This is a genomic window from Hyphomicrobium facile, from assembly GCF_900116175.1.
GTDB lineage: Bacteria > Pseudomonadota > Alphaproteobacteria > Rhizobiales > Hyphomicrobiaceae > Hyphomicrobium_B > Hyphomicrobium_B facile.
This window is the reverse complement of the sequence record NZ_FPCH01000001.1, coordinates 745,031-800,782: the sequence shown is the minus strand read 5'-3', so window position 1 is coordinate 800,782 and position 55,752 is coordinate 745,031. Positions and strand designations below refer to the sequence as shown.

Here is a 55,752-nt window from a genome sequence, read left to right as displayed (position 1 = left end):
CTGTTCCTGACCGGTTTTCCGGCGACGGTCGATTATGCTCGGCGAGATGTATCACCCGCCCCTTCGAGCGCAAACCGCGCCCGAAATGCCGGTCTAATGCTCACGATACCCACAGGCTTTCGGGCAACCGACAGAATGGCCGGTTGCCATAGATCGATTCCCCGCTGAACAGTCGTAAGTCGCTTCGGCGATTCGAAACGTTGTTAACTTTGCTGAGGGGGGAACCAATTTCTCGCAAAAGCGTAAGCCCGGTGCAATATCGATTCGGTACCGTTAGTTCGCATTCGAGCAATTGCGTTTACCGAGTCTTTAGCGTCGCCGCTTAGCGTCATTGAGTTACCGAAGAATTCCGGACGCCCATCGGGGGGTCACTGAATTTTAGTGAATGAAACGACGAAAGGTCGAGCACGCCGCCATGCGATCTGCCACGACAGCTGTGATTTCGTCCACCGATACCGCCGTTCGTGAGGCGCATTGGCGCCCTTCCGCGCGGTTCATTGGGCTTGCGATTGCGTCGATCGCCCCTGCCCTTTTCTGGTGCGTCGTGGTCGAGTTGATCGCCTATTGGTCGGGCGTCTCACTGTCGCCGATGGCAGTAGGCGCACTGTTCGTCACCATCGCCGCATTCTTGTTTGCCATCTGTGCGCCTCTCATGTTGCGCAACTCGCCTGCCAAAGATCATGCACCGCGTCCCGCCGCGCCGGACCTGAACGGTCGCCCGGCCAGCCGATAGACAAGAGCCGATAGACGAGAAACGACAAGAAGCACCTAGCTTCCCGCCCAATCGCAAACCATCCGATCGCAAATTCGCCGTCTCGGGCCGCCACCAGGACAAGGCCCGGGAACGAATTCGCATTTCCGGCAGGAATAGGATGACAGGCACCCTCGCCAACCGCGGTTGCGTCTAAAGTTGCAGGTCAAAATCGATTGACAATCGAGCTGAATACCGGGAACGCCGCCTGGGCCCTGAGCCAAGGCGGCGTCCGAACCGCAAAACGCGGTGATCAGTACAGCGAAGACAAGTAATGCTCTCGCCATTTGAAGTACCGGACAAGTTCAAGCCGCAAAGCACAAGCATCACCCTGTGCGCGACTCGGCGCAAGCCGGAAACTCCGTAATAAGCGCCTATTCCGCAGCGACGCGCTTCTTCGGCTTCACCAGTTCCATATAGTCATTGAGAAGAGTTTCGGAGATGGAACCGGGCTTGTATTTGTGCTCGCCGATCTCAGAAACCGGCGTGACTTCCGCCGCCGTGCCGGTGATGAAGCACTCGGAGAACGAGCCGAGCTCTTCCGGCATGATCACGCGTTCGACGACGGTGATGCCGCGCGCTTTCGCAAGATCGATGACGGTGCGGCGCGTAATGCCGTTGAGAAAGCAATCGGCCTCCGGCGTATGCACCACGCCATCCTTCACGAAGAAGATGTTGGCGCCGGTGCATTCGGCGACGCGGCCGCGCCAATCGAGCATCAACGCGTCCGAGTATCCGGCACGTTCGGCGCGGTGTTTCTCGATGGTGCAGATCATGTAGAGACCTGCGGCCTTAGCCCTCGAAGGCGCGCAGGCGGGATCGGGCCGGCGATAGACGGCGTTGGTGATGCGAATGCCCTTGAGGCGCTGCTCCATGGGGAAATAGGAACCCCAATCCCACGCCGCGACCGCGAGATGAATTTTCGCCTGTTGCGCTGAAACGCCCATCTGCTCGCTGCCGCGCCAGGCAATCGGTCGAACGTAACAATCGGAGAGCTTGTTTGCGGCGATGACATCGCGGCAGGCCTGATCGATCTCGGCGACCGAGTAAGGAATCTCGAAATCGAGGATCCGGGCGCTTTCGACCAGGCGTTCGCTGTGCTCGGTGAGCTTGAAGATCTCACCGCCATACGCGCGCTCGCCCTCGAACACCGAGCTCGCATAATGGAGCGCGTGCGTCAGAAGGTGCACCTTCACATCGCGCCAGTTGACGAGGGTTCCGTCGATCCAAATGAGCCCGTCGCGATCGTGATAGGGGATGAGGTCGGCCATACCAGTCCAATTCCTTCCTGGGCTTTTTATAGTTACCGGGTGCCGGGTTCTGTCGGGCGTCTCGAGAGGCTGGGGGCTTGGCAGGCTGAAGACGCCCTTGGACGTGCGTTTTCAGTGCGCCATGCGCAGAAGCAGAGACCTGCCGGGACGAGCCAGCATTTTGGCTTGCAACAGAATACAATCGAGGCCAATAAGTCAACATGGCTGACATAACGTCAGAAGGCCCCTCCGAACACCTTGGCGCAACTGGGCATTCCCCCGTGGCGGCGGCAGATGACCGGCCTTCTTCACTCGTCGATCTGATCGGGTACATAGAGCTTTTCTATTTTGCCTATCGTGATTTTACGTGCGACCCGGATGCAATCCTGGCTCAGTACGGCTTCGGCCGCGCTCACCACCGCGTCTTGCATTTCGTGCACCGCATTCCGGGCCTGAAGGTCGCGGAATTGCTGGATATTTTGAAAATCACCAAGCAGTCGCTGGCGCGCGTGCTCAAGCAGCTGGTCGATGAGGGATTCATCATACAGAAGGCCGGAAACGAGGATCGGCGCGAACGGCGGCTATACCTCTCAGCCAAGGGCGCGCGGCTGAACGATAAACTGACACAAATTCAGGCCAAACGCATCGAGGGGGCGCTCGCGAACCTCGGCCCTGGCGCTGATGCTCTTGCGAGAAATTTTCTCTTTGGGATGATCACTGAGAAAAACCGGCCCCAGGTAGAAACCCTCATCAAGGGTCAGCGCGCTGACACGTCGGAAGCTGCACCCGATTGCAACACATGAGAGCCCTGATGGCCCAGGATCGAGCCGAGCCTTTGGCGGACAACGCCCCGCACATACTGGTCGTAGACGACGATCAAAAGATCAGAGGACTTCTCGGCCGCTTTCTATCGAGTAACGGTTTCCGCGTGACAGAGGCAGCCGACGCCGCAGCAGCACGCGCATTCATGCGGGGCTTGGCATTCGATCTCGTGCTTCTCGACGTGATGATGCCCGGCGAAAGCGGCCTTTCCCTCGCACGCGATCTCAAGCTGACGCGCCCGGTCCCGATATGCATGTTGACGGCCCTCGCCGAAGCTCAAGACCGGATTTCCGGCCTCGAAGCTGGCGTCGACGATTACGTCTCGAAACCATTCGATCCTCGCGAGTTGCTGCTCCGCCTTCGCAATATTCTTCGCAGAGGCCAGATGCAGTCCGCCCCGCGCGACGAGATCCGCATGGGCGGCTGCGTTTTCAGCATTGCCCGCGGTGAATTGAAACGCGACGACGAAGCGATCAAGCTCACCGAGCGCGAGCGGGATCTGTTGAGGCTCTTCTCTCAGCGCATTGGCGTCGCCGTCCCCCGTCATGAACTCTCGAGCGATGACAGCACGGGAAGCGAACGCGCGATCGACGTGCAAATCAATCGCCTGCGGCGCAAGATCGAGGCCGACCCATCGAACCCCGTCTACCTGCAGACGGTAAGAGGCAAGGGCTATATTCTCTATACCGACTGATCCCACTACACGAAGTGACCGCGATGACGGGGGTCCCTCCGGACACGCGAACGGCGGAAAATCTCACGAATGGCAGTTGTGCCCGAAACGACACCGGATGCCGGAAGCAGTGCCTCGCGGTATCGTCGTTTCCGCGAGCACCCGTACGTCGTGGGACTGCTCAACATCGGCGCCGAGATGCTCCCGAAGGGCCTTTACGCCCGGGCGCTGCTGATCATCATCACACCGATCGTCGTCCTCGAAGGCGTCATTGCGTTCGCATTCATGGAACGCCATTGGCAGGCCGTGACGCGCCGGCTGTCGGAAGCGACAGCTCGTGACATCGCGGCGCTGATCGAGGTCTATGAGGATCTGCCGAAATCGGACGGCCCTCAAAAAATCATCGATCTCGCGCGCGATCGTCTCAACTTGGCGATGGAAGTTCTTCCGAACGGTGATCTGCCTCCGCCAGGGCCGAAGCCGTTCTTCCGGCTGCTCGACCGCGCGCTCTCCAATGAGTTGCGCAAGCATGTCCAGCTGCCGTTCTGGATCAATACCGTCGGCGATCAGAACGTCGAAATCCGCGTCAAGCTCGACGATGCCATTCTGCGGTTCGTCGCGACCCGCAGCCAGACCTACGCGTCGAACTCTCATATCTTTCTGCTTTGGATGGTCGGCTCCTCCGTCATCCTGCTGACCGTCGCTATTCTCTTTCTGCGCAATCAGATCAGGCCAATTCTGCGGCTCGCCGATGCTGCCGACGCGTTCGGCAAAGGCCGCGGCATCCCGGAAGACTTCAGGCCGCGCGGCGCGCGCGAAGTGCGCCAAGCCGCCCTCGCCTTTCTGCAAATGCGCGACCGCATCAAGCAGCACGTCGAACAGCGCACCACGATGCTCGCGGGCGTCAGCCATGACTTGCGAACGGTGCTGACGCGCTTCAAGCTCGAGCTGGCTCTGCTCGACGATACGCCGGAGACGCGCGCACTCTCGAGCGACGTCGACGAAATGCAGCACATGCTCGAAGATTATCTGGCATTCGCCAAGGGCGACGGCGGCGAGGAAGCCAAGCCGACGAACCTCAAGGAGCTGCTGGAGGAAATCGTCGACGACGCTTCGATCTATGCCTGCACGATCGATCTCAAGATCCGCAAAAGCAAAGGCGACATCATCCTGCCGCTGAAACGGCAGGCCCTGAAGCGCGCGATCATGAACCTCGTCACGAATGCCGCGCGTTTCGGCGACCGCATCATCATCCGCGTCGCGCCTGAAGGCCGCTGGGTGCGCATCGAGGTCGACGACGACGGCCCCGGCATCCCCGAGGAAGAACGCGAAAACGTCTTCCGTCCGTTCTACCGTCTCGATCACGCCCGCAATCAGGACGAAGGCAACAGCGGACTTGGCCTCGTGATCGCCCGCGATATCGCCAAGAGCCACGGTGGTGAAGTCGCTCTCGGCGAAAGTTCAATGGGCGGCCTGCGCGCGATTATTTCCCTGCCGAAATAGGAAAAAATCCCCAAAATATCTCTGTGGTTTGAATATGTTAGGCGTTAAGCACACGCCATTGTGATTTGACCGTTATGTTATGGTGTTACACTCTCTGGCCATCGGATCCGGGGGCCAAACCCGTCGACTTTGGCAAGGTGTCCTCCAAGCCTGCAGTCACCGGTACCGACAATCCCGAGCGCCGTGGGCTGCCAGCCCATTCGGGATGCGCTTAGTGGCCGCGAACCAAAACCGAGACCGACAATCCCAGCCCCGGTCAACGTCCAAGTTCGCGGCCGCGCTTTTTTGCGGCGAGCACCGCTTCCGTCATCAGTTCCTTGAGACCGCTGCCCTCTCGCATCAGGACCGCGAGAGCAGCCGCTGTCGTGCCGCCGGGCGACGTCACGTTGCGCCTCAGCGTTTCGGCATCGAGAGGAGATTGATTGAGCAGTTCGCCTGATCCTGAGAGGGTCGCCCGCGCAAGCTGCACCGCCGTCGCCTGATCGAGCCCGGCAGCCACACCCGCCTCGGCGAGCGCCTCAGCCAGAAGGAAGACGTAAGCCGGTCCCGAACCCGATACGGCCGTTACGGCATCGATGAGGCTTTCGTCGCCAACCCAGACGACCGGCCCCACCGCGCCGAGAAGGCTCTCGCAAGCCTGCTTCTGTGCCGCTGTCGCATGGACGTTCGCGACGGCCCCGGTAATGCCGCGGCCGATCGCGGCCGGCGTATTGGGCATCGCCCGGACGACAGCGCTGCCGGGCGGAAGATGGCGCTCGAAGCTTGCGAGCGTTTTACCGGCGGCGATCGAAACGACGACAGTCTCCGGTCCGGCGATTTTCGCGAGTCCGGGAAAAACGTCGTCCATCGCCTGCGGCTTGACCGCGACGACGATGACGGCCGGAGGCGTATCGAGCGGGGCCAGATCAGCCACCGCCTTGATGCCATGCTTGCTCGCGAGATCTTGCGCAGCGCCTGAGAGATTTGGCTCTTGGATGACAATGCTCGCGGGATCCAGTCCCCGGTCGAGCCAGCCTTCGAGCAGGGCGGCGCCCATCTTGCCGGCGCCTGCAAGCACCACCGAACCATTCAAATTCAACGACATTCTGGGATTTCCTCGGCGAAGACCGCCGAACCCTGGAATGGCGCCCGGCTTAAGCCTGTCCCTGCGTCTCGAACATCGTCGAAACCAGGGCTTCCTTGCTCTCCTTACCCGCCCACACAACGAACTGGAAGGCTTGATAGTAGCGCTCGCAGCCTTCGAGCGCCGCCTTCAGCATCGCTTCGCACTGGCGGACCGTCGCAACCGTGCCGTTGAGCAGCAGCGCATGACGGAACATCACGAGGCCTTCCTGCGTCCACAGATCGAAGTGACCGAGCCAAAGCTGCTCGTTGATCTGTGCGATCAGGCGATACATTTCGGTCAGACGGTTGGAAGGAACGCGGAAATCGAACGCGCAAGCGAGATGCAAAGCTTCGAGATCGTCGCGCCAATTGATCGAGATATGATAATCAGCCCACGTTCCGGCGACGATGAGCGTCAGCTCTTCATCGCTCGCCCGTTCGCAGGGCCAATCGTGGCTCTGCGCAAGCTGTTCAATGAGATCGATCGGATTGAGAACGCGGTCAGAACCCTGTTCCGCAACTGCCATTTGATATCGCTCTCCAAGTCTGCCGCGCGCCGGGATGGCCTAACGAACGACGCAAAACACTCAATTCAATCGCGCCGCTTAGTGCTGCGCCGGACAAAACCAGACGCCCATACGAGTCGCAAGCTGACCCGACCGGCGCGCAAACCTTGTCCACGATCAAAGTGGCAAAGCCCGGGCGCGCCGGGGTCGGGAAGGCGGCTCAGCGTCGTTAGCTGGTGAAAAGCCGCTTAACCTGTGGATGCTTCGAGCACCGCGTTTCGAACGTGGAGAGAACGCTCGGTTTCGAACGCCCGGCATCAAATGGAGCACCTCAAACGGTCGAGGTGCCTTGGAGTGAAAGCTGCGCGACCTGCGCTTCAAGTGCCAAGACGCGCGCCGCCAGCGCTTCGTTTTCCTGGCGCGCTTTCTGGGCCATCTCGCGCACCGCCTCGAAGTCTTCCCGCGTCACGACACTCATTTCGCGCAGAAACTTTTCGGCCTGAGCGCGAAAAAGCGCTTCCGTCTCTTTTTTCAAGCCATCCGCCGCACCCGCGGCGTCTGTCATGAGCTTGGCAAAGTCGTCGAAGAGTCTGTTAGTTGTCTGGGTCATTGGGGTCTCGGAATTGAGGGTGTTTATAAGTTATGGCGATTGCCGCCCATGGCCGCAAGCTCGAGCAGGGCGAGCCGCCGTCGCGGGCAAACGATGGCCGCTTGACTTTGCCCAGGGGTTCCCAAACAACCCTGTGAACTGGGGCTTTCTTAGCGCCTCGACACGGCCAATCGCGAAATGCCGCCCGGAGCGCCGATGACACCCCTCGCCCTGCTGACCTTCCCTGACATCGACCCCGTCGCGATCGAATTCGGCCCCTTCTCTGTCAAATGGTATGGCCTGGCCTACATGTCGGGCCTTCTGCTCGGCTGGCTCTATATCCGCCGCCTGGTCTCGACGCCCAAGCTCTGGCGCGGCGACAAGCCCCCGATAACCCTGGAGCGCGTTGACGACCTTTTGCTCTTTATGACGGCAGCGGTCATCATCGGCGGCCGCCTCGGACAGGTTCTGCTCTACGACCCCGACTTCTACTTTGCGAACCCGGCCGAGATCATCAAAGTCTGGAAAGGCGGGATGAGCTTCCACGGCGCGTTCATCGCGTCCGCATTGCTGCTCTGGCTATTCGGACGCGTCTATAACGTCAGCGCCCGATCCGTGATGGACCTCTGCTGCGCCGCGTCGCCCATCGGGATCTTCTTCGGCCGCACCGCCAATTTCATCAACTCGGAGCATTGGGGCCGCGTAACGGACGCCTACGTCGGCATGGTGTTTCCGAACGGCGGAGAAAGCCCGCGCCATCCGAGCCAGCTCTATGAGGCTCTGCTCGAAGGCCTCGTGATGTTCATCATCTTGAGGTTCGCAACCCATCATCTGTTCGCGTTGAAGCGTCCGGGTCTCGTGACCGGCCTCTGGCTCGTCTGGTACGCGATCGCGCGCAGCATCTGCGAGTTCTTCCGCGAGCCCGAAGTCGGTCATATCCTGAACGTCGGTCCCTTCACCGCAGGCCAGGTCTATTGCCTGCCCATGCTGGCGCTCGGCATCTATATGATCTGGACAGCGAACCGGACGAACACTCCCGGAAAGGCAGCCGTGTGATCGGAGATACTGGATTGCGTCGCGATACGCCGCTGTCCCGGCGGATCAAGGAGAGCATTCGCCGCGACGGGCCGATGACGGTTCAGACCTATATGTCCCGCTGCCTCTGGGACGTGGACTACGGCTACTATCGCACGCAGCCCGTCTTTGGCGCCGCCGGCGACTTCATCACCGCCGCCGACATCAGTCAGGTCTTCGGCGAGTTGATCGGCGTATGGGCCGGCGTCGTTTGGCAGGGCGTGCTCGGCGCGCCCAATCCCGTCACGCTTGTCGAATATGGCCCAGGACGCGGCACCATGATGCGCGACGTGCTCCGCGCCGCGCGTATCGTTCCGGGCTTTGCAAACGTCGCCCGCGTGCATCTGGTGGAAGGCAGCGACGCCCTCACCGAGATCCAAGCCGCTACACTCGCCGATTTCAGCAGCGTGCTGAGTTGGGGCCGCGAGCTGGACGAGTTCAATCCGCCCGCCATCATCTTCGCCAACGAGTTCCTTGATGCCTGGCCCGTGGCCCAGTGGGTCAAGACGGAGGCCGGTTGGCACATTCGCGGCGTCACGCTCGACAAGTCGGGTGAACTGCAATTCGCGGGCATCGACAAAAACTGTCCGCACGAAGCGTTCGAAGCCCTTCTGCCGAACGCGCCGCCCGGAACGGTCATCGAATCCCAGCGCCTCGATCAACTCGCCGAAGCATTGAAAGCGCTCGCCGAGCGCGGACCCGTCGCGTTTCTGATGATCGACTACGGTCACACGACGCCAGCCGCCGGCGACACGCTGCAGGCCGTTCGCGGCCACGCTTATGAATCGCCTTTGACGTCGCCCGGCGAAGCCGACCTCACGGTGCACGTCAATTTCTACGATCTCGCGTCGACACTGCATCGCGCCGGCCTCGTTCTCGATGGGCCGGTGACGCAGGCCGAATTTCTCGGCTCCCTCGGCATCGTCGAGAGAGCATCGCGGTTGATGTCCGCAAACCCGGCGCGAGCGATCGAGATCGAAACAGGTGTCGCCCGGCTGCTCGCACCGAATGGTATGGGTTCGCGCTTCAAGGTGCTCGCGGCCCGTTCGCCCGGACTGCCCTCGCTCCCCGGGTTTAGCGCCTCGCGCGTGACGTCCGAAACCCCAGGATCAACGTGATGTCGGAACCTCGGCAATGAAGGCCGCACGATCATGACGCTCAAACCCGTCGAAGCGCCGAACCTCGGCAAGGTCGCCGGCATTCGCCACGGCTTCTTCACGCGCATTGGCGGCGTATCGAACGGAATCTATGCGGGCCTCAACTGTGGGCTCGGCTCGAACGACGACCAGGCTCTCGTTCTCGAAAACCGCAGGATGATCGGACGGCATCTCGGCGCCGGCGACGACAAATTCGGCGGCGGCGTGATCACGCTCTACCAGGAACATGGCACGACTGCCCTGGAAGTCACGGCGCCGCCATCACGCGACGCGCTTCCGCGCGCCGACGCCGTCATCTCCAGAACGCCGGGTCTCGTCATCGGCGTGCTGACGGCCGACTGTGCCCCTGTACTTCTCGCGGACGGTGAGGCGGGCGTCGTCGCCGCCGCCCATGCGGGTTGGCGCGGAGCCGTCGATGGCATCGTCGACAGCGCTGTTCGCGAGATGGAACGTCTGGGTGCTCGCCGTGAGCGCATCTCGGCGGCCGTCGGGCCGTGCATTAGCCAGTCGTCCTATGAGGTCGGCCCCGAGTTCGAAGCGGCATTCCTCGCTCGCGATCCCGCGAATGGCGCTTTCTTCCAACGAAATCCGAAAACCGGCCGCCCCCACTTCGATCTTCCGGGCTTCGTCGTGAGCCGCTTAGCTAATGCCGGCATTAGCAATATTGAAAACTTAGGGCTCTGCACCTGCGAGAACGAATCGCTTTTCTACAGCTACCGGCGTAAAACTCTTCGTGGGGAGCCGGACTATGGCCGACAAATCTCCGCCATCGTCGTGGCGTAACTGCACAATCCACAGCCAATGCCTCGGCAAGGGTAACGTTTGACGACCTGACAACAGTTTCACCGGGCTGCCATCTGGACTGGCAGTTAAAGGCTGATCTACAGGGATAGGGTCAGTTCCGGTAGTTTTCAGGGGAGTTCAGGCCGCGCGAGTAGCGTTTTCCGGCCGCCGGGAAGTCGCGGTTGGATAAGGGGGGACGTCCATTGACGACCTTTTGGTTTGCACGTGCGCGTGAGCGCAGAACGCGTCTAGGGGTGATCGGACCAGTGCTCCTGGCCGCTGTCGCCACAATGGGACTGGGCGGCTGCGAGTCGGCATCAAACATGTTGAGCGGTGGCGGCAACACGCCTCAAGCTTCGCTGACGCTTCCGCCTGCAACCCCGGCCGCCGCGCAGATGGCCAAAATTCAGATCGCGCCCGTCATCGGCTCGCCCGACAACGTCGCCCGCGATCTGCAATCGCAGCTTGCGTCGTCGATCGGCCACAACGGCGTCCAGGTTGCAACCGCCGCCAACGCCACCAGCGAATACGTCGTGCGGGGCTACATCGTAGCGGCCCGCGAAAAGACGAAGGCCAAGATCTCCTACATCTGGGACATCACGGACCAGGCCGGTAAGCGCGTTCACCGCATAACAGGTGAAGAAGTCATCGCCGGAGCCGGTAAGGACCCGTGGTCCGCCGTCACGCCGCCCGTCGTGCAGAGCATTGCCGACAAGACGTCGAAGCAGATTGCGAGCTGGCTCGCGACGAGCGCAAGCATCCCGGTCGCGGCGAACACCAAACCGCCTTCCGCCGGCACGCCACCAACAACCGTCGCCTCGAACGATGCAGGCCCAGCGCCAAGCCCGTCGTATCCGACGGCACCGAACACACCGATCGCGCCGACGACGGGCAGCATCACGACGTCCGGACCGATCACCGCTATCGTGCCGATGGTAACCGGCGCACCGGGCGACGGGAGTTCCACGCTGACGACCGCCATCCAGCGCGAGCTGACCAAAAACGGCTTGGCTCTTTCCAACGTGTCGAACGCCCAGGCCTACAAGGTCGAAGGCAAGGTCGCGATGGGGCAGAGCAAAGATGGCAAGCAGCCCATCCAGATCGATTGGAACGTGATCGACCCGACGGGCAAGAAGCTCGGCACTGTGTCGCAGAAGAACGAAGTACCGCAGGGCTCGCTCGACGGCTCCTGGGGCAAGACGGCCGATGCCGCCGCAGCCGCGGCAGCACAAGGGATTATCAAGCTCTTGCCGGCGAAAAGCACCGATTAAGCAAACTGTGCGCGATATACGCTCGAAGCTACATATCGATGACATCTTTGGGCCCGGACGGTTGAATCGTCCGGGCCCAATTGCTACAAGCCCGCGCATAAGAGGCTTCTGGAGCGCAAATGCCTTTTGATACCAAGGTCGACGCTCGAAGTTTGGATGGCCGGGGAAAGCTGGGCGTGAAGATCGTCGCGGGAAACAGTAACCGGCCGCTAGCCGACGCTATCTGCTCATATCTCAAGCTTCCAATGGCCAAAGGCCAAGTGAAGCGCTTCGCGGACATGGAGATCTTCGTCGAGATCCAGGAGAATGTCCGAGGCCAGGATGTCTTCGTCATCCAGTCGACGTCGTTTCCGGCTAACGACAACCTGATGGAGTTGTTGATCCTGCTCGATGCGCTCAAGCGTTCGTCGGCACGAAGGATCACAGCCGTCATCCCCTACTTCGGCTACGCGCGCCAAGATCGCAAGCCCGGCCCCCGAACACCCATTTCCGCGAAACTTGTCGCGAACCTCATCGAACGAGCCGGCGCCGATCGCGTTCTGACGCTTGATCTCCATGCCGGACAGATCCAGGGCTTCTTCGATATTCCAACCGATAACCTCTTCGCCGCACCCGTCATGACGCGCGATATCGAAGAGAACTTCGGCAATACCGACGATGTTGTCGTCGTCTCACCTGACGTCGGCGGCGTCGTTCGCGCTAGAGCCCTCGCCAAGCGCATCGGAGCGCCGATCGCCATTTGCGATAAACGGCGCGAACGTCCCGGCGAAAGCGAAGTGATGAACGTCATCGGCGAAGTCGACGGCAAACGATGCGTCCTCATCGACGACATCATCGATTCCGGCGGAACGCTCGTCAACGCCGCGGAAGCCCTGCTGAAGAACGGCGCGACGGAAGTGTCGGCCTACATCTCGCACGCCGTGCTCTCAGGCGGCGCCGTCAGCCGCATTCAAAATTCACGCCTGAAATCGCTCGTCATCACCGACTCGATACTTCCGACCGAAGCCGTCCGGGCCGCGAAGAATATCCGGGTGATCTCGATTGCTCCGCTCATCGGCGAAGCCATCCTGAGAACGAGCCGCGAAGAAAGCGTGTCGAGCCTCTTCTACTGACGCCACCCTCTGCTCATTGCCACCCTCTGCTCATTGAGTGTCAGCCGTTGCCCTCCGCAGCCGTATCCGTGCTGCAGTCCCCGCAGCGGCCGCGGATCTCCATCGTCATCGACCGGATCTTGAAATCGTTCTTGCCCGCCCAGGCCTGCAGGCTTTTGACGGCAGCCGGGTTATCGAATTCCTTCACCGAGCCGCACGCGTCGCAAATGGCGAACACCGCCTTGCCGTGATGGTGCGGATGATCGCACGCGACGAAGGCGTTAAGGCTTTCGAGCCGGTGGGCGAGGCCATCCTCGATGAGCCGCTGCAGCGCCCGGTAAACCGTTGGCGGCGCGCTGACGCCCTTGCCGCGAACCTCCTCGATCAGCTCATACGCGCTGAGAGGCCGTCCGACGCCCCTGAGCGCCTCGACAATGATCTTGTCCTGATCGGCCGCGCTGCGGCGTTTCGTAGGCTTTTTGGCCATCGCTCCGGGCTTCTCCGTTCCGGCCTTCATCGGACAACAAATCGACGGTCAGCCAATTTCGCCGTTAATATGCTGATTTTCGCGGCAACTTTCCAGCGCGCCCGATCCGTTGCCAGATCCCGTTGCCAGATCCGTTGTATGGGCTCAATCGCCCATCTTTGGCCCGTTGCGCGGGTGCCAAACCACGGGTATACACGCCCCATCTCATGAAGACCTTCCTGAGACGCCGCCCGGCACCCTTGGAGGCCGGTACGCGGCTTATTGGCTCTTCTGATAGGCAGAAGAGCCCTAACACTCGGAGACGATGCCATGTCTGAGCTCATCACGCTCAAGGCTACGGCGCGCCCGCGTGCCGGCAAGGGGGCCGCACGCCAAGCTCGCCGCGATGGAAATGTGCCTGCCGTCATTTACGGCAATCAGGAAACCCCTGAGACGATCAATCTCGAATACAACGAGCTCTGGAAGCAGGTCCTCCGCGGCCACTTCACCTCGACCGCCATCGAACTCGACGTCCAGGGTACGAAGCACATCGTGCTCGCCCGCGACGTGCAGGTCGATCCGGTGCGCGACACGCCCCTTCACGTCGACTTCCAGCGCGTCGGCAAGGATGGCGTCATCCGCGTTTCGATCCCGATGCACTTCGTCAACGAAACGCAGTCGCCCGGCTTGAAGCGCGGCGGCGTGCTCAACATCGTCCGCCACGATGTCGAAGTGTACTGCCCGTACGACAAGATCCCGCGCTACTTCGAGATCAGCCTCGAAGGCATGGAGATCGGCCGTTCGATCCACATCTCCGCCGTCACGATGCCGGAAGGCGTTTCGCCGGTCATCAAGAACCGCGACTTCACGATCGCAACGATCGCCGGCGCGCTCAAGGGTGAAGAAGAGACCACGACCACGACGGCCGAGGCTGGCGCTCCCGCCGCCGACGCCAAGGGTGCAGCACCCGCAGCCGGCGGCAAGGCCGCCCCTGCTGCCGCTGCAGGCAAGGCCGCTCCGGCCGCGAAGGCAGCACCCGCTGCCAAGCCCGCCGCGAAGAAGTAAGAAGATCACGAACCGGCGCGATCATCCGATCGCGCCGGTCTCTCTCACGGGTTCCGCGCCCGGCGGCCGGCTCCGCGAAGCGAAGCGGAGTCGCCGGGCGCAAAGAAAGAGTCAGCGATGAAGCTTTTCGTCGGACTTGGTAATCCTGGCGAGAAATATCGCGCCAATCGCCACAATATCGGTTTCCTGGCGGTCGATCGCATCGCCGAACGCAACGGCTTCGGCCCGTGGCGCAAGAAGTTTCAAGGTCTCGTCTCTGAAGGCTCGATCGGCAACGAGCGCGTCACGCTTCTGAAGCCCGAAACCTACATGAACGAAAGCGGCCGCTCGGTCGGCGAAGCCCAGCGCTTTCTCAAAATCCCCCTTTCGGACGTCTACGTCTTTCACGACGAGCTCGATCTCGCGCCCGGCAAGGTGAAAGTGAAAACCGGCGGCGGCAATGCGGGCCACAACGGCCTTCGCTCGATCTCCGCGCACATCGAAAACGAGTACAAGCGCGTGCGCCTCGGCATCGGACACCCAGGCTCCAAGGATGTCGTCATCCATCACGTGCTCAACGATTTCGCGAAATCCGATCGCGAGTGGGTCAACGCCCTGCTCGACGCCGTCGCCGATGCAGCGGGCTACCTCGCCAAGGGCGACGACGCGCGCTTCCTGAGCGACGTCGCGCGCTTGTTCCAGGATGAGCCCGAAAAGCCGGCGCGGAAAGCCGAACGGGCGCCCGCGGAAGAAGAACCGCGCGCGCCCAAAAGGCAGGCATCAGGGCCACACCCGGCGGGCGAACGCGCGTCCAAACGCCAGTCGGCGTTGGCCGAGAACTTGAAAAAATGGCTGGGCGCGCGAAAATCCGGCGACGGCAGCTCGTGATCGGCCAGTAACGCACGTCGTAGTCGTCGGGGGGAGCTATGTCCGAATATCAGGAAGAGAGCGACGTCGGCGGCGCCCGTTCAGGAGGCCGTGCCCAAACGATTGTCGGTGCCCTCATCCTGTTGTTCACGATCGGCGTTTTCGGCGTCGTCGGCTGGGACGCCTATAACTCCGTCGACAAGGACAAGACCGGCGTCCGTCGCATCCTCGCCAAGCGGTGGAACGACCGCACGCTCGTCTTCCCCGTGGAAGGCGCCGACCGGGCAGGACGCCGCGCGCTGTTCGACGTCGTGATCCTGACCAAGAACTACGGCTGGGTCCGCGGCTCAACGACCGAACTCCAGAAGGACGACCGCCGCCTGTCACCACAGGAAATTCAGGAAGAGGTGCTCGCGCCGCAACTACGCGAAGGTCTCGGCAGCGCGCGCGGGCTGATCGCTGTCGGCCTCGCGAGCCAGGAAGGCGAGATCGAGCGGGAGGAGCAGCGCGGAAGCCAGCGGGCCATCCGCACCGCGCGATGGGTCCAGGAAGCCCTCGGCGAGCGCATTCCAATGTGGACTTTGAACCTCGGACGCTACGTCGATCCGTGCGCCGATTGCGAGGATTCCGACACCAGCTGGCAGCGCCCGTTCATCGTTATCGCGGTGCGCAATGCCGACGAAGGGACGCACATTTCAGAAGCGCTCGCGGACGCCATGTCCTTTAAGTCGAACCTTCCTGCCCCCTCGCGCTATTCGGCTTTTGCATTTGCGAAATTCACGCGGTGAGCCATAGGGCCGCAGAAGGAGCCTAAAAGGCTTCACATTAGGCCGCCGCTCGCTTAACCCCCAGGGCTGCAACTCAACCGGACATTTCCCTGCCATGGGCTTCAAATGCGGCATCGTCGGCCTGCCGAACGTCGGCAAGTCGACCCTCTTCAACGCGCTGACGCAAACCGCGCAGGCGGAGGCGGCCAACTATCCCTTCTGCACGATTGAACCCAACGTCGGCGAGGTCGCCGTCCCCGACGACCGTCTCGAAACGCTGGCAAAGATTGCAGGCAGCAAGGAAATCATTCCGACGCGTCTGACGTTCGTCGATATCGCGGGCCTCGTGCGCGGCGCCTCCAAGGGCGAAGGCCTCGGCAACAAATTCCTCTCGCACATCCGCGAAGTGGACGCCGTCGCCTACGTGCTGCGCTGCTTCGTCGATGAGGACATCACCCACGTCGAGAACCGCATCGATCCGCTCGCCGACGCCGACGTCGTCGAAACGGAACTGATGCTCGCCGATCTCGAAAGCCTCGAGAAGCGCATCTCGCAGATCGAGAAGAAGGCGAAGACGGGCGACAAGGAAGCCAAGGCGCAATACGCCGTGATGGAGAAGCCGCTGCTGCTTCTCCGCGAAGGCAAGCCCGCACGTCTCGCCAAGATGACACCGGAAGAAATGCCGGCATTCCGCGCGCTGCAACTGCTGACATCGAAGCCCATCGTTTACGTCTGTAACGTCGAAGAAAGCGCCGCAGCAAACGGCAATGCCTATTCTAAACAAGTCGAAGAGCGCGCGAAAGCCGAAGGCGCGGCCGTCGTCGTCATTTCGGCCAAGATCGAAAGCGAGTTTGCGGGCCTCGCGCCCGAGGATCGCGACGCATTCCTCGGCGAAATGGGCCTCGAGGAACCTGGCCTCAACCGCCTCATCCGCGCGGGCTATGGTCTGCTCGATCTCGTGACGTATTTCACGGTCGGACCGAAGGAAGCGCGCGCCTGGACGATCACGCGAGGCACCAAGGGCCCGCAGGCCGCCGGCGTCATTCATACCGACTTCGAGAAGGGCTTCATCCGCGCCGAAACCATCGCCTACGCCGACTACGTCGCCGGCAACGGTGAAACGGGCGCGAAGGAAGCTGGTAAAATGCGTCTCGAAGGCAAAGAGTACGTCGTCCAGGACGGCGACGTCATGCACTTCCGATTTGCGAACTAGGGACCAACAGCAATGTCTACCGAGCTTCCCGACCGGCTCAGCAACGACCCGAAAAGTCCCTTCTTCGACGAAGACATCCTGCAACGCGACATCGGTATCCGTTTCAACGGCGTCGAGAAAACAAACGTCGAGGAATATTGCGTCAGCGAAGGCTGGATTCGCGTCGCAGCCGGCAACGCCAAGGACCGCGCCGGACGGCCCATGACGCTGAAGCTCAAAGGCAAAGTCGAACCATACTTCCGCCAGCCCGAATAAGACGGGACGAAAACTCTAAGCTATGCCCGCCGCTTTCTCGTAGCGGCGGCCTTTCTCGCCGAAGCTTTCCGCGCAGCAGTCGAACGCGAATGCGGCGCTTTACGGGTAGCGGCCGGACGTGAAGCCGTTGCTTTCCGCGCAGCGGCCCGGCGCGAAGCCATTGCTTTGCGATGTGCGGCCGAACGCGAAGCCGTGGCCTTGCGGGCCGCAGCCGAACGTGAAGTCGGCATTTTTCGAGCTGCCGCAGTACGCGACGTCGACGTTTTCCGGGCGGCGGCTGTACGCGAAGCCGAAGTTTTCCGAGCAGCGGCTGTACGCGAAACCGAAGTCTTCCGGGCTGCAGCCGTACGCGAAGCCGGCGTTTTCCGGGCAGCGGCCGTACGCGAAACCGATGCTTTTCGGCTAGCAGCCGTGGCTTTGCCACCAATCCGGCCGCCGCGGCGGGACGAGGCGGTGCTCACCTTCTTGCCGCGACCGGAGCCGCTCTTCTTACCGCCTCCGGTCTCTTTGTTAACCGTAGCCCAGGCGCGCCGTTCGGCTTCGCCCTTTCGAACGCCACGCGTCTCGTAGCCTTCTTCGATGTGTTCGGCTTGGCGTTTTTGCTTGCTTGTGTAGCTTGATTTGTCTCCACGCGGCATCTTCCGCTCCTCCTCATTATGTTGAGCGCTGCCAAAGCAACGCTGCAACACCTTCAGAAGTTGCAGCAACACATCATCTGAAAGTCGCCGAACAAAAAAGGCCCCGCGCGAGCAGGGCCTTTTTCAGTATCGAGGATAGGACGTTTGCTGCCTATTCAGCGGCTTGTGCGCCTTGCGGCATCTTCTGCTGCCGCGTGGCTTCCGAAGCCTTCGCGCGCGTCATGTGCTCGAGCGCCGTCCGCACGCCTGCCTCGTATTCCGGGTGCACCTTCTTGAAGTGCGCGAGCTGACGCTCGGCGATGAAATCCGGAATACCCCACATCGCTTCCGCGATGTTGGTAAAGAGGCGCGCCTTCTGATCTTTGTCGAACAGATTGAACAGCGCCGTCACCTGACGGTAGTCGTCGTTGCCGTCGCGATGATTGTAGCGCTCGGCATCACCCGAAATCGCCAGCGGCGGCTCCAAAGCCGACTTGTCTTCGACCGGACCGTTGAACGAGTTCGGCTCGTAGTAGGCATCCGTACTGCCTGTCTGTTGGCCAAAGAAGTTCATCGGACCATCCTTGTGATAGTGATGAACCGGGCACTTCGGTGCGTTTACGGGCAGATGTTCGTAGTGGGTGCCGAGGCGATAACGGTGCGCGTCGGCATACGAGAAGATGCGCGCCTGCAGCATCTTGTCGGGCGAGAAGCTGATACCCGGCACGATGTTGGACGGCGAAAACGCCGCCTGCTCGATCTCGGCGAAGTAGTTCTCCGGATTGCGGTTCAATTCCATCACGCCGATATCGATCGGCGGATAGTCACCGTGCGGCCAAACCTTGGTGAGGTCGAACGGATTGTACCAGTGCTTGCCGACATCAGCCTCCGGCATGATCTGAACCTGAACCTTCCACTTCGGGAAATCGCCCTTCTCGATCGAGGTGAACAGGTCTTCCTGGGTCGACTCACGGGTATGACCGACGATGTCGGCCGCTTCCTTATTCGTCCAGTGCTTGTGGCCCTGCATCGTCTTGAAGTGGAATTTCACCCACACACGCTCGTTCTTCGCGTTGATGAGCGAGTACGTGTGCGAGCCGTAGCCGTTGATGTGGCGGATGTCGGTTGGCAGGCCGCGATCCGACATCAGGATCGTCACCTGATGAAGGCTTTCCGGCGACAGCGACCAGAAATCCCACATCGCCGTCGGCGAACGCATGTTGGTCTTCGGATGCCGCTTCTGCGTGTGAATGAAGTCTGGGAACTTGTAAGGATCGCGAACGAAGAACACCGGCGTGTTGTTGCCGACGAGATCCCAGTTGCCTTCGGTGGTGTAGAATTTGATCGCGAAGCCGCGCACGTCGCGCTCGGCGTCGGCGGCGCCGAGCTCGCCGGCCACGGTCGAGCAGCGCAGCAGCATCTCGGTTTTGGCGCCCGGCTGCAGCGCGGCGGCCTTCGTGAACTTGGAGATGTCACCGGTGATGGTCAGCGTGCCGAAAGCGCCCCAGCCCTTGGCATGCACTGTGCGCTCGGGAATACGCTCGCGGTTCTGGTGCGCAAGCTTCTCGAGAAGCTGATAGTCTTGCATGAGCAGCGGACCGCGCGGTCCCGCCGACAGCGAATTCTGATTGTCGGCGACCGGGGCGCCGGCGGTGGTTGTGAGTTTTTTATCAGTCATGTGGACGTCCTTCTGGAGAAACCGAAACGGACCTAGATCAGTAAAACTTAAGATACCAATCTTTTTTTCAGGAAAAACTTATAAGGCAATCTTATAGACGAGTCGATCTCAAGCCGGTTTTTTAGACTGAACCATCTGTCTGATCTGGATCGGCATTTTGGCCATAACCCTTGAATTTCTCGACTATTTTTCGCATTTCGGCGTCATCGAGCACATGGCTCTCACCGATGCTCAGTACTTTATAATAATGCTCCGCCAGGACTTCCACTTCAATGGCAAGTTCGAGAGCGTAACTGAGCGATCTGCCAAGCGCAATTTGACCGTGATTGGCCATAAGACACGCGTCTCGCTCCTTCAGGCCTGCAACGACATGCCGCGCAAGTTCTTCCGTACCGAACGTCGCGTACGGCACGCACGGGATGTCTTTTCCGCCTGCTACAGCCACCATGTAATGGAACGCCGGAATTGGTTTACGCGCGCACGCCAACACTGTCGCATGCGTCGAGTGCGTATGAACGACGGCGTTCCGATCCGGACGTGCCCCGTAGGCAGCCAAATGAAAATGCCATTCGGTCGAGGGCTTCGATTGCCCTTTGGGAACGCTCCCATCTGCCGCGACGAAGACGACGTCTTCCGGCTCCGTCTCCTCGTAGCGCTTTCCGGAGGGCGTGATCAGCATGCCGCCCTTGAAACGGCATGAAACGTTGCCTGACCGGCCTGGCGTGAGACCCGAGCGGCTCATCGCGCGAGCCGTCGCGATGATCTCTTTCCGCAATGCTTTTTCGCTCTCGCGTTTTTCGCTCATCACGCCGCCGCGCTCGTTTTTTCGGGATAAAGCGATTTGAGCCCCTCGCGCGAGGCCGGGCAAATGCCACGCTCCGTTATGAAACCGGTAACGAGCCTCGCAGGCGTCATGTCGAAGGCCGGATTGCGCGCCGGCGTTCCGTCCGCCGCAATCAGAACCGACCCGACGTCGCCATTGGCAAGCTTGCCCTGGACGCGCAGCACCTCGTCCTCGCTCCGCTCTTCGATGGGAATGTCCGCGCCCCTGTCCGTACGCCAATCGATCGTGGAATAGGGAAGCGCGACATAAAACGGGACACCGGTATCTTTCGCCGCCAGCGCCTTGAGGTACGTGCCGATCTTGTTCGCGACATCCCCGTTCGCCGTCACGCGATCCGTCCCGACGATGACGAGATCGACATCGCCGCGCTGCATGAAGTGCCCGCCCGCATTATCGGCGATGAGGCTGTGCGGAACGCCGTGCTGAAGAAGCTCGAACGCCGTCAAGGCGGCACCCTGATTGCGCGGCCGAGTCTCATCGACCCAGACGTGAACATTTATGCCTGCATCATGCGCCTGATAGATCGGCGATGTCGCCGTTCCCCAGTCGACACACGCAAGCCAGCCGGCGTTGCAGTGAGTGAGAACGTTGACCGGCCGGCCGCCTTTCTTCCCGGCGATGTCTGCAATGAGGCGAAGCCCGTTCACCCCGATCTGCCGGCACGTCTCGACATCGTCTTCCGCCAGTTTGCCCGCACGGTCGTAGGCGGCAGCCGCTCGGGCATCGACGGCAAGCGGCGCAAGCGTCGCGCGAAGATCCTCGAGCGCCCAGCGCAGATTGACGGCCGTCGGACGTTGTTCGCCGAGAAACCTGACCGCCCGATCGAGGCCGGCATCCGAAGCGTCGGCACGCATCGCCAGCGCCACGCCGTAGGCAGCGGTCACGCCGATCAACGGCGCGCCACGAACCTGCATCGATTTGATTGCGTGCGCCGCATCCTCGACGGTCTTGAGCGTCAATCGCACGAGTGTGTGCGGCAGCACCGTCTGGTCGATAATGCCGACCGACCAGCCGTCGCTATCGAGCCAGATCGTGCGCGAGGAGACCCCATCAAGCTTCATAGTTTTCCTCCGCCGACGATCGCGTGAATTCGATGATTTCGGTCGCGGTTTCCGCCGGCCGCGTCTGAAGTAGCATATGTGCCGCCGGGAAGACGATCATGCGCGCCCTCCCCTTTTCGCCGATAGCCTTCTGCATGGGTGCTTTCCGCACCAGCCAATCGGAGCGTCCGTGCAGTGCAAGGACTGGACACTCGAGGCGCATGAAGTCTCGTCTGACATCCACCTCCGCCGCCGCCCGCAGCCGCGCCGCCCGCACCGGACGCGACAACGCGCGAACTATGTCCTCGACCTTGTCGCGAAGCTCCTTATCGCTGAAGGGGCCCATGAGCATGGCATCCCGAATGTTGCGAGGCGTCGAACGAGGATCGACGCGTGCGGCCCTCCGCATGAGCCACTGCGGCCAAGGGTTCTTGATGAATGTAGCGGCGAGCACGATCCCCCGCACCTGGTCTCGAAGCTGCGACGCAACAAGAACCGCAACCGGCCCCGAGAAGGATTCGCCCAGCACATAGACGGGCCTGCTGCCGATCTCATGGCGGACGAGCTCTACATACCCGGCATACCCGAGCGTCGGGTCCTGCGGATAGCGGACGACGTTGACCTTGAACTCCCGGGCAAGATGCGGAGCAACCCGATCGAACAGGTCTCCCGTTCCATCAAGACCCGGTAAGAGAACAATCTCGGGCGCATCGTTCACCATGCTCAATATGTAGCAGGACCCGGTAACGGAATGTGAAGCGAAGCGTCGAGGCCGCACGCCGCACACTTTAAAACGTACCACTCCGAATACGGGCGCGCTGACCGGTCCACGATCTCGACGCCAGGCGCCCCACAAACCGGACAGTCCTGCGCCGCGTCGGGATCCGCCCGCCAACGGGCGATGCGATCGAGCGCATCGGCAATATGTTCCTTCGGCAGGTCCAATGTGGCGACCTAGTGCCCGCCGAACGCGATGAGCGCGTGGCGGGGAATGCCAAGGGCATCGAGACGCTGCATGCCGCCGAGATCGGGAAGGTCGACGATGAATGTCGCGCCGACGACATTTCCTCCCGAACGCCGAATGAGCTTCACGGCGGCTTCCGCCGTTCCCCCCGTCGCGATCAGATCGTCGACGATGAGCACGCGCGAACCCGGCTCGACGGCATCCTCATGAATCTCGATCACGTCGACGCCGTACTCGAGCGTGTACTCCTGCCCGATCGTCTTCCATGGCAGCTTGCCCTTCTTGCGGATCGGAATGAACCCGCATTCGAGACGATCGGCGATGGCGCCGCCCAGGATGAACCCTCGCGCTTCGATGCCGGCGACCGCGTCGACTTTGCCATCCTCGAACGGCTTCGCCATTCCCTTGATGGCTTTTTTGAGCCCGATGGGATCGGCGAGCAGCGTGGTGATGTCCCGGAACATGATGCCCGGCTTCGGATAATCGGGGATCGTTCGAATAAGCTCTTCAAGGCCGTCCAAGTTCTTCACGTGGCTCACTCCCGCCAAATTGACGGCGCAAAATAGCAATATCTCTCGCTTCTAGATAGTTTTAGAGCAACGCAACTGTGCTGAATGATTCGGCACGGGCCCATGACATTTGCTTGAAGGACTTCGTGATGGCAGCCCAAAGCCCCTCCGCAACGGCCGGCCCAGAGTTCGACCCAATCTTGGATGACCAGGAAGACCTGCCCCGAACGTTCCGCCGCGAAAAGGAGGCTCGCGCACGCGAGGCGCGCGAACGCGCCGAGCAGGAGCGCGCCGCCGCGCCGACCTTGCCGATGGGAGTTGCAGATCGCCGCGCGCGTCCTCGGCCCGACACCTACGCGTCAAGCGACCTCGACACCGCCGGCGACCAGCAACTCGTTTCGGCTTCGGTCCGCCGCTTCGACGTTCCGTTCGTCGATCTCGTCACCTTCTTTCTGAAGGCGGTGATCGCAAGCATCCCGGCCCTGTTCCTGCTGGGCGCTATCCTGTGGGTAATGGGCGCGGCTTTGGAAGCGCTCTTCCCGGCCCTGATCAAGATGAAGATCCTGATCAGCTTCCCGAATTGAGCGAGCGGCAGCCTTAGAGAAGAACGCGCCCCGCAATCGCTTCGAGCTTCTTCAACAGCTCCGGATCACGAGCCTCCGGCGGCGTGATGATCGCAACCTCGAGCGACCGGTCCGAGCCGATCGGGCAAGCCGGGTGTTCGCGCGGAAAATCACGCGCCAGCCGGGCAACGAGCCTCTGCGCCTTTGCCGTATTGTCCTTCATCACCTCGAGGATCGCGGCCACATCGACATCGCCGTGATCATCGTGCCAGCAGTCGTAATCGGTGACCATGGCAACGCTCGCGTAACAAATCTCGGCCTCGCGAGCGAGCTTGGCTTCCGGCATGTTGGTCATGCCGATGACGTCGCAGTCCCAGGAGCGGTAGAGATTGCTCTCGGCGCGCGTCGAGAACTGCGGGCCTTCCATCGCGAGATAGACACCGCCCCGATGCACGTCGATCTCTTCCGTCTTCGCCGCCTTTTCGAGCGCCTTGAACAAGAGCGGGCTGATTGGATCGCCCATCGCGACGTGCGCGACGCAGCCGTTGCCGAAGAATGATTTTTCGCGCGCGAACGTCCGGTCGATGAACTGATCGGGAAGTACGAAGTCGCCGGGCTTGTACTTCTTCTTGAGTGACCCGCACGCCGAAACGGAAACGAGATCGGTCACGCCCGCCCGCTTCAGGACATCGATGTTCGCGCGGTAATTGATGCCGCCGGGCGATAATTTATGACCGCGTCCGTGCCGCGGCAGAAAGCGGATGGGAAGCCCGTCGATGTCCGCAAAAAGCACATCGTCCGAAGGCGCCCCCCAGGGACTTTCGATGGTCTTCCATTCAGGGTTCGCGAGACCCGGCAGATGATAGAAGCCGCTGCCGCCCACAATGCCCAGAACCGAAGTCGTCATGCCCGTTTGCTCCCCTGTCCTCGATCACGCTGACAAATAAACGGAAAAAAGCCCCGCGAGCGAGGCTTTTTATCAGTTTGCAAATCGGCGCGGGGCCGATGACCGGAACCCGTCACATGAAAGCGGTCAGTGCTTGATGTTTTTCCAGATCCGCTTCTTGCCGAGATAGAGCAGCCCCGTCGTGACGATCAGATACAGGATGACCTGCCATCCGATGCGCTTGCGCTGATCGAGCGACGGATCGGCCGCCCATGACAGAAATGCGACAACGTCATGGGAGTAATGGTCGACCGTCGACGGAGTGCCATCCTGGTAGGCGACGACGCCATCCGACAGCGGCGGCGGCATGGCGATCTGATGGCCCGGAAACGCCTTGTTGTAGTACTTTCCGTCCGTCAGCTTGTAGTCGGCCGGGGCATCCGAATACTCGGTCAGCAGCGCGTAGATATAGTTCGCGCCACCTTCCTGATACGCATTGAGGATGTCGCCGAGCATCAGGAACGGATGGATGTACCAGCTCGCCTCCCGATGGCTGTCGCGAGCCCTCGCGATGAGCGAGAGATCGGGCGGTAACGCTCCGTTCTGCGACGCCCGCGCTTCGTTGTCGTTGTGATAGGGCCCGCGGATCGGATCGGACAGCAACGGCGGCCGCTCGAACATCTTGCCTTCGTCGTTCGGACCGTCGGTGATCTGGTTCGGCCACGTCGCGGCAAGTTCCTTCACCGCGTCTTCAGGAAATTCCGGCCCGCCCGGCTGCACCAGGTTGCGGAACGCCACCCGCTTCAAGCCGTGGCACGCGGCGCAGACTTCCTTGTAGACCTGAAAGCCGCGCTGAAGCTGCGCCTTGTCGAACTGACCGGTGAACCCGCTGAACGACCATTTCTGCCGCTCGATCTCCTGATGACCGGCTTCTTCGGCCGACAGGCTACCCATGGCAACGGTTGCCGCAACCATCGACAGCAGAGTGAGAGAAAGATGCTTTTTCATGTTTTCTCTCCTCTCAACGCGATTCAGGAGCAGCAGTCGCTCCCGTCGGCAACCCGGTCCCGCCCTTACTCAAGACGTCGTCGGTAATTGAGCGTGGCAACCGGCTTGGCGTTTCGATGAGGCCCACGATCGGCATCACCGCGAGGAAGAACAGGAAGTAGCAGAGCGTGAAGATCTGCGACGCGATCACGTAAATCCCTTCGGCCGGCTTGGAGCCGAGATAGCCCAGCGCTACGCAGGTGAAGAGGAAGAACCAGAAGAACCATTTGAAGATCGGCCGGTACTTCGCCGAACGCACCCGGGACGTATCGAGCCAGGGAGCGAACGCGATGAGGATCACGGCCGAGAACATCGCGACCACGCCGCAAAGCTTCGCATATTGCCCAAGCGGAATGCCGAGGAACGAACTCGTGAAGGCGCGGAGGATCGCGTAGAACGGCAGGAAGTACCATTCAGGCACGATGTGCGGCGGCGTCACGAGCGGATTGGCTTCGACGTAGTTGTCCGCATGCCCGAGGTAGTCCGGCACGAAGAACGCGAACCACGCGAAGAGGATGAGGAACGCGAAGAGCCCGACCGAGTCCTTCGCCGTCGCATAAGGATGCATCGGCACGGTGTCGGACGGCTGCTTGATGTCGAGCCCGGTCGGATTGTTCTGGCCAACGACATGCAGCGCCCAGATATGGAGGCCGACGACGCCGGTCAACACGAACGGCAGGAGGTAATGCAGGGCGAAGAAGCGATTGAGCGTTACGCCCGAGACCGCGTATCCGCCCCACAGCCATTCGACGATCGCCGTTCCCAAGCCGGGATAGATCGTATCGAGCGCGGAAAAGAGATTGGTGATGACGGTGACGCCCCAGAAGCTCATCTGGCCCCACGGAAGCGTGTAGCCCATGAACGCCGTTGCCATCATCAACAGCATGATGATGACGCCCAGTATCCAAAGAACCTCGCGCGGCGCCTTGTACGAGCCGTAGTAGAATCCGCGGAAGATATGGATGTAGACGGCGAGGAAGAACATCGACGCGCCGACGGAGTGCAGATTGCGCAGCATCCAGCCGTAGTTCACGTCGCGGCGTATGTGCTCGATGGAATTGAACGCGCCGGCATCGCTCGGCTGGTAATGCATCGCGAGAACGACGCCCGTTACGATCTGCGCCAAAAGGCAAACCGTCAGGATCCCGCCGAACGTCCAGAGATAGTTCAAGTTGCGCGGCGTCGGATAATCGACGAACGAGCTTTGCATCAACCGGGCGATGGGCAACCGCTCATCAAGCCATTTTCCCCAGCGCGACGTCGGCACGTAATTCGAAGTGTGACCTCCCATGTCCGCTTTCCCCCTAACCGATCTTTATTTTTGTATCAGTCGTGAACGCATAGGTCGGCACCTCGAGATTTCGCGGTGCCGGACCCTTTCGAATGCGTCCGGAGGTATCGTAGACAGAGCCGTGGCAGGGGCAGAACCAACCGCCGTACTCGCCGCGCTCGTCGCCCATGGCCTGGCCCTTCGGAATGCACCCGAGATGCGTGCAGATACCGATGAGCACGATCCAGTTCTCATGGCCCTTGATGGTGCGATTGGCGTCGGTTCCAGGCTCGTCGCCCGGCAAGTTTTCGTTACGCGCGTTGTCGTCCGGCAGCGTCTTGACGTCGACGTTCTCCGCCGCCTCGACTTCGGCTTTCGTACGGTTGCGGATGAAGATCGGCTTGCCGCGCCACATCGCGGTGATGGCCTGGCCTTCCTTCACCGGCGACAGATCGACCTCGACCGACGAGAGCGCCATGGTGCTGGCGTCGGGATTCATCTGTTGAATGAAGGGCCAAAGTAGTGACGCCGCGCCGACAGCAACGAAAGCGTTGCCGGCCACCACCAGAAAATCCCGGCGGTTCGGTTCTAGTGCTTCAGTACTCACGGATGCCTCTCGCATTGGAAACCAGAGACGCTGTGCGGCTTTCGATCGTGCGAGACAGCCCCGCCGTCTTTGCCTTTTTTTAGTGCTCTAGTTTGCTCGTTTCACTTCCCTGGTGATCGTTCTGACAGCCTTTGACCCGGCTATCAATATGACCGCGACAAAAAGCGAGAGGCAATTTGGCACATATTTCCAACTAGACATTTGAGTGGCTGCAATCGCAGGTCGCGCTGACCATGAGACTCGCTCTCTACCAGCCTGACATAGCGCAGAACACGGGCACGATTCTGCGCCTTTGCGCCTGCTTCGGCATCCCTGTCGACGTCATCGGACCGGCGGGATTCGACATGAGCGACCGCGCGCTCAAGCGCGCCGCCCTCGATTATCTGCCCCACGTCGAGCTGGCCCGGCACGCCGGTTACGAAACCTTCATGGAACAGCGGGCGGCCACCTCGACCCCACCGGGCCGCCTCGTCCTCCTGACGACGAAAGCGGCGATACCCCATTGCGACTTCCGCTTCGCGCCGGACGACACATTGATGCTCGGCCGCGAGAGCGCCGGCGTGCCCGATGCCGTGCACGACCGCGTCGACGCACGCATCACGATCCCGATGCGGCCGGGACTGAGATCGCTGAATGTCGCCGTTGCAGCCGCCATCGTTCTCGGCGAAGCGCTCCGCCAGACCGGCGGTTATCCTCACCCCTGACATCGCAGCTGTCGTACGAGTGACACGTGAATCCGGCATTCCGTTCGCATCACCTACGCGATCAGCAAGCGCCCGATGTCGATCGAACAGATTCTGGAAATCGCCGGCGCCGCATCGGCGCTGTTATTGATCGCGGGCCTCGTCATCGGCCAATTGAACGGCGAGTGGCGGATATGGCCGGCGCCCCCCGTCGGCTCCCTCAAAAGCTTCGGCTTCTGGACTCTCTTCCGCACTTTGAACGTCGTTGTATTGATCCTTGGGATCGAGCGGTTCCTGACGACGCTCGGCGGCGACGCCCTACCGCTTCGGATCGCGTGCGCAGCCGTCTCGCTGATTTCAGGGATCGCGTACGCCTATACGCTGTGGTCGCTCGGCCGGAAGGCGACCTACTGCCAGGCAAGCGGACTGGCGACCGGCGGCGTCTACCGGTGGACCCGCAACCCGCAGTATGCCACCGCCATCGCCGCCTTCGCGACGCTTGGGATCGCAGCCGCCGCTTGGGATGCAACCCTGCTCGCTGGCTCGCTCGTCATCGTCTACGCGATGATGGCAAGGGCCGAGGAGCCCTGGCTCGAGACGCGCTACGGCCGCAGCTACCTCGATTACAAAGCCGAGGTGCCGCGCTTCTTCAATCTTCGCCACGCCGCAGCCGAGCTTTCAGCCTTCGTCATGACCAAATCGCCGTCGCTCGCGAAACATCTCCAGACCAAGCGATAGCGCGATCTGCCGCCTATTCGGCCGCCTCTCGCGCCAGGAACCCACCGGACTGACGACTCCAGAGTTGCGCGTAAATCCCGCCGCGCTTCAAGAGATCGGCGTGCGAACCCTCTTCGACGATCCGCCCCTCGTCCATGACGACGAGCCGGTCCATGGCCGCAATCGTCGACAGCCGGTGCGCGATGGCGATCACCGTCTTGCCGCGCATAAGCGTTTCGAAGCTCGACTGGATTTCGGATTCGACTTCGGAATCGAGCGCGCTCGTCGCCTCGTCGAGGACGAGAATAGGCGCGTTCTTCAGCAAAACGCGGGCGATCGCGATGCGCTGACGCTGGCCGCCGGAAAGCTTCACGCCCCGCTCGCCGACATGCGCGTCGTATCCGCGACGGCCCTTCAAGTCCTCGAGCCCACGAATGAACTCGTGCGCCTCGGCCCGTCGCGCCGCCGCAATGACGTCCGCTTCGCTCGCATCCAAACGGCCATAGAGAATGTTGTCCCGGACCGAACGATGAAGCAGCGACGTATCCTGCGTCACCATTCCGATCTCCGCACGCAGGCTGTCCTGCGTCACGTCCGCGATATTCTTCCCATCGATCAGAATGCGGCCGCCCTCGAGATCGTAGAAACGCAGGAGCAGATTGACGAGCGTCGACTTGCCGGCGCCCGAGCGGCCGACCAGACCCACCTTCTCGCCCGGACGAACGGTCAGCGAGAGCGATTCAATCACACGCGGCGGCGCATCGTCCGAAGCCGCGCGGCCGGCGCCGTAATGGAAATGAATGTGATCGAACCGGATTTCTCCACGCGGCACGGTGAGCGGCTTGGCATCCGGCTTGTCGACCAAAAGGTTCGGCCGCGAGATCGTCTCCATGCCCTCATGGACGACGCCGATGTTCTCGAATACGTCCGAAATCGTCCACATCACCCATCCCGACATCGTCACAATGCGAATGACGAGGCCGCTGACGACGGCGATATCGCCGACCGAGACGTACTGCAAAGTCCAAAGCCAGATCGCCAAGCCTGTCGTCGCGACGAGGAGGATGCCGTTCAGCAGGTAAAGGACGATTTCCATTCCCGTGATGAGGCGCAGCGAAGCCTGCCACTTCTGCACCTGCTCCGTCAGCGCCTCGCGCGCGTAAGTATCCTCCCGCTCGGCGTGAGCGAAGAGCTTCACTGTCATGATATTCGTGTAGCTGTCGACGATGCGCCCGATGAGCATAGAACGCGCTTCGGAGGATTCCGTCGAGCGTTGCTTGATGCGCGGCACGAAATAGCGCAGCGTCATGATATAGGCGACGAGCCAGAGGACGAGGGGCACCGTCAGCCGCCAATCGGAAGCTGCGAAAAGCAACGCCGAACCCACAAACTGCACGCTCGCATACCAAAGCGCATCGATGAGCTGCACCACGCTTTCGCGGAGCGACGTTCCGGTCTGCATGATCTTGTTGGCGACGCGGCCCGCGAAATCGTTCTGGAAGAAACCGAGGCTCTGCCGCATCACGTAGCGGTGCGTCTGCCAGCGAATGCGCGCTGTGCAACCGGCCGCGATGATCTGGTTTTTGATGAAGTCGTGCCCAACCGACACGACCGGCCTCAGAATGAGCGCCACGAAGGCCATCAGCGTCAGCATCAAGCCATGGTTCGAGATGAAGCTCGCCGGATCGCTCTCCACGCGCATCTTGTCGACGATCGTGCCGACGAACCCCATCAGAGCCACTTCAATGATCGAGCCGAGGCAGCCCGCGATCAGCAGAAATACGAAGAAGGGCCAAAGCGGCTTGATAAAAAACCAATAGAATGCCCACAGCTGGTCCGGCGGGCGCTCGATGGAGCGCTCGTCGAACGGCTTGATGCGGGTCTCCCCCCAGGTCATGAGGCGGCTGAGCATTGGTCTATCGCAAGCAAAAAAGCGGCGCATGACCGCGGCCGGATGTTCCGACGGGCGACAGCGACCGGATGTTGATCGTGGATGCCTGTTAGGGCTAAGGATCTTTTCCGTCAAAAACAAGACACGGTACCTAATTCTAGATGAACGCATCCGATACGCCCCTGGGGCAAAAGCAAGCAGCCGCCCGCGCCTGGTTCGAAAGGCTGCGCGACGATATTTGTGGGGCATACGAGAAACTCGAATCTAGCCTCCCGGATACGGCTCCGCACGGAAGCGAAGCGCCAGGCACGTTCACGCGCAAACCTTGGTCGCGCACCGACCACAGAGGCGCGGAAGGCGGCGGCGGCGTCATGAGCATGATGCACGGCCGCGTGTTTGAAAAAGTCGGCGTTCACACATCGACGGTCTACGGCGAATTCGCACCCGAGTTCCGCAAGCAAATTCCGGGAGCCGAAGAGAGCCCCGAATTCTGGGCGTCCGGCATTTCGCTGATCGCGCATCCGCGCAACCCCAACGTGCCGGCGGTTCACATGAACACCCGCATGATCGCAACGTCGAAATGGTGGTTCGGCGGTGGCGCCGATCTGACCCCTGTTCTCGAAAAACGCCGCACGCAATCCGACGCCGACACGCTCGCGTTTCACGCCGCAATGTACGGCGCCTGCGCAGCCCACCCCGTTGCCGACTATGCTAAATTCAAGAAATGGTGCGATGACTATTTCTTTCTGCCGCATCGAAACGAAATGCGCGGCGTTGGCGGCATCTTCTACGATTACCTGACGCCCTCCGACGCCGAAGGCGGCTGGGATGCAGCCTTTGCCTTCACGCAGGATGTGGGCCGCTCCTTTGCGAGCGTCTACCCGATGCTCGTCAGAGGCAATTATACGATGGCCTACACCGATGAGCAGCGCGAAGAGCAATTGGTTCGCCGCGGCCGCTATGTCGAATATAACCTTCTCTACGATCGCGGCACGATGTTCGGCCTGAAGACGGGCGGCAATGTCGAAAGCATTCTCTCGTCCATGCCGCCCGTGGTAAAGTGGCCTTAATTGACTGGGAAATTCTAGTTCCGTTGCGTTAGTGTCGCCGCGTGCGGTCTCCGGGGGGAAGGCAAAATGAAACGCCTCGTCTGCTCCATGGACGGCACTTGGAACGATGACGAGGGCGGAGCGTCGCCGCAAACCAACGCTGCGAAGCTCGCGAGCGCAGTCCTCCCGGCGGACGATCGCGGTCGAAGACAACTCGTCCGCTTCGTCTTCGGCAAAGCGCCGTCGGAAGAAAAGCGGTGGGCCTCCTTGAAGGCCGCGGCCGGCCTTCAAATCAGCGAGCGGATCAAGGCGGCCTACGAGTTTCTTCGCAACACCTACGAACCGGGCGACGAAATCTATCTGTTCGGCATTTCGCGCGGAGCTTACGAAGCGCGCAGCCTCGCAAGCTTTATCGCCCTTTTCGGCATAGCCCGAAAAGACGCCGATTTCCCGATCGATCAAGCGTGGCGGCTCTACCGCAAATCGGAGCGTCGCCGCAAATTCGATGCCGTCGCCGAACTCAGCGCCGCGTGTCACTATCCGGTCCGCATACGTTGCATCGGTGCGTGGGATACCGTCGGCCATGCCGGAAATCCGAATTGGCCATGGGCTTGGCTCGCACGCCGGTTCAACCGCCACGACCTCCGATGGCACAACACGATCGATATCGCACTCCATGCCGTCTCGATCGATGAAACACGCGGCGCCTTTCGCCCATCGATGTTCACCCTGCCCGATGACGTCATGCTGCCGTCGCACCAGCGCGTCGAGCAGGCGTGGTTCCCCGGCACGCACGCCGATGTGTCCGGCGGCTCGCCCGAAACGGAGCTATCGGATGTCGCGCTTCTCTGGATGGTCGAGAAAATACAATCGCTGACGGACCTCGCGATTGATATCGCGAGACTGGAGCGCGAGAGCCGCCCCGATCCCCTTGGCCTTCAACACGTCAGCAACAGCGGCTGGCGTTCCGTCTTCAGCCGACGCGTTCCCTATCTGCGACTTGTTCGACAGGATGCCGGTGGCATCCCGCATCGGCGTCGCCGCGCCTTCAACAACTGGAGAACGAGCAAGCTCGGGAAGGGTCTTATTTCGTTGAACGAGACGATCCACCACAGCGCGCTAGACCGTCTCGGCCAAACCATCCGCGAGGCGAACGGCAGCCGCGTTAACGAACGCATTTACGAGCCGTCAACTCTTGTGGCGGCAGTCTCGCCCGCTCGTGACGAGAGAGCCCGCGACGAAGAAGTCCACACAGAGAACGCCTGATTGTAGGATCGTGCATCACCGCTGTTATCGCAGCCGCTCCAACAATTATGCAGAGCAGCATTTTGGCGCACGCGGTGCCACTTGTCTTGCAACTTTGCTACCCCGGTAGCACTTGCCCGGTAGCAGTATCAGAGCCCAATCCCTAGGAAACATAAATGGCATTATTATTCGATCCGCTCCAAGCTGGCGCGTTCCTGATGAAGAATCGCATCGTGCTGGCTCCGCTGACTCGTTGCCGCGCCAGCGCCGGACGCGTGCCGAACGACCTCATGCGCGATTATTATGTGCAGCGCGCATCCGCCGGATTGATGCTCACGGAAGCGACCTCCGTCACCCCGATGGGCGTTGGCTATCCCGACACGCCGGGCATCTGGTCCGATGAGCAGGTCGCCGGCTGGAAAAAGATCACCGACGCTGTGCACGCCGCTGGCGGCACCATTCTCTTGCAGCTCTGGCATGTCGGCCGCATCTCCGATCCGGTCTATCTCGACGGTGAACTGCCGGTCGCGCCAAGCGCCATCGCACCGGAAGGCCACGTGAGCTTGGTGCGCCCCAAGCGCGAATACGTCGTGCCGCGAGCGCTTGAGCTGAGCGAAATCCCGGGCGTCATCGCCGCCTACCGTCGCGGCGCCGAGAACGCGAAGCGCGCGGGCTTCGATGGTGTCGAAGTTCACGGCGCCAACGGATATCTCCTCGATCAGTTCCTGCAGGATTCGACGAACCATCGCACCGACGCCTACGGCGGACCCATCGAAAACCGCGCGCGCCTGATGCTCGAAGTTGTCGATGCGTGCGTCGAAGTCTGGGGCGCGGATCGCGTCGGCCTCCATCTCGCGCCGCGCGCCGATTCACACTCGATGGGCGACAGCAATCGTCTCGCAACCTTCAGCTACGTCGCGAGCGAAGCGGGCAAGCGTAAAATCGCTTTCATCTTCACGCGCGAACACGAAGCACCGGACTCGATCAACCCGGCAATCAAGAAGGCGTTCGGCGGCGTGCTCATCGCCAACGAGAAGTTCACGAAGGAATCGGCTGAGGTCGCCCTCAATTCCGGAGCGGCCGATGCGGTGGGCTTCGGCAAGGAGTTCATCGCCAATCCGGATCTGCCCGAGCGGTTCAAACTGAACGCACCGTTGAACCCGCAGGACCCGTCCACGTTCTACGGCGGCGGCGCCAAGGGCTACACCGATTACCCCGCGCTATCCAAGGAAGAAGCGAGCGTGTGAGAAGCGCGTCGCAGCTTCGCTGATCGTCACACGAATACCGGCGCCGGGCTCAACGCTCGGCGCCTCGCACTGCAATGGTGTCAAAAGCGTCCGCGAACTCCAACGATCCGGGCTTCGTCATGGCAAACGTCATTCGCCGGTCGAGTTCGGCTTGCAGCTGCGCCCCCGTCAACCCGATCACCATTTTGTTGACGTAGTAAGCGCTCCTCGCAAAGAAATTTGTCGTCGGCGCTTCCGATCCCGGCGATTGCATCATTTCAAGCCCCGTCACCGGCCCGGCCAAGTTCATCAGCTCGAGTTCAGCGCCCGATAGCGAATACCGGCCCTGCTTTGCCGCCGTATCCTGCAACGTCTTCAGCTTCATCGCTTGCAACATGGGCCCGATGTCTGCGTCGATGTTGAGCGTATGAATGCCCATGCCCTCGCGCGTCTTTGCGTATGCCTGCTGCACAGTCCATTCGAATGGCTGATGCTTGACGTTGGCGTACATCTTCTTCAGCACCGCAAGCTTGTGCTTCAGAAGCGCGGTTCGCTCCGGCGAGTTGCGCGGATCGCGCAGTTTCTGAGTGATGCGCGAAATGAAAGTCGGTCCGCTGCGCGCAAGCTCGTTGACCGAGTTCGCATCGAGCAGCTGCGCATAGCCGAGCGCGCTTGAAATCGCCCGGCCGGTTTTATTGCTCGGATGAAGTCCCGATTGCATATCGTAGGTGCCGACGCCGCCCGTCTCGAGCGCGTACACGCGCACCACCTGCTCTTTCGAAAGACCGAGCGCCACCGCCTCCCGCGCGTAACGAAGCTTGAATTCCTTCTCAGACACTCGTTCGGGAACGAAATTGTAGACACTCTTCGCAGCCGCCAGGTAATCCGGCACCGTCGCAAGCTCTTTCGGCTGCGTCGGATCGGTCTGCTTCTGCGCAACGAGAAATCGATCGTATTTCTGAGCGAGATCGCCGGACAGGGATGGCCCCTGGTACTTCGGCGGAAAGCTCATCACATAATCGCTCGTATCGAACTGAATTTTCCCAGACCGCTTCCGCTTGCGCCCCTGGCGCTTCTGATCCACTGCTGCCCAATACTGGTCGAGCTGCGCTTCGAATTCTCGCCGGGCGCCCTTCCACTCGCGAAACTGCTCGATCTCACGATCCGAAAGCGAGGCAAGAAAATCAGCCGTCGACAATGCCTGCGCGTTCGCCGATTGAGTAGAAAACATCGTCCCGAGCACCATCGTGGCGAGCCCCAGGAAACGAACAAGCGAGCGAAACGGCAATGTCGACCTTTGATAACCCACGCCAAGCTCCACTTTGCCGGTCTCGAGACGCAGCATGAAATCACGAAGTGAAGGTACCGTGATTCATTGGAGCCCGGCCATCGGATCGTGTCATCCTTCAACTTCGGCTAGAGTTGAGCAATGGACCGACTTTCCGCCCCCATTATGACCAATATGAACACACCCGGTTTCGATGCGGCGACATTCGAGGAATTGGCGCGATCTCGCCTCCTCGCGACCCCGCAGCTTCTCGACGAACCGCAATCTCCAAGCGACGATGATCTCAATCCGGGAAGCACCCGCAGCACAGCGGGCCTTCGCCACGCCGCGGTTCTGGTGCCCATCATCGCGCACCAGCCTCTTTCAGTTCTCTTGACCGCAAGAACGGATCATTTGCCGTCTCACGCCGGTCAAATCGCCTTTCCGGGCGGAAAAGTGGAATCGTTCGACGCTGGCCCGCTGGCTGCTGCACTGCGGGAAACACGCGAAGAGATCGCCTTGGATCAGGCCTTCATAGAGCCGGTCGGCTTCCTGCCGCCTTATCGCACCGGCACAGGCTACATCATCACGCCGTCGGTCGCCCTCGTTCGCCCCGGCTTCAAGCTAACGCCGGATCCAAAGGAAGTTGCCTCCGTCTTTGAAGTTCCATTCGCTTTTTTGATGAACGAAGCCAATCATCAGATACACAGTCGGGTCTTCGGCGGCATCGAGCGCCGTTTCTATGCAATGCCCTACGAAGAACGCTATATTTGGGGTGCAACCGCTGGAATAATTCGCACGCTCTATCGGAGACTTTTCAGCATATGACTCGGATCGTCATCGAAAACATTTTCTTCTTCCTGTTGCCGACGCTCGTTTACGTCATGTGGGTCGCGTTCAAGGAAGACGAATGGGCGGGCCTTACGGCGATCGTGAGCCGGGCGCCTCTGCTTCGGCTTTTCGTCGCCGGCGCCGTGCTGATGCTCGGAACGCTCATTGCGTTCTCGTCGCGGTCTCACAACAGCCCGCGCGACGTTTACGTGCCGGCCTCGATCGAAGGTGGCAAGCTGGAGCCCGGCCATAGCATCCATGTCCCCGAACCGGCCGAGCAGCCGGCGGCAAAGCCCTGATCCATGGCTGACACTCCGCTGAAATGGCCGCGCTTGAGCGCCCCGTGGTTGAACTCGCCTGCCTTGGCGAAGGTCTTCGGCGCACTTGGCGCCGGCGGCGCCGAAGCCCGCGTCGTCGGTGGCGCCGTGCGCAATGCGCTGCTCGATCGGCCCGTCCACGAAGTCGATATCGCGACGACAGCGCCCCCCGAAGACACCATGCGTCTCGCGCGTGATGCCGGCCTTGGCGCCTACCCGACCGGCATCGACCACGGCACCATAACCGTCGTTAGCGATGGACAGTCATACGAAGTCACGACCCTTCGCCGGGATGTCGAAACCGATGGCCGTCACGCCGTCGTTGCATTCACGAACGATTGGACGGAAGACGCCTCCCGCCGCGACTTCACGATCAACGCTCTCTACTGCGATCTCGATGGAAACATCTACGATCCGGTGGGCGGCGGCCTAGCCGACATCCGCAAGCGCCGCGTCCGCTTCATCGGCGACGCAGAAGCGCGCATACGCGAAGACTACCTTCGCATTCTCCGCTTCTTCCGCTTCAGCGCCCAATATGGGAGCGGCCAACTCGATCCGACCGGCCTCGCCGCGGCGGAAGCGTTGAAGGATGGCTTGATCCTCCTCTCCGCCGAGCGTGTGAGCGCCGAGATGCTGAAGCTTCTCGCAGCGCCCGGCGCACCTGACGTGCTTGGTGTCATGTACGACGCCGGCATTCTGCAACTGGCAGTCCGGACGCAGATCGAGCCGGATCGTTTCGTCCGGCTCGCCGCCATCGAAGCCGCCCTCGGCGAACCACCCGATCCGATAACGCGTTTGGCGGCCCTCGCCGTCATTCATCCGGGCGACGACATCTTTCTCGCCAACCAGCTCAGGCTCTCCAATGCCGACGCTCATCGCATTGCAGCAGCCCTCGAGACCGACCCGGGTATCGATCCGCACACGCCGGAATCCGCGGGCCGGGCGGCCCTTTATAGACTCGGCCGGGAAAGTTTCCGCCGTGCGGTACGGCTCGCGTGGGCTCGGTCCGGCGCTTCACCCAACGCCCCAAACTGGCGCGCTCGAGCGTTGCTGCCGGATCGTTGGAACGCTTCCAAAATGCCCTTTTCCGGCAGCGATGTCATGGCGCTCGGTGTTGCCCAAGGAGTAGCCATCGGCCGCGTTCTCGACGCTTTCGAACGCTGGTGGATCGAGAACGATTTCCCCTCTGATGCTGAACAACAACGCAAAGTGCTTAAAGACTTGGCGGCCGAGGCACTTGCTTAGCTAAGCAAAATATTTCACTTCACCTGGGCTTTTGCTCCGGATAGGTTCTCTGACGTTGCGGGGTCTGCTGTTTGTATTGCGTTGGGGAAATGACCTGATGGACACTATAGGTCGGGAGCGCGAGCGTTCGCGCAAGTTCGTCCAAGTTGTCTTCGCCGTTCTAGCTCTTCTCAGTCTCGTCTCAGCACTCGCCGTATCGACTCGCGGGACAGATCTGGGATTGCCCGAAGCATCGACATATCCGATCGCGCTGGCGTTTCTTATCGTCGGTGCCGTCGATACTGCTCTGCTGTTTGCATGGGAGCGTATCTCCCAACGTACGGAGCTTTGAGTTCGAAGCCCCCTCGGCTGCTGTGACTGGCGGCCGGCTCCCCGAAGGGGAGAGCCAGACGCCAACAAAAACCTTCCGGGCGGCTGAGCGCAAAGGCGGTCGCCGCCAGGCTGCAGCGAAGCCTCAGTCCACGTCCTTTTTCCATCCGGAATTATTGGTAAATGTGCGCGAGCCGGGCTTTTGCCGCTCGCTGACCTCACAGCCGCAGGCCTTCGTCATACGCCTGTAACATGAATCCCGTCCTACGTTTCGCATGAAAGCTTAGCTGCTTTTGTGGAAAGCGTACTGACTGGGGGGCTGACATTGAGCGCACCGAACCCGGAATTGAATTATCGGGCCGTCTTCATTTCCGACATCCATCTCGGGATGCGTAACTCGCAAGCGACAGCCCTTATCGACTTCCTCAAAAACGTCGAATGCCAGGACCTCTATCTGGTTGGCGACATCGTCGATTTCTGGAAAGTTCGCCGCGGCCCCCATTGGCCGCAAAGCCACAATGACGTCCTGCAAAAACTGCTCCGCAAGGCCCGAAAGGGCACGCGCGTTGTCTTCATCCCCGGCAATCACGACGACGGGTTGCGCGACTACGCGGGAATGAATTTCGGCGGCGTCGAGCTGCGCCGCGATGCCGTGCACGAAGGCGCCAACGGCAAACGCTATCTCGTCTTGCACGGCGATGAATTCGACGTCGTCGTCCGCTACGCCCGCTGGCTGGCATTCCTCGGCGACCGCTCGTACGACGCCGCACTCGCGCTCAACGTCCCGCTGAACTTCATGCGCCGTCAACTTGGCCTCGGGCACTGGTCGCTCTCCGCGTTCCTGAAGCACAAGGTGAAAAGCGCGGTCAATTACATCGGCGAGTTCGAAGAAGCTCTCGCCGGCGAAGCCCGCCGCCGCGACACGCACGGCCTCATCTGCGGCCACATCCACCACGCCAACGAACGCATGATCGACGGCATCCACTATCTGAACTGCGGCGATTGGGTTGAAAGCTGCACGGCGATCGCAGAGCGCTTCGACGGACAATTCGAAATCATTCGCTGGAAAGAACATCTGGCCGCCCGCGGCAAGCAGGCGCCCTCGGGCCGTTGGCTCGTCGAAGCGGCCTAGTTTCGGACGGCCCGTTTCGGACGGCCGGCGCGCGGAACGCGTGTCGTCCGAAACAAAGCAAAATCGACGCGTGTCGTCCGAAACAATCAAAATGGAGATCTCATTTGAACGTCACCGCCAAAGCTTTCGAACCGACGAGCACCGATCTCCTGAGCGAAGCTGTTCATCAGAACAGCGCTCTGAGCCTTGCAGGCATTCTCGAACGCACCTTCACGTTCGCTTTCCGCTCGATGGTCTATCCGCAGATCTGGGAAGACCCGCGCGCCGACATGGAGGCCCTGGAGCTCACGCCGCAAAGCCGCCTCGTCACGATCGCCTCCGGCGGCTGCAACGTCATGAGCTACCTGACGGCCAATCCGGCACGCATTTACGCGATCGATCTCAACCAAACTCACATCGCGTTGCTGAAGCTCAAAGTGGCGGCAGCGCAGCACCTGCCGAACCACGCAACGTTCTATCGCTTCTTCGGCGCAGCCAACGACCGCCGCAATATCCACCTCTATAACGATCTGATCGCCCAGCACCTCGACGCGGATACGCGCGGCTATTGGGAAGGCCGCGAACTCAGCGGCCGCCGCCGCATCTCGCGGTTCGCACGCAACTTCTATCATTTCGGCTTGCTCGGACGCTTCATCGCCACCGGACACATCGCGGCGCGCGTGTTCGGCGCCAACCCGAAGCGTATGCTCGAAGCGCGCACCATCGAAGAGCAGCGCGAAATCTTCGCGCGCGAAATCGCGCCGGCCTTCGAACACCCCGTGCTGCGCTGGATCACGTCGAACCGCGCCTCGCTCTTCGGCTTGGGCATCCCGCCGGTGCAATACGATGCGTTGTGCAACGGCGGCTCGCGGCGCATGTCGGACGTCCTGAGAGAGCGCTCCGAACGCCTCGCGACCGGCTTCGATCTGAAAGACAACTATTTCGCCTGGCAGGCGTTTGGCCGCCGCTACCCGGCGCAGGGCGAAGGCCCCTGCCCGCCCTATCTCGACAAAGCGAATTTCATGGCCGTCAAAGCGCGCGCCAACCGGGTCAACGTCATCCACGACAACATGATCCGCTTCCTGTCGAACGAACCGGCTGAAAGCCTCGACCGCTACGTGCTGCTCGACGCGCAGGACTGGATGGACGACGGCGCGCTCAACGCCCTTTGGCAAGAGATCACGCGCACGGCCCGCCCCGGCGCACGCGTCATCTTCCGGACCGCGGGCGAGGAAAGCATTCTGCCCGGCCGCGTATCGGACGCGACCCTCGATCGGTGGACCTACGACGCCGCGAAATCGGCGGAGATCCACAACAAGGACCGCTCCGCGATCTACGGCGGCTTCCATCTCTACGTCAAAAACGCCTAACCGGGGCGACGATCGCAACGATGACCGCTGCCACGAACACGACCGCCGCAAGTGCAATGGACGGGATGTACCGCCACCAGCGCTACATCTACGACCTGACGCGCCGCTATTATCTTCTCGGCCGCGATCAATTGATCAATGAGCTCGATCCGCCGGTTCCGGGATCCGTGCTCGAGATCGGCTGCGGGACGGCGCGCAACCTGCTTCGCGCCGCGCACCTTTATCCGGCCACGCAATTCTATGGGCTCGACGTTTCCGAAGAGATGCTGAAGACCGCGCGCGCCGCCATCGACCGGAGCCACGTTGGCGACGCGATAACGGTCGCGCAAGCCGACGCGACGACATTCTCTCCCGCGGAACTTTTCGGCATAAGAAAGTTCGACCGCATTTTCATTTCCTACGCGTTGTCGATGATCCCGCCTTGGGAGGCTGTGATCGACCGCGCCGTCACGCAGCTCGCGCCGCGTGGAGAGTTGCACATCGTCGACTTCGGCACGATGGCATCCATGCCGCCGCTTCCGCGCCGTGCCATGCGCGCGTGGCTTGCCCGCTTTAGCGTCACGCCGCGTCTCGATCTCGAAAGCACGATCAACGAAACGGCAAAGCGACACGGCAGAACGGCATCATTCAGCCAAGGCCGCTTCGACTATTCGGCAATCGCCCGCATCGGCATCTGCTCTCGCAAACCGCAATCCGCTCAGAACTAGCTGACGCTCGGTCCGATCAATTCCTTGAGCGCCGCTTGAATGCGGCGCCAATCCTCCGCGAGACCTTTGTCGCCGTTGCGGGCATACCGGCGCGCCATTTCAGTGGCCTCCGCGAGTGCCTTGCCGCCGTGCGCCACGTAGAGCTTGCGGGCATGATCATGGACTTCAACCGCATTCATCATGGCTGATCCTCCCAGTCTGACCGGCGTCTTTGCCGGTTCGTCTTTGCCAGTTCGTCTTTGATCTCGACTGCGCTCCGTTCTCTGCTCTCAAACGTCGGACTCGCAAAAGCCCGCGCAGTTCCCTGCCCCGTCTCGCTTCTCACCCGCCCCCGCGCAAAAGCCCCGGCTCTCGCGGCCGGGGCTTCCTTCAAAAGAGTGACCCCGAAAGATCCTGTTAGGCTGCGCTCGTCTTGGCTCCTTCAGCTGGCGTTGCTGCACCGTTCGCGACGATCGCCGCGACCAGCGGCTTGTCTTCGGCCGGGATTTCAGCAGCAGGTACTTCGGCGGCTTCGGCAGGAGCAGCTTCCGCGACCTCGGCAGCAGCAGCCTCAGCCGCAGGCTCGGCGGCTTCCGTTGCTGGAGCTTCAGCCGTTGCAGCTTCGGCAGGGGCTTCTTCCGCTGGAGCTGCCTCTTCCGCGCTTGCAGCTTCGGCAGCCGGAGCCGCCTCAGCGACGGCCTCGGCAACGGCCTCAGGCTCCGAGGCAGCCTCTACGGCAGCCGCCTCCGCAGCCGCTTCGGCCGGAGCCTCTGCAACGTCCGCGGGAGCCTCCGCCGCGGCCTCAGGCGCCGGAATTACTTCCGCAGCAGCCTCGGCCGGCGCTTCAGCCGCCTCTTCCGGCGCAGCCTCAGGAGCCGCCTCAGCAGCAGTCTCTGGAGCGGCTTCCGGTGCCGCAGCGGCTTCGACAGCCTCTGGAGCAGCCTCTACGGCCACTTCAGCAGCCGCCTCCGGAGCCGCTTCCGCTACCGGTTCAGCGGCAGCGGCTTCAGTCTCCGAAATAGATGGTGCGGTAACAACTTCCGAAAGCTCGCCGATCGCTCGTTCGACGGCTTTCATGGCTCTGAAGTCCGGCGACGCCTCAATGCGCGCTCGAACATCGTCGTGTAAGGTCTTGAGCTTGGACAGGATATCGGCCGACATCTATTCTTCCCTTTGTCTTGGAGTTTTGAGAATAAGCATCCCCTTCGCCTGCGCATGACTGTTCATGCGGACGCTCGTCTTCAGCTTGTGCAGTAATGCGCAAGAATAAATGTACAGGAATTCTGTTCAGCGCGAACCGCTGCGACAGTCTGTCAACAGCTATAAATTGCAGAAGTGATCAGGTCGGGTTGCGCTCGCTAGCGAACTGGTGAGCCAGCTCCAGCTACCGAACGACGCCGGAAGCCAACCTCAAACCGAATACCGCCGCTCGGCAGCCGCCTCGGAATCACGCAGCGTCAGCAAATGCGCGACCCGCTCGGCCAGCCATCCTGACGTCGGCACGCCAAGCCCATTGAAATGGACGAACGTCGATCGCCAAAGGTGGACGGCTACCGTTTCGGGCCCGACGAGCGACTCTATGAAACCCGGCTCGAAGACGCGGGTAATGGCTGGGCCCCTGATCGGGATCGGATAAAAAACCTTCGCCGGAAGCGCGATGTGGTCGACCCCGCAACGCTCCGCGAAGTAGGTCAGCGCCGCCGGTCCGTATTTCGGCGCAGGGAGACGTGCCCCCATCGCCGAAGCTGCAAGGCCCTTCATGATCCGGCTGCACTTCGTCGTCCACGGCATCCAGGGCATCACCAAGCGATGCATCGGCCGCTTCCGGCAAAACGCAAGGTAGCGATTGAGAAGCTCGCTGTCCGGCGGCAGCCGCAAAACCGAATTTCCGATCCGCTCATCATTCTGCTCGCCGAAAACATATTCCGATCGAGGAAGCGGCTTGATGAAGATGACGTCGAGATCGGTCCAGGTCCCGCATCCTCGCGCAATAGCTTCGAGCCGGAAGAAATCGGAAAAGTGGGCGACGCCGAACTGGAGGACCTCGTCCCTGTCGGCTGGGCTGAGGATCAAGGCGGCATCGCGAACCGGGCATCCGAGTTGGGCGGAGAGCTTCTCGCGATCCCCGTAGGTGAAAACCGTAATCTCTTCTCCGATGTCTTTCGCGGAGGCGACGCAGAGGCGTTCCATCCAGCTCACTTCACCCGACCAGAAGGAAAAGAGCATCGAGAAATCCCGCGATTGGTCCGCTCACAGATGATTCAGATTAAGGCCTGCGGCGCCGCCGAATAACAAGCCGCGTTTGCATATTTCCGCGGGAATATGTTCGAGCAAAACCGGAACATCACTCGCGTCCTCTCTGCGTTCGAGGTCTCGCTCTCTATTCGGGTTTTCACGAAGCGCGGATTAAGTGCTCACAAATTGCACTGCAACAATCACATCTTCGCTGATGGGAACGTGAACTGCCGTGAAGAGACCCAACGGTGTAATATTCTGAACAGCGTCCCCAAATGGAAAATGCGCAAACAAATGCGCCTCTTAAGCCAACAGTCTAACTTTGGAGACGTCCATGACTTATGCAGCTGATCCCAAATTCGCCCTCACGGCCGCTGCCGCCGCATTCTTCGCTTTTGCGGCCAGCCCAGCGGTTGCGATGACCGATCAGCCGGCGAGCCAGGAAGCCACCACAGAGGTTCCCGCATCCCTCATCGCCTTCGATCAGAAGCCCAAGGGCGACGCGATAGCTATTAGCTACGTCTATCTGCCTCATAATGGCTATGTCGCCGTTTTTGCCGACGAGAACGGCAAGCGCTCGGACAAAGTCCTTGGCTTCACAGCGCTGGACAAGGGCAGCCATAACAACGTGAGCGTCACGGTCGGCACTGGCGTCGCGCCGGGCTCGGCGCTGTGGGCGACCCTCTATAAGGATGTCGACGGCGACAAATCGCTAGACACGAAAAAGGATGTTGCGCTCTGGCCGGAAGGCGATCCTCTCCAAAACCGGCTCTTGGTCGAATAACGGGCGCACGACGTCCAACAAAACCTCCAACAAAAAAAGCCCCGCAGCGATGCGGGGCTTTCTGATTTCTGACTGCGCTTTGCGGCCGGCTCGACGAAGGAGGGTCGCAAAGCGCGAGGGGCAAAAAACTTCCTTAGAAGTCCATGCCGCCCATGCCGCCCATGCCGCCGCCGGGAGCGCCGTGCGCGTGGCCTGCGTCCTTCTTCGGAACGTCGGCGATCATGGCTTCCGTCGTGATCAACAGACCGGAGACCGAAGCAGCATCCTGCAGCGCGCAACGCACGACCTTAGTCGGGTCGATGACGCCCTGCTTGTAGAGATCGCCGTACTCGTGCGACTGCGCATTGTAGCCGTACGCGTAGGTCGAGTTCTCGAGGATCTTGCCGACGATGACCGAGCCGTCTTCACCAGCGTTGGCTGCGATCTGACGAGCCGGAGCCTGCAATGCCTTGCGAACGATGTTGATGCCGACCTTCTGGTCGTCGTTCTCGGGCTTCAGCGAGTCGAGCGCCTTGCCTGCACGGAGCAGAGCGACGCCGCCGCCGGGGACGATGCCTTCTTCAACGGCTGCGCGGGTTGCGTGCAGCGCGTCGTCGACGCGGTCCTTGCGTTCCTTGACTTCGACTTCGGTCGCACCGCCGACCTTGATGACGGCGACGCCGCCAGCAAGCTTGGCGAGACGCTCCTGAAGCTTCTCACGGTCGTAATCCGAGGACGTTTCCTCGATCTGCGCCTTGATCTGCTTCACGCGTGCTTCGATGTCGGACTTCTTGCCCGAACCGTCGACGATCGTGGTGTTTTCCTTGTCGATCGTCACCTTCTTGGCGCGGCCGAGCTGCTGCAGCGTCACGGTCTCGAGCTTGATGCCGAGATCTTCCGAGATCACCGTGCCGCCCGTCAGGACAGCGATGTCCTCGAGCATGGCTTTGCGGCGATCGCCGAAGCCCGGAGCCTTGACGGCAGCAACCTTGAGGCCACCGCGCAGCTTGTTGACGACGAGCGTTGCGAGCGCTTCGCCTTCGACATCTTCAGCGATGATCAGGAGAGGCTTGCCCGACTGGACGACGGCTTCGAGAACCGGAAGCATCGCCTGCAGACCCGAGAGCTTCTTCTCGTGGATGAGAATGTAGGGGTTCTCGAGCTCGGCGATCATCTTGTCGGCGTTGGTGATGAAGTACGGCGAGAGATAGCCGCGATCGAACTGCATGCCTTCGACGACATCGAGTTCGAAATCGAGGGTCTTGGATTCCTCGACCGTGATCACGCCTTCCGAACCGACCTTGTCCATCGCTTCCGCGATCTTCTTGCCGACGACTTCGTCGCCGTTCGCCGAGATCGTGCCGACCTGGGCGATCTGGTCCTTCGTGACCTTCTTCGAGTTCGTCTTGAGGTCTTCAACGATGGCCTGAACTGCGAGGTCGACGCCGCGCTTCAGATCCATCGGGTTCGCGCCAGCCGCAACCGACTTCGCGCCTTCGCGAACGATTGCCTGAGCGAGAACCGTTGCAGTCGTCGTGCCGTCGCCGGCGAGATCGGCCGTCTTGGACGCGACCTCTTTGAGCATCTGTGCGCCCATGTTCTCGAAGCGATCTTCGAGCTCGATCTCCTTCGCGACCGTCACACCGTCCTTGGTGATGCGGGGCGCGCCGAACGACTTCTCGATAACGACGTTACGGCCTTTGGGACCGAGCGTTACCTTGACGGCGTTGGCAAGGATGTCGACGCCGCGAAGCATACGCTCGCGAGCATCCTGGGAAAACTTGACGTCTTTAGCTGCCATGTCGAGCAACTCCTAAGCTTTGATAGAATTGGGGGGACGTGTAATTAAGCAGCGGCCTTCGACTTAGCGGGGGCCGAGAGCACACCGAGAATGTCGCTCTCTTTCATGATCAGCAGGTCTTCACCGTCGATCTTGACTTCGCTGCCCGACCACTTGCCGAACAGAACACGGTCGCCGACCTTGACGTCGAGCGGATTGATCTTGCCCGCTTCGTCGCGAGCACCCGGACCGACGGCAACAACTTCGCCCTGCTGGGGCTTTTCCTTGGCGGTATCGGGGATGATGATCCCGCCGGCAGTCTTTGACTCTTCCTCGATACGTTTCACGACAACACGATCGTGGAGCGGACGGAACGTCATGGGAATAACCTCATGATTTGATGAACAATTCGGCGGCTCGCAACTTGGAGGACCTGAAGGTCCGGCGGGGACGGTTTGTCCGGCTGAAGCGCGACAGATCCTTACGAAGCTCGAGCACGATGGCTATATGCTGCCCCCTGCTAGCACTGTCAAGAGTCGAGTGCTAAGACATCCGCGAATTCGGCGAGAAACACGCTGGCTTTTGCCCTGAGCGTTACCAGAGTTGCACGCACATTAACTGGCTTATCCGGTGGCTATTAATGAAATCGGCGGCCGGCAACATAAACGCGCGGCCACAAGGAATGATAAATTTAAACTGCATACTGATTAGGCGAGGATATCCGCCCCGGATATCCCCCGCCTATTGCCAGTATTTCTGCGATTTACCCGACTAATAGTCGGATTGATTAAATCGAAAAATCGGCGAGTTTTGCGCCCTTTCTCAGACGCTCCACTAACCAGTTCGGCTTGCGGCCGCGGCCGGTCCAGGTGTCGAATTTGTTTTCGGGATTTGCATACTTTGCCACCCCGACCGACTTGTTCTTTCCGGCTCCGCGGCCCCGCACGCCGCCAAACAATTCCGCAACCGAAAATCCGTGCGTTTCCGCCATATCGGCCACTTTTCTTTTCAATTCGGAGCGTTCCCGATCCCGTGCAACGGCGATGGCCTTTTGCACCTTGGATTCAAGATCGACAAGTTCTTTGAGGGAGAGCTTGTCGACATTGAACGCCGCCATCTTGTGTACCTTTCGCATGACAAACTGAACCTCTACTAAATCCTGAGCCGGGTGTAGCCACATTGGGAAGCCGTCGCAGCAGAAATCTCTGCGATGTGGCACCTTGTCAACGCACACTCATCAATAGTCGTGAATTTTCGGCAAACACTTATTGACGAGGGGGCTAATAGGTGACGGCTGCCTAAGGGCGCCGAATATATATCTCCGATGCTTCGCGCTTGATATAAACAAATGAATGCGGTCACTGTCGTATCAGACAAAAGTCCTATTCAACCAATCTAATACCGGGTAAACGTCCGGGTTGAAAAATAGATCCGGAACTGATGCCCCGCAATCTCAGATATGTCTTTCCCCACCTTTCCCCGCGCCACAATGGGCATAAGCCAGCCGGCCTACCGGAATAAGAGCCGCTACCGGCTTTGCAAATTGGCGTAAAAAACTCTGGGTTTCCCTTTTAGGTGAAATAGCCCGGCCATTTGATCCGGCCTTTTAATGGACGGCTTGCGAACCGGATCGCGAGGATGGCGGCCGCCCGGTTGCCCGCCATTTTGGAGCGGAGGCCATTTTGGAGCGGAGAATGGAGACGGCGCCGGTAAAATTCGCCCGGCTTCTTTCTGGCAAGGCGCCCCTCAATCGAATGAATGATCCGCAAATCACAAAAAAGCGGCCTCGGCGCTTGTCCCTCGCCGCCGGTCGCCAACATCGCTTACCCGGCATCGCTTATTGGAACATCGGTTATTAGGAAATGGCCTTTAGTAGCGACGCGTCGCTTAAGCTGGAACCGCAGCACGACCGGAAGGTTCAGCCCATGTCTTGTGCAAGCGGATTCCAAAAGCTACTTTCCCGCGACTTTCGATCCACCCCCAACTGCAATGAGTGCTCGTCCTATGACGCTGAAACTCCCTGATCTTCCCTACGCCTATGATGCCCTCGCGCCGTTCATGTCGGCCGAGACGCTCGAATACCACCACGACAAGCATCACCTGGCGTACGTCGAGAATGGCAACAAGCTCCTCGCTGGCTCCAAGTACGAGGGCCAGTCGCTCGAAGACATCGTAAAGAACGCATACGCCGATAAGGCCGTCGGTCTCATCAACAACGTCGGCCAGCACTATAACCACCTGCATTTCTGGCAGTGGATGAAGAAGGGCGGCGGCGGCAAGAAACTGCCCGGCAAGATTCAAACGCTCGTCGACGCCTACGGCGGCTTCGACAAGGTTCGCACCGACTTCATCGAAGCCGGCAAGGGCCAGTTCGGCTCCGGCTGGGCTTGGCTCGCGATCAAGGACGGCAAGCTCGAAGTCGTGAAAACCCCGAACGGCGAAAACCCGCTGATGTACGGCTCCAAGCCCATCCTCGGCGTCGACGTCTGGGAACACAGCTATTACATCGACTACCGCAACGCCCGTCCGAAGTACCTCGAAGCCTGGTTCGACAATCTCGTGAACTGGGAGCACGTCGAGGCCCTCGCAGGCTAATTTGGCAGGCTGATACGATTGGCCAATTCGGCCGGTTAATCTCTTTTGCCGTTTCGCAACGCAGCGTTTCGATAAGCGGGGCGCCGCCATGGTATAAGGCTCGAAAAGCCTGCCATGCGGCGCCCCGATGTCGTCCAAGCGGTTCACGCTCTCGAGCGTTCCGACGTTCAAGGATCTTCCAGCGGAGGCGCTTCGCCGTCTCGAAGATCGCTTGCAGCCGATACATGTCCGCCGCGGCGACCATGTCGTACGGCAGGGTGAGGCCGCTGACGCTCTTTACGTCGTTCTCTCCGGCCGCTTCGCCGTCGAAGTCGGCGGCCATTCCGGCACGATCGCCGAGATCTCGCGCGGCTCGACCATCGGTGAGATCGCGTTCTTCGCGGGCGGCACGAGAACAGCCACCGTGAGTGCTATCCGCGATGGCATCGTCGTGCGCCTGACTCGTGCCGACTTCGACGCGATCTCCGAAAATTCATCCGCCATCTGGGCTGGAATTACAGCGACCCTCGCCGACCGGCTCGCCGCCGAGACGCGCCGCAGCTCGGCGTTGAGCAACAGCGCTCAGGGAAAGCACGCACGCCCGAGACCGCGTACGATTGCAATCGTCGGAGCCGCATCCGGGTTCGTTCCGCCAGCCTTCATGTCGGCGTTCGCCAAAGCAGCGACGGCCCGGCCGGGCACGTTGATCACCTCGAGCGCGACGATCTCCGATATCGTCAGTGGCGCATCCGCGAGTGACCTCGAATTCACCGAAGCTCTCAACGCTCTCGAGAGCCAATACGGCACGATTGTTTTCATTGCCGATCGAGACCTGACGCCGTGGAGCGAAAAAGCAATTCGTCAGGCTGATGAGGTTCTTCTCGTCGCCTCTCCGCTGGATGAGCCGGTCGGATCGCCGGTGACGCTCGGGTCCCTCGAAGCCTTTGCGTTGTCGATCCATCCGCCGTCAGCCCGCAGGCTCGTAGTCGTGCATGCGCGTGGCGGCATCGCGCAAGGCACGCGGCACTGGCTCACGCACCGTCAACCGGCGATGCACCACCACGTCGCCCTCGGCGATACCGAGGACATCGCGCGCCTTTGGCGATTTCTGGCCGGCGAAGCGCTAGGCTTCGTCGCCTGCGGGGGCGGCGCTTATTGTTCCGCGCACATCGGCGTATATCGCGCCTTTCGCGAAGCCGGCATCGCATTCGATCTTCTCGGCGGAACATCGGGCGGCGCCGCCATGGCCGCAGCCTTTGCGCAGGACCTCGATCCCCATGCCATCGACGCCGGCGTCCATCGCATGTTCATCGAAGGCCGCGCGATGTCGCGCTATACGCTGCCCAAATACGGACTGCTCGATCACACCCATTTCGACGCCCACCTCGAGCGGGAATACGGCACCGTTCGCATCGAAGACCTCTGGAAACCCTACTTCGCCGTCTCGGCCGATCTCTCCAATTATGAAACCGAGCTGCACGTGAGAGGGCATTTATGGCGAGCCATCCGCGCCAGCGCCGCGATACCGGGGCTGCTCCCGCCATTCTATACCGACGATGGACGGATGCTCGTCGACGGCTCGGTGATTTCGAATGTGCCGGTCGAGACAATGCACAGCCTGAAGCGCGGACCGAATGTCGTCGTCAGCTTTCAAGCCGGTGAAGGCGAGAAATTCACCGTCGACTATTCGACTTTGCCGAGGCGGCGTGAACTCATCTGGCGCGCGCTCAATCCTTTTACGAGCGACACTCTCCCGGCCGCGCCGTCCGCAGCGACCGTGCTGGTGCGCAGTCTGATGGCCAACCGCGGACATTTCGAACGCCATCTCGACGCCGGCGATTGGCTGCTCGTCCCGCCAACGCCCGCCGAGATGGGCGCCCTCGACTGGCGCCGGCACAGTGAGATCATGGATGCGGCTTACCAACACACCCGCTCGGAAATCGATCGGCGCGGACACGTCGATTGGGTGCGAAAATCCTGAATTCGCCCGCTCATTGGTATTTGCGCACTCGAAAAATCAGAAAAACACCATTTTATCATCGCCCTGAGCCCTCTCCGATATTGCCGCAGCCTTGAGGGTGCCGTAAATGAAAAGCGGTATGCGGGGTTGGATATCCGTCGGGGGTTTGTGAGCGTGGTGGGGCCTAGGCTTCGTGTCGGGCTAATGTTGATCGCAGCGCTCGCCGTCTCGGGCTGTGCGGCGACGATCCAGCGTAACGGCATCACCAGTGCAAAATTGGCTGAAGTGGCCGAAGTTCCCGGCATGCCCGGCGTTCGCTTCTGGGCCGACGAAGTTCCCCGCAATCCGCTAGCAGAAATCCGCCGCCGCACCGCGCACATGCCGCCGGTCGGGCTGACCGCAAAAACGCGCAACGGCCGAAAGGTCATCGATACGCTCGCGCTCTCGGGCGGCGGATCGGACGGCGCATTCGGCGCGGGCGTCCTGGCAGGCTGGACGAAACGCGGCGACCGTCCGGAGTTTCAAGTCGTAACCGGCGTCAGCGCCGGCGCCATCATCGCGCCGTTCGCCTTCCTCGGACCATCGGAAGACGAAAAGCTGCGCGTGATCTGGACCCAGTACAAGCAGGATCAGGTCGTCACACCAGAAATCTTGTCCGGACTCTTTGGCGGACCGGCGCTCGCGAGCACCGCGCCGCTTCAGGATCTAATTGCGCAATACATCGACCGGCAATTTCTCGATCGGGTTGCGGCCCAGTACAAGCGCGGCCGCGTTCTCTTGGTGCTGACGACCAATCTCGACGCCCAGCGCCCCGTCGTCTGGAACATGGGAGAGATCGCTCTCAACAGAAGGCCCGAAGCAACGGAACTTTTCCGCAGGGTCATTCTCGCATCCTCTGCGATTCCCGCCGCGTTCCCGCCCGTCAAGATCGAGGTCCAGGCCGACGGCAAAAGCTACGACGAATTGCACGTAGACGGCGGAACGACGCGCGAGGTTTTCGTCAGCCCCGTCGAAGCGCCGCTCGCGGCATTCGACTCGCTCTACTCAACGCCGCCGATCCGCCGGTACTTCATCATCAAGAATGGCAAAGCGACACCCGTGCAGGAGGTCGTGAAGCCGACCACTCTGCAGATTGCGGCGCGATCGATTTCGACCCTGATCAAGAGCCAGAACCAAGGCGAGCTCTATAAGATCTATCGGGTGGCTCACGATGGCGGGGCCGATTTCAACTTCATGGCGGTGCCGCCGTCGTTCGATTTGCAGACCAAGGAAATCTACGATCCGCGTTACCAGGCCGCCCTTTATGCAGAGGGCTTCGCCGAAGGCCGCAGGAACGTCTGGCTCAAATCGCCGCCTGGACAAGCCCCCGCGCCGTCCATTGCGCCGCCCGCGAACGAATTGTCATCGTCCGTCGCCCCAGCTGGCAGCGGCTGAAGGACGGGCGCATTCACACGAACGATCGATAAAAAATAATGGCGCCGGAGGTGACCCCGGCGCCTCGATAATAACGTCCGTCCGCGACGATCGATTAGAACCAGCGCGGCTGCCACCAATGCAGCAGCGCCTTAACCGCGTCGGGCGCGACCAGGTAAGCGATGCCTGCAACGACCGCGACCAAAATGAGCCCGATGAACAAGGTCGTGCTCAGCGGCGTGCGATAGCTAAGCCCCGTTCCCGGAATGCCGAGCGTAACCTGCTGACCCTTCTTGCCGACGTTGACCGTCGCGCCATGGCCGCCGAGGCTGCCGCTCACGCCTGTCTTGCTGAGATTGATGCGAACGCCGGGCAGAATGCTGATCGTCTTGCGAAAGCGGAAGTAACCCATCTCGTTCTCCTCAGCGGCAGCTGTTGCCGCGCGATTCTCTCGCAAAAGCTAATGGTTTTGACCGCTACTTTCAACGGATGGCAGCGCCCATCCCTTGGTCATCCCTTGCCGCGAAGAATGTTCGAGAATGACGAAAGCCTCTGCTTCAGCTGTCCGACGACGGTATTTCGCGACTGCAGGCGTTCGTGCGCCGATTCGCGGTCGAGTTCCTTGTCGTATTTCCGCAGGTTATTGCTGTCGGCCGCAATGAGGGCCTTCCTCTCGTCCGCCGTCAGCGGCCCGACGCGCGACATCGGCGGCCGGATGAGCGTCCGCTCCACCATCGACGGCTCGCCTTTACCGTGAAGAAGCGACACCAGCGCCTCGCCGACCTTCAGCTCCTGAATGGCCCGCTCCGTGTCGATCTCGGGATTGGGGCGGAACGTCTGCGCCGCGGCACGGATCGCCTTCTGCTCCTTCGGCGTGAAGGCGCGCAGCGCGTGCTGAATGCGATTGCCGAGCTGCGCCGAAACGCGATCCGGCACATCGCCCGGACTCTGCGTCACATAATAGACGCCGACACCTTTCGAACGGATGAGACGCGTCACACGCTCGATCTGCTCGAGCACGGCCTTCGGCGCATCGTTGAAAAGAAGATGCGCCTCGTCGAACAGAAACACGAGCTTCGGCTTGTCGAGATCGCCGACTTCGGGAAGCTTCTCGAACAGCTCCGTTAGAAGCCAGAGCAGGAACGTCGCGTAGAGACGCGGCGTGTTCATCAGCTTCTCGGCGGCGAGAATGTTGACTACGCCACGGCCGTCCGGCTTGACCTCGAGAAAATCCATGATGTCGAGCGCAGGCTCGCCGAAGAATTGCGCGGCGCCCTGCTCTTCCAAAACCAAAAGACGGCGCTGAATGACGCCGACGGTCGCGGGCGCGACGTGTCCGTACTTGCTTCTGAGCGTCGAAGCCTTCTGGCCCATTTCGTCGATGACAGATCTGAGATCCTTGAGATCGAGGATCGTCATCTTTTCGTCGCCGGCCGCGCGCTGATCTTCCGCCCAGCGAAACGCGATGTTCAGCACGCCCTCTTGCGGCTCCGTCAGCTCCATGAGGCGCGAAAGAAGAAGCGGTCCCATTTCCTGCACGGTCGCGCGCACGGGATGTCCGTCTTTCCCGAAGATGTCCCAAAAGACGGTTGGAAAAGACGTATTGCCGTATCGGGTCAGGCCGATCTCCTGAGCCCGCTCGACGAGCTTCGGCGACGGCTTGCCCGTCGCGGCGATGCCGGAAAGATCACCCTTGATGTCGGCTGCGAAGACCGGGACACCGGCAGCGGAAAACCCTTCCGCCAACACCTGCAGCGTCACCGTTTTGCCGGTACCCGTGGCACCCGTGATGAGACCATGGCGATTGGCGAGAGCAAGCTCGATGCATTCGGGCTTCAATTCGGGGCCCGATTTGCTGACGCCGATGAGGATCAGCCCATCCTGCACATAATCGCGAGGATCGGCGACGGGCTCGCCAGACCCCTCTGCGCCGTGCGTACCAGTCATTTCGCCTCCAGCTATCTACGAACCCGACTCATTGGCCAGAGCTCCCGCCGGTGATGCCATGCGCCGCCACTCTAAGCAAACCGGCCGGCAGCACGTACCGAGCGCGGCAATTCGGCCGGTCCCCGGGATTATTTCACACTCGCACCCGGCTCCTGAGCGGGTATATCGGAAAGCGGGCGTGCCGGTAACGCCCGTCGCCTGTGGGAGCCAAGTTGTATGACGACCTCGACTAACGAATTGCACCTTTCGGGCGATTTCCCCGCCGCCAACACCGAGCAGTGGCGCGCGCTGGTCAATAAGGCCCTTAAGGGGGCGGATTTCGAGAAGCGGCTCGTCACCCGCACGGCCGACGGCATCAAGATTAATCCGCTTTATACTCGCGGCGACGCCCTGCAGGCGACGGTCAACCAACTGCCGGGAGCCGCCCCGTTCACGCGCGGGACGCAAGCCGTCCGCGAAGGTCTCGGCTGGGATATCCGCACGTTCCACATCGAGAGCGATCCGAAGGCATTGAACGCCGCAATCCTCGACGATCTCCAGGGTGGCGTGACCTCGATCGGCATCCAGGTCGGCGGAAACGGCTTGGCCCCGACGAAAGAGGCGTTCGCCACGGCCCTGAAGGACGTCCTTCTCGACGTCTGCCCGATCGTCCTCGTCGCTCAGGAAAACTTTTTCGACGCCGCCCTGGCGCTCAATGCCGAATGGGACGCTCGCGGTATCAAGGCCGGCGAACGGCAAGGCTCGTTCGGCGCCGATCCGCTCGGCACGCTCGCGATGACCGGCCGCCTGTCCGAGCCGGTTGAAACGGCGTTGGCCCGCGCCGTTGCGCTGATGAATGCGACCGAGGCGAACCCGCGCGTGCAAGTCATGACGGCCGACGGCGTCGTCGCCCACGTCGCAGGCGCGAGCGAAGCGCAGGAACTGGCCTTCATGCTGTCCGCCCTCGTTGCCTACCTGCGAGCGGCCGAGCAAGGCGGCATCCCCCCCGAAAAGGCGCTGCCGAAAATCAACGTCTCGCTCGCAGCCGACGTCGACGAATTCGCGACGATTGCGAAGCTGCGCGCGGCACGCCGCCTGATCTGGCGCGTCGCCGATGCTTCGGGCGCTGGCGATGTTGCCTCCGCCGTGAAGCTCAATTGCCCGACGTCCTATCGCATCATGGCGAAGCGCGATCCCTGGACCAACATCCTGCGCACCACCATCGCGTGCGCCGGTGCGGCGCTCGGCGGCGCAGACTCTATCGTCGTTCTCCCCTTCACATTCGCCCTCGGCAAGCCCGACGCTTTTGCGCAGCGCGTCGCCCGCAACATTCAAATCGTCTGCCAGGAGGAGAGCAATCTCGGCCGCGTCAACGATCCGGCCGGCGGTTCCTGGTATGTCGAAAATCTGACCGACGACATGGCCAAGAAGGCCTGGGAGATCTTCCAGGATATTGAAGCGCGCGGCGGCCTCCTCGCCGGGCTCACCTCAGGCTATATCCAGGAAACCATCGCAAAGACGGCCGAAACCCGAGCCAAATCGATCGCCACGATCCGCCAGGAGCTGACAGGCGTCAACGCCTTCCCGCTGCTTGGCGATGACGGCGTCCACGCCGAGCCTTGGACAGCGCCATCTCTGCCCGCCGGCAAAGCAGCGATCGAAGTGACGCCGCTTCGGCCTCACCGTCTCGGCGAAGCATTCGAAGCTTTGCGCGATGCCGCCGATGCGCATGGTGGCTTCAAGGTCTTTCTCGCCAGCATGGGTGAGATCGTCGAGCACAACGTCCGCACGACTTGGGTGAAGAATTACCTGGCGGCAGGCGGCATCGCAGCGCTCATCAGCGACGGCTACAAGACGCCGGAAGATGCGGCCGCTGCGTTCGTAGAATCCGGCGCCGACGCCGCGTGCATCTGTTCCTCCGACAGCGTCAACGCCACGCTCGC

At 61.1% G+C, this 55,752-nt stretch carries 57 protein-coding genes and 1 pseudogene (1 of these 58 running past the window's edge); 33 read left to right on the top strand and 25 right to left on the bottom strand.

All coding sequences use genetic code 11. The features are described 5' to 3' along the window. Nucleotides 1-385 precede the first annotated feature (385 nt). The gene (locus BM399_RS03870) at nt 386-733 is read left to right on the top strand and encodes a hypothetical protein (protein ID WP_092864451.1); all 348 of its coding nucleotides are present in this window, start codon (nt 386-388) and stop codon (nt 731-733) included. Nucleotides 734-1,125: 392 nt separating this feature from the next. Here the strand turns inward: BM399_RS03870 and BM399_RS03865 are convergent, their stop codons facing one another. Continuing rightward, nucleotides 1,126-2,022 carry a branched-chain amino acid aminotransferase gene (locus BM399_RS03865; protein WP_092864448.1) on the bottom strand — a complete coding sequence of 299 codons (897 nt, stop codon included), beginning with the start codon at nt 2,020-2,022 and terminating at the stop codon, nt 1,126-1,128. 200 nt (nt 2,023-2,222) lie between these two features. On the opposite strand from BM399_RS03865, the gene BM399_RS03860 reads away from it, so the two are divergent. The 3 genes from BM399_RS03860 to BM399_RS03850 all read left to right on the top strand — a co-directional run bounded on the left by BM399_RS03860 (nt 2,223) and on the right by BM399_RS03850 (nt 4,999). After that, on the top strand, nt 2,223-2,804 hold the full coding sequence (locus BM399_RS03860) for a MarR family winged helix-turn-helix transcriptional regulator (RefSeq protein ID WP_092864445.1): 582 nt from the start codon (nt 2,223-2,225) through the stop codon (nt 2,802-2,804). After that, nucleotides 2,801-3,517: a response regulator gene (locus BM399_RS03855; protein WP_092864442.1), complete on the top strand. Its 717-nt coding sequence runs from the start codon at nt 2,801-2,803 to the stop codon at nt 3,515-3,517. The genes BM399_RS03860 and BM399_RS03855 overlap by 4 nt, the downstream gene beginning before the upstream one ends. Before the next feature lie 69 nt (nt 3,518-3,586). Next, nucleotides 3,587-4,999 (top strand): ATP-binding protein, encoded by a 1,413-nt coding sequence (locus BM399_RS03850; RefSeq protein WP_092864439.1) that lies wholly within the window; start codon nt 3,587-3,589, stop codon nt 4,997-4,999. Between the two features lie 256 nt (nt 5,000-5,255). Here the strand turns inward: BM399_RS03850 and proC are convergent, their stop codons facing one another. From proC to BM399_RS03835, 3 genes are all read right to left on the bottom strand, one after another. Next, entirely contained in the window at nt 5,256-6,083 is an 828-nt protein-coding gene (gene proC, locus BM399_RS03845) for a pyrroline-5-carboxylate reductase (RefSeq protein ID WP_092864436.1), read from the bottom strand. Nucleotides 6,084-6,132: 49 nt separating this feature from the next. Beyond that, nucleotides 6,133-6,630 (bottom strand): type III secretion system chaperone family protein, encoded by a 498-nt coding sequence (locus BM399_RS03840; RefSeq protein WP_045836910.1) that lies wholly within the window; start codon nt 6,628-6,630, stop codon nt 6,133-6,135. Nucleotides 6,631-6,940: 310 nt separating this feature from the next. Further along, a complete protein-coding gene (locus BM399_RS03835; RefSeq protein ID WP_092864433.1) occupies nt 6,941-7,219 on the bottom strand; it encodes an accessory factor UbiK family protein in 279 nt (92 codons plus the stop codon). A 195-nt stretch (nt 7,220-7,414) separates the two neighbouring features. Here BM399_RS03835 and lgt point away from each other — a divergent pair, with 195 nt between their 5' ends. The 5 genes from lgt (at nt 7,415) to BM399_RS03810 (ending at nt 12,595) form a co-directional block, all read left to right on the top strand. After that, entirely contained in the window at nt 7,415-8,254 is an 840-nt protein-coding gene (lgt, locus tag BM399_RS03830; protein ID WP_092866262.1) for a prolipoprotein diacylglyceryl transferase, read from the top strand. Further along, complete coding sequence (locus tag BM399_RS03825; RefSeq protein ID WP_244531052.1) at nt 8,251-9,390, top strand: class I SAM-dependent methyltransferase; 1,140 nt, start codon at nt 8,251-8,253, stop codon at nt 9,388-9,390. Before lgt ends, BM399_RS03825 begins: the two co-directional genes overlap by 4 nt. Nucleotides 9,391-9,423: 33 nt before the next feature. Continuing rightward, the gene (gene pgeF / locus BM399_RS03820; protein WP_092864430.1) at nt 9,424-10,212 is read left to right on the top strand and encodes a peptidoglycan editing factor PgeF; all 789 of its coding nucleotides are present in this window, start codon (nt 9,424-9,426) and stop codon (nt 10,210-10,212) included. A 323-nt stretch (nt 10,213-10,535) separates the two neighbouring features. Continuing rightward, complete coding sequence (locus tag BM399_RS03815) at nt 10,536-11,483, top strand: hypothetical protein (RefSeq protein WP_244531051.1); 948 nt, start codon at nt 10,536-10,538, stop codon at nt 11,481-11,483. 176 nt (nt 11,484-11,659) lie between these two features. Then, a complete protein-coding gene (locus BM399_RS03810; protein WP_092866256.1) occupies nt 11,660-12,595 on the top strand; it encodes a ribose-phosphate pyrophosphokinase in 936 nt (311 codons plus the stop codon). Between the two features lie 40 nt (nt 12,596-12,635). Here BM399_RS03810 and BM399_RS03805 read toward each other — a convergent pair whose 3' ends face one another. Continuing rightward, the gene (locus BM399_RS03805) at nt 12,636-13,061 is read right to left on the bottom strand and encodes a Fur family transcriptional regulator (RefSeq protein ID WP_092866253.1); all 426 of its coding nucleotides are present in this window, start codon (nt 13,059-13,061) and stop codon (nt 12,636-12,638) included. A gap of 309 nt (nt 13,062-13,370) precedes the next feature. On the opposite strand from BM399_RS03805, the gene BM399_RS03800 reads away from it, so the two are divergent. The 6 genes from BM399_RS03800 to BM399_RS21055 all read left to right on the top strand — a co-directional run bounded on the left by BM399_RS03800 (nt 13,371) and on the right by BM399_RS21055 (nt 17,592). After that, the gene (locus tag BM399_RS03800) at nt 13,371-14,105 is read left to right on the top strand and encodes a 50S ribosomal protein L25/general stress protein Ctc (RefSeq protein ID WP_092864424.1); all 735 of its coding nucleotides are present in this window, start codon (nt 13,371-13,373) and stop codon (nt 14,103-14,105) included. Nucleotides 14,106-14,222: 117 nt separating this feature from the next. Continuing rightward, the gene (gene pth / locus BM399_RS03795; protein ID WP_092864421.1) at nt 14,223-14,972 is read left to right on the top strand and encodes an aminoacyl-tRNA hydrolase; all 750 of its coding nucleotides are present in this window, start codon (nt 14,223-14,225) and stop codon (nt 14,970-14,972) included. Between the two features lie 38 nt (nt 14,973-15,010). After that, nucleotides 15,011-15,739, top strand: coding sequence for a hypothetical protein (locus BM399_RS03790; protein WP_092864418.1), 729 nt, complete (start codon nt 15,011-15,013; stop codon nt 15,737-15,739). Nucleotides 15,740-15,833: 94 nt separating this feature from the next. Then, nucleotides 15,834-16,931, top strand: a complete 1,098-nt coding sequence (gene ychF / locus BM399_RS03785; protein WP_092864415.1) for a redox-regulated ATPase YchF — start codon at nt 15,834-15,836, stop codon at nt 16,929-16,931. A 12-nt stretch (nt 16,932-16,943) separates the two neighbouring features. Next, nucleotides 16,944-17,186 carry a DUF3297 family protein gene (locus BM399_RS03780; protein WP_092864412.1) on the top strand — a complete coding sequence of 81 codons (243 nt, stop codon included), beginning with the start codon at nt 16,944-16,946 and terminating at the stop codon, nt 17,184-17,186. A gap of 118 nt (nt 17,187-17,304) precedes the next feature. Then, nucleotides 17,305-17,592 carry a hypothetical protein gene (locus tag BM399_RS21055; RefSeq protein ID WP_177228035.1) on the top strand — a complete coding sequence of 96 codons (288 nt, stop codon included), beginning with the start codon at nt 17,305-17,307 and terminating at the stop codon, nt 17,590-17,592. Here BM399_RS21055 and BM399_RS21325 read toward each other — a convergent pair. The 6 genes and pseudogenes from BM399_RS21325 to BM399_RS03745 form a co-directional block, all read right to left on the bottom strand. Then, a pseudogene (locus tag BM399_RS21325) lies at nt 17,516-17,824 on the bottom strand (hypothetical protein); the annotation flags it as partial. The gene BM399_RS21055 and the pseudogene BM399_RS21325 sit on opposite strands and share 77 nt — an antisense overlap. Before the next feature lie 151 nt (nt 17,825-17,975). Next, the gene (locus BM399_RS03770; protein WP_092864409.1) at nt 17,976-19,481 is read right to left on the bottom strand and encodes a catalase; all 1,506 of its coding nucleotides are present in this window, start codon (nt 19,479-19,481) and stop codon (nt 17,976-17,978) included. 121 nt (nt 19,482-19,602) lie between these two features. Continuing rightward, a complete protein-coding gene (locus tag BM399_RS03765) occupies nt 19,603-20,286 on the bottom strand; it encodes a class II aldolase/adducin family protein (RefSeq protein ID WP_092864405.1) in 684 nt (227 codons plus the stop codon). Then, entirely contained in the window at nt 20,286-21,386 is a 1,101-nt protein-coding gene (gene mtnA / locus BM399_RS03760) for an S-methyl-5-thioribose-1-phosphate isomerase (RefSeq protein ID WP_092864401.1), read from the bottom strand. The genes BM399_RS03765 and mtnA overlap by 1 nt, the downstream gene beginning before the upstream one ends. After that, the gene (locus BM399_RS03755) at nt 21,376-22,086 is read right to left on the bottom strand and encodes an alpha/beta fold hydrolase (protein ID WP_244531129.1); all 711 of its coding nucleotides are present in this window, start codon (nt 22,084-22,086) and stop codon (nt 21,376-21,378) included. The genes mtnA and BM399_RS03755 overlap by 11 nt, the downstream gene beginning before the upstream one ends. Nucleotides 22,087-22,319: 233 nt before the next feature. Beyond that, nucleotides 22,320-22,859, bottom strand: a complete 540-nt coding sequence (locus tag BM399_RS03745) for an adenine phosphoribosyltransferase (RefSeq protein ID WP_092864392.1) — start codon at nt 22,857-22,859, stop codon at nt 22,320-22,322. A 128-nt stretch (nt 22,860-22,987) separates the two neighbouring features. Between BM399_RS03745 and BM399_RS03740 the strand changes: the two genes are divergently transcribed. Continuing rightward, nucleotides 22,988-23,422 (top strand): hypothetical protein, encoded by a 435-nt coding sequence (locus tag BM399_RS03740; protein WP_092866247.1) that lies wholly within the window; start codon nt 22,988-22,990, stop codon nt 23,420-23,422. A gap of 13 nt (nt 23,423-23,435) precedes the next feature. Here BM399_RS03740 and BM399_RS03735 read toward each other — a convergent pair whose 3' ends face one another. The 4 genes from BM399_RS03735 to petA all read right to left on the bottom strand — a co-directional run bounded on the left by BM399_RS03735 (nt 23,436) and on the right by petA (nt 27,226). Next, nucleotides 23,436-24,308, bottom strand: coding sequence for an S-methyl-5'-thioadenosine phosphorylase (locus BM399_RS03735; protein ID WP_092864389.1), 873 nt, complete (start codon nt 24,306-24,308; stop codon nt 23,436-23,438). Nucleotides 24,309-24,434: 126 nt separating this feature from the next. Further along, the gene (locus BM399_RS03730; RefSeq protein ID WP_092864386.1) at nt 24,435-25,295 is read right to left on the bottom strand and encodes a cytochrome c1; all 861 of its coding nucleotides are present in this window, start codon (nt 25,293-25,295) and stop codon (nt 24,435-24,437) included. Nucleotides 25,296-25,308: 13 nt separating this feature from the next. Continuing rightward, nucleotides 25,309-26,625 (bottom strand): cytochrome b, encoded by a 1,317-nt coding sequence (locus BM399_RS03725; protein WP_092864383.1) that lies wholly within the window; start codon nt 26,623-26,625, stop codon nt 25,309-25,311. Nucleotides 26,626-26,638: 13 nt separating this feature from the next. After that, nucleotides 26,639-27,226 carry a ubiquinol-cytochrome c reductase iron-sulfur subunit gene (gene petA / locus BM399_RS03720; RefSeq protein ID WP_092864380.1) on the bottom strand — a complete coding sequence of 196 codons (588 nt, stop codon included), beginning with the start codon at nt 27,224-27,226 and terminating at the stop codon, nt 26,639-26,641. Nucleotides 27,227-27,444: 218 nt separating this feature from the next. On the opposite strand from petA, the gene BM399_RS03715 reads away from it, so the two are divergent. Both BM399_RS03715 and BM399_RS03710 read left to right on the top strand, forming a co-directional pair. Then, entirely contained in the window at nt 27,445-27,915 is a 471-nt protein-coding gene (locus BM399_RS03715; RefSeq protein WP_092864377.1) for a tRNA (cytidine(34)-2'-O)-methyltransferase, read from the top strand. Between the two features lie 75 nt (nt 27,916-27,990). Continuing rightward, entirely contained in the window at nt 27,991-28,632 is a 642-nt protein-coding gene (locus tag BM399_RS03710) for a methyltransferase family protein (protein WP_092864374.1), read from the top strand. Between the two features lie 13 nt (nt 28,633-28,645). Here the strand turns inward: BM399_RS03710 and BM399_RS03705 are convergent, their stop codons facing one another. Continuing rightward, the gene (locus BM399_RS03705) at nt 28,646-30,523 is read right to left on the bottom strand and encodes an ABC transporter ATP-binding protein (protein WP_092864371.1); all 1,878 of its coding nucleotides are present in this window, start codon (nt 30,521-30,523) and stop codon (nt 28,646-28,648) included. A gap of 140 nt (nt 30,524-30,663) precedes the next feature. Between BM399_RS03705 and hemF the strand changes: the two genes are divergently transcribed. The 3 genes from hemF to BM399_RS03690 all read left to right on the top strand — a co-directional run bounded on the left by hemF (nt 30,664) and on the right by BM399_RS03690 (nt 34,043). Beyond that, nucleotides 30,664-31,572, top strand: a complete 909-nt coding sequence (gene hemF / locus BM399_RS03700; protein WP_092864368.1) for an oxygen-dependent coproporphyrinogen oxidase — start codon at nt 30,664-30,666, stop codon at nt 31,570-31,572. A 66-nt stretch (nt 31,573-31,638) separates the two neighbouring features. Next, nucleotides 31,639-32,817, top strand: coding sequence for a DUF2235 domain-containing protein (locus tag BM399_RS03695; protein WP_092864366.1), 1,179 nt, complete (start codon nt 31,639-31,641; stop codon nt 32,815-32,817). 155 nt (nt 32,818-32,972) lie between these two features. After that, nucleotides 32,973-34,043 (top strand): alkene reductase, encoded by a 1,071-nt coding sequence (locus tag BM399_RS03690; protein ID WP_092864362.1) that lies wholly within the window; start codon nt 32,973-32,975, stop codon nt 34,041-34,043. 49 nt (nt 34,044-34,092) lie between these two features. Here BM399_RS03690 and BM399_RS03685 read toward each other — a convergent pair whose 3' ends face one another. Further along, nucleotides 34,093-35,367, bottom strand: a complete 1,275-nt coding sequence (locus BM399_RS03685) for a hypothetical protein (protein ID WP_244531049.1) — start codon at nt 35,365-35,367, stop codon at nt 34,093-34,095. Nucleotides 35,368-35,451: 84 nt separating this feature from the next. Between BM399_RS03685 and BM399_RS03680 the strand changes: the two genes are divergently transcribed. From BM399_RS03680 to BM399_RS03650, 7 genes are all read left to right on the top strand, one after another. Beyond that, nucleotides 35,452-36,117 (top strand): CoA pyrophosphatase, encoded by a 666-nt coding sequence (locus tag BM399_RS03680; RefSeq protein WP_092864358.1) that lies wholly within the window; start codon nt 35,452-35,454, stop codon nt 36,115-36,117. Next, nucleotides 36,114-36,419: a DUF6111 family protein gene (locus BM399_RS03675; RefSeq protein ID WP_092864355.1), complete on the top strand. Its 306-nt coding sequence runs from the start codon at nt 36,114-36,116 to the stop codon at nt 36,417-36,419. Before BM399_RS03680 ends, BM399_RS03675 begins: the two co-directional genes overlap by 4 nt. Nucleotides 36,420-36,422: 3 nt before the next feature. Further along, complete coding sequence (locus BM399_RS03670; RefSeq protein WP_092864352.1) at nt 36,423-37,682, top strand: CCA tRNA nucleotidyltransferase; 1,260 nt, start codon at nt 36,423-36,425, stop codon at nt 37,680-37,682. 97 nt (nt 37,683-37,779) lie between these two features. Continuing rightward, complete coding sequence (locus tag BM399_RS03665) at nt 37,780-38,013, top strand: hypothetical protein (RefSeq protein ID WP_092864349.1); 234 nt, start codon at nt 37,780-37,782, stop codon at nt 38,011-38,013. Between the two features lie 366 nt (nt 38,014-38,379). Then, nucleotides 38,380-39,123 (top strand): UDP-2,3-diacylglucosamine diphosphatase, encoded by a 744-nt coding sequence (locus BM399_RS03660; protein ID WP_425284065.1) that lies wholly within the window; start codon nt 38,380-38,382, stop codon nt 39,121-39,123. Between the two features lie 104 nt (nt 39,124-39,227). After that, complete coding sequence (locus BM399_RS03655) at nt 39,228-40,472, top strand: BtaA family protein (protein ID WP_092864346.1); 1,245 nt, start codon at nt 39,228-39,230, stop codon at nt 40,470-40,472. Nucleotides 40,473-40,492: 20 nt separating this feature from the next. After that, nucleotides 40,493-41,179, top strand: a complete 687-nt coding sequence (locus tag BM399_RS03650) for a class I SAM-dependent methyltransferase (protein WP_092864343.1) — start codon at nt 40,493-40,495, stop codon at nt 41,177-41,179. On the opposite strand, the gene BM399_RS03645 is transcribed toward BM399_RS03650, so the two are convergent. From BM399_RS03645 to BM399_RS03635, 3 genes are all read right to left on the bottom strand, one after another. Beyond that, nucleotides 41,176-41,361: a hypothetical protein gene (locus tag BM399_RS03645; RefSeq protein ID WP_244531048.1), complete on the bottom strand. Its 186-nt coding sequence runs from the start codon at nt 41,359-41,361 to the stop codon at nt 41,176-41,178. The two genes, BM399_RS03650 and BM399_RS03645, sit on opposite strands and share 4 nt — an antisense overlap. A gap of 214 nt (nt 41,362-41,575) precedes the next feature. Beyond that, nucleotides 41,576-42,319 carry a hypothetical protein gene (locus tag BM399_RS03640; protein WP_092864340.1) on the bottom strand — a complete coding sequence of 248 codons (744 nt, stop codon included), beginning with the start codon at nt 42,317-42,319 and terminating at the stop codon, nt 41,576-41,578. A 249-nt stretch (nt 42,320-42,568) separates the two neighbouring features. Beyond that, the gene (locus tag BM399_RS03635) at nt 42,569-43,384 is read right to left on the bottom strand and encodes a hypothetical protein (protein WP_092864337.1); all 816 of its coding nucleotides are present in this window, start codon (nt 43,382-43,384) and stop codon (nt 42,569-42,571) included. Nucleotides 43,385-43,727: 343 nt separating this feature from the next. Between BM399_RS03635 and BM399_RS03625 the strand changes: the two genes are divergently transcribed. Continuing rightward, a complete protein-coding gene (locus tag BM399_RS03625; protein WP_092864332.1) occupies nt 43,728-44,177 on the top strand; it encodes a DUF7282 domain-containing protein in 450 nt (149 codons plus the stop codon). Nucleotides 44,178-44,310: 133 nt separating this feature from the next. Here the strand turns inward: BM399_RS03625 and groL are convergent, their stop codons facing one another. From groL to BM399_RS03610, 3 genes are all read right to left on the bottom strand, one after another. Continuing rightward, nucleotides 44,311-45,957, bottom strand: coding sequence for a chaperonin GroEL (gene groL / locus BM399_RS03620; RefSeq protein ID WP_092864329.1), 1,647 nt, complete (start codon nt 45,955-45,957; stop codon nt 44,311-44,313). A gap of 44 nt (nt 45,958-46,001) precedes the next feature. Then, nucleotides 46,002-46,316: a co-chaperone GroES gene (groES, locus tag BM399_RS03615; protein WP_092864326.1), complete on the bottom strand. Its 315-nt coding sequence runs from the start codon at nt 46,314-46,316 to the stop codon at nt 46,002-46,004. Between the two features lie 407 nt (nt 46,317-46,723). After that, nucleotides 46,724-47,071, bottom strand: a complete 348-nt coding sequence (locus BM399_RS03610; protein WP_092864323.1) for an H-NS histone family protein — start codon at nt 47,069-47,071, stop codon at nt 46,724-46,726. Nucleotides 47,072-47,940: 869 nt separating this feature from the next. Between BM399_RS03610 and BM399_RS03600 the strand changes: the two genes are divergently transcribed. From BM399_RS03600 to BM399_RS03590, 3 genes are all read left to right on the top strand, one after another. After that, a complete protein-coding gene (locus tag BM399_RS03600; protein ID WP_092864317.1) occupies nt 47,941-48,531 on the top strand; it encodes a superoxide dismutase in 591 nt (196 codons plus the stop codon). 127 nt (nt 48,532-48,658) lie between these two features. Then, nucleotides 48,659-50,491, top strand: coding sequence for a cyclic nucleotide-binding and patatin-like phospholipase domain-containing protein (locus BM399_RS03595; RefSeq protein WP_092864314.1), 1,833 nt, complete (start codon nt 48,659-48,661; stop codon nt 50,489-50,491). A 183-nt stretch (nt 50,492-50,674) separates the two neighbouring features. Then, nucleotides 50,675-51,904: a patatin-like phospholipase family protein gene (locus tag BM399_RS03590; RefSeq protein ID WP_244531047.1), complete on the top strand. Its 1,230-nt coding sequence runs from the start codon at nt 50,675-50,677 to the stop codon at nt 51,902-51,904. 94 nt (nt 51,905-51,998) lie between these two features. Here the strand turns inward: BM399_RS03590 and BM399_RS03585 are convergent, their stop codons facing one another. Both BM399_RS03585 and BM399_RS03580 read right to left on the bottom strand, forming a co-directional pair. Beyond that, nucleotides 51,999-52,295, bottom strand: coding sequence for a DUF4236 domain-containing protein (locus BM399_RS03585; RefSeq protein ID WP_092864308.1), 297 nt, complete (start codon nt 52,293-52,295; stop codon nt 51,999-52,001). Between the two features lie 98 nt (nt 52,296-52,393). Continuing rightward, entirely contained in the window at nt 52,394-53,830 is a 1,437-nt protein-coding gene (locus BM399_RS03580; protein ID WP_092864304.1) for a helicase HerA-like domain-containing protein, read from the bottom strand. A 216-nt stretch (nt 53,831-54,046) separates the two neighbouring features. Here BM399_RS03580 and BM399_RS03575 point away from each other — a divergent pair, with 216 nt between their 5' ends. Continuing rightward, nucleotides 54,047-55,752, top strand: partial view of a methylmalonyl-CoA mutase family protein gene (locus BM399_RS03575; protein ID WP_092864301.1) — the 5' portion only. Its footprint extends 169 nt past the window's final position; the window shows 1,706 of its 1,875 coding nt (coding positions 1-1,706); its start codon is at nt 54,047-54,049; its stop codon lies off the right edge, out of view.

Coding starts and splice junctions, on each gene's coding strand:
- BM399_RS03780 (WP_092864412.1), top strand. CDS start 16,944: ATGTCTACCGAGCTTCCCGACCGGCTCAGCAACGACCCGAAAAGTCCC.
- proC (WP_092864436.1), bottom strand. CDS start 6,083: ATGTCGTTGAATTTGAATGGTTCGGTGGTGCTTGCAGGCGCCGGCAAG.
- BM399_RS03710 (WP_092864374.1), top strand. CDS start 27,991: ATGTCGATCGAACAGATTCTGGAAATCGCCGGCGCCGCATCGGCGCTG.
- BM399_RS03865 (WP_092864448.1), bottom strand. CDS start 2,022: ATGGCCGACCTCATCCCCTATCACGATCGCGACGGGCTCATTTGGATC.
- BM399_RS03695 (WP_092864366.1), top strand. CDS start 31,639: ATGAAACGCCTCGTCTGCTCCATGGACGGCACTTGGAACGATGACGAG.
- BM399_RS03740 (WP_092866247.1), top strand. CDS start 22,988: ATGGCAGCCCAAAGCCCCTCCGCAACGGCCGGCCCAGAGTTCGACCCA.
- hemF (WP_092864368.1), top strand. CDS start 30,664: ATGAACGCATCCGATACGCCCCTGGGGCAAAAGCAAGCAGCCGCCCGC.
- BM399_RS03725 (WP_092864383.1), bottom strand. CDS start 26,625: ATGGGAGGTCACACTTCGAATTACGTGCCGACGTCGCGCTGGGGAAAA.
- ychF (WP_092864415.1), top strand. CDS start 15,834: ATGGGCTTCAAATGCGGCATCGTCGGCCTGCCGAACGTCGGCAAGTCG.
- BM399_RS03765 (WP_092864405.1), bottom strand. CDS start 20,286: ATGAGCGAAAAACGCGAGAGCGAAAAAGCATTGCGGAAAGAGATCATC.
- BM399_RS03600 (WP_092864317.1), top strand. CDS start 47,941: ATGACGCTGAAACTCCCTGATCTTCCCTACGCCTATGATGCCCTCGCG.
- BM399_RS03735 (WP_092864389.1), bottom strand. CDS start 24,308: ATGACGACTTCGGTTCTGGGCATTGTGGGCGGCAGCGGCTTCTATCAT.
- BM399_RS03715 (WP_092864377.1), top strand. CDS start 27,445: ATGAGACTCGCTCTCTACCAGCCTGACATAGCGCAGAACACGGGCACG.
- BM399_RS03870 (WP_092864451.1), top strand. CDS start 386: ATGAAACGACGAAAGGTCGAGCACGCCGCCATGCGATCTGCCACGACA.
- BM399_RS03650 (WP_092864343.1), top strand. CDS start 40,493: ATGACCGCTGCCACGAACACGACCGCCGCAAGTGCAATGGACGGGATG.
- BM399_RS03670 (WP_092864352.1), top strand. CDS start 36,423: ATGGCTGACACTCCGCTGAAATGGCCGCGCTTGAGCGCCCCGTGGTTG.
- BM399_RS03585 (WP_092864308.1), bottom strand. CDS start 52,295: ATGGGTTACTTCCGCTTTCGCAAGACGATCAGCATTCTGCCCGGCGTT.
- BM399_RS03680 (WP_092864358.1), top strand. CDS start 35,452: ATGGACCGACTTTCCGCCCCCATTATGACCAATATGAACACACCCGGT.
- BM399_RS03840 (WP_045836910.1), bottom strand. CDS start 6,630: ATGGCAGTTGCGGAACAGGGTTCTGACCGCGTTCTCAATCCGATCGAT.
- groL (WP_092864329.1), bottom strand. CDS start 45,957: ATGGCAGCTAAAGACGTCAAGTTTTCCCAGGATGCTCGCGAGCGTATG.
- BM399_RS03855 (WP_092864442.1), top strand. CDS start 2,801: ATGAGAGCCCTGATGGCCCAGGATCGAGCCGAGCCTTTGGCGGACAAC.
- pgeF (WP_092864430.1), top strand. CDS start 9,424: ATGACGCTCAAACCCGTCGAAGCGCCGAACCTCGGCAAGGTCGCCGGC.
- petA (WP_092864380.1), bottom strand. CDS start 27,226: ATGCGAGAGGCATCCGTGAGTACTGAAGCACTAGAACCGAACCGCCGG.
- BM399_RS03860 (WP_092864445.1), top strand. CDS start 2,223: ATGGCTGACATAACGTCAGAAGGCCCCTCCGAACACCTTGGCGCAACT.
- BM399_RS03850 (WP_092864439.1), top strand. CDS start 3,587: ATGGCAGTTGTGCCCGAAACGACACCGGATGCCGGAAGCAGTGCCTCG.
- BM399_RS03590 (WP_244531047.1), top strand. CDS start 50,675: ATGTTGATCGCAGCGCTCGCCGTCTCGGGCTGTGCGGCGACGATCCAG.
- BM399_RS03800 (WP_092864424.1), top strand. CDS start 13,371: ATGTCTGAGCTCATCACGCTCAAGGCTACGGCGCGCCCGCGTGCCGGC.
- mtnA (WP_092864401.1), bottom strand. CDS start 21,386: ATGAAGCTTGATGGGGTCTCCTCGCGCACGATCTGGCTCGATAGCGAC.
- groES (WP_092864326.1), bottom strand. CDS start 46,316: ATGACGTTCCGTCCGCTCCACGATCGTGTTGTCGTGAAACGTATCGAG.
- BM399_RS03805 (WP_092866253.1), bottom strand. CDS start 13,061: ATGGCCAAAAAGCCTACGAAACGCCGCAGCGCGGCCGATCAGGACAAG.
- BM399_RS03645 (WP_244531048.1), bottom strand. CDS start 41,361: ATGATGAATGCGGTTGAAGTCCATGATCATGCCCGCAAGCTCTACGTG.
- BM399_RS03685 (WP_244531049.1), bottom strand. CDS start 35,367: ATGCTGCGTCTCGAGACCGGCAAAGTGGAGCTTGGCGTGGGTTATCAA.
- BM399_RS03815 (WP_244531051.1), top strand. CDS start 10,536: ATGTTGAGCGGTGGCGGCAACACGCCTCAAGCTTCGCTGACGCTTCCG.
- BM399_RS03625 (WP_092864332.1), top strand. CDS start 43,728: ATGACTTATGCAGCTGATCCCAAATTCGCCCTCACGGCCGCTGCCGCC.
- pth (WP_092864421.1), top strand. CDS start 14,223: ATGAAGCTTTTCGTCGGACTTGGTAATCCTGGCGAGAAATATCGCGCC.
- BM399_RS03640 (WP_092864340.1), bottom strand. CDS start 42,319: ATGTCGGCCGATATCCTGTCCAAGCTCAAGACCTTACACGACGATGTT.
- lgt (WP_092866262.1), top strand. CDS start 7,415: ATGACACCCCTCGCCCTGCTGACCTTCCCTGACATCGACCCCGTCGCG.
- BM399_RS03770 (WP_092864409.1), bottom strand. CDS start 19,481: ATGACTGATAAAAAACTCACAACCACCGCCGGCGCCCCGGTCGCCGAC.
- BM399_RS03660 (WP_425284065.1), top strand. CDS start 38,380: ATGCGTAACTCGCAAGCGACAGCCCTTATCGACTTCCTCAAAAACGTC.
- BM399_RS03635 (WP_092864337.1), bottom strand. CDS start 43,384: ATGCTCTTTTCCTTCTGGTCGGGTGAAGTGAGCTGGATGGAACGCCTC.
- BM399_RS03790 (WP_092864418.1), top strand. CDS start 15,011: ATGTCCGAATATCAGGAAGAGAGCGACGTCGGCGGCGCCCGTTCAGGA.
- BM399_RS03705 (WP_092864371.1), bottom strand. CDS start 30,523: ATGCTCAGCCGCCTCATGACCTGGGGGGAGACCCGCATCAAGCCGTTC.
- BM399_RS03595 (WP_092864314.1), top strand. CDS start 48,659: ATGTCGTCCAAGCGGTTCACGCTCTCGAGCGTTCCGACGTTCAAGGAT.
- BM399_RS03665 (WP_092864349.1), top strand. CDS start 37,780: ATGGACACTATAGGTCGGGAGCGCGAGCGTTCGCGCAAGTTCGTCCAA.
- BM399_RS03690 (WP_092864362.1), top strand. CDS start 32,973: ATGGCATTATTATTCGATCCGCTCCAAGCTGGCGCGTTCCTGATGAAG.
- BM399_RS03730 (WP_092864386.1), bottom strand. CDS start 25,295: ATGAAAAAGCATCTTTCTCTCACTCTGCTGTCGATGGTTGCGGCAACC.
- BM399_RS03675 (WP_092864355.1), top strand. CDS start 36,114: ATGACTCGGATCGTCATCGAAAACATTTTCTTCTTCCTGTTGCCGACG.
- BM399_RS03755 (WP_244531129.1), bottom strand. CDS start 22,086: ATGGTGAACGATGCGCCCGAGATTGTTCTCTTACCGGGTCTTGATGGA.
- BM399_RS03580 (WP_092864304.1), bottom strand. CDS start 53,830: ATGACTGGTACGCACGGCGCAGAGGGGTCTGGCGAGCCCGTCGCCGAT.
- BM399_RS03835 (WP_092864433.1), bottom strand. CDS start 7,219: ATGACCCAGACAACTAACAGACTCTTCGACGACTTTGCCAAGCTCATG.
- BM399_RS03610 (WP_092864323.1), bottom strand. CDS start 47,071: ATGCGAAAGGTACACAAGATGGCGGCGTTCAATGTCGACAAGCTCTCC.